Origin of the sequence: Aquamicrobium sp. LC103, from assembly GCF_001014615.2 — a bacterium.
Taxonomy (GTDB): domain Bacteria; phylum Pseudomonadota; class Alphaproteobacteria; order Rhizobiales; family Rhizobiaceae; genus LBCQ02.
In genome coordinates this window covers 344,833-390,627 of record NZ_LBCQ02000005.1, presented here as the reverse complement: position 1 = coordinate 390,627, position 45,795 = coordinate 344,833, and the positions used below count along the sequence as shown (strand labels likewise).

Annotated in this window: 67 protein-coding genes, 1 tRNA gene and 1 pseudogene (1 of these 69 only partly in view); 13 read left to right on the top strand and 56 right to left on the bottom strand. The window is 61.1% G+C overall.

The features are described 5' to 3' along the window. Window positions 1-405: lysozyme (locus XW59_RS12585; RefSeq protein ID WP_206077705.1), on the bottom strand; the 405-nt coding region annotated here is incomplete at its 3' end. 138 nt (window positions 406-543) lie between these two features. On the opposite strand from XW59_RS12585, the gene XW59_RS12580 reads away from it, so the two are divergent. Together XW59_RS12580 and XW59_RS12575 are read left to right on the top strand one after the other, a co-directional pair. Continuing rightward, window positions 544-1,821, top strand: coding sequence for a polysaccharide pyruvyl transferase family protein (locus tag XW59_RS12580; RefSeq protein WP_136068125.1), 1,278 nt, complete (start codon window positions 544-546; stop codon window positions 1,819-1,821). 340 nt (window positions 1,822-2,161) lie between these two features. After that, window positions 2,162-2,380 carry a hypothetical protein gene (locus XW59_RS12575; protein WP_047144320.1) on the top strand — a complete coding sequence of 73 codons (219 nt, stop codon included), beginning with the start codon at window positions 2,162-2,164 and terminating at the stop codon, window positions 2,378-2,380. A 253-nt stretch (window positions 2,381-2,633) separates the two neighbouring features. Here XW59_RS12575 and XW59_RS12570 read toward each other — a convergent pair whose 3' ends face one another. The 14 genes and pseudogenes from XW59_RS12570 to XW59_RS12500 all read right to left on the bottom strand — a co-directional run bounded on the left by XW59_RS12570 (window position 2,634) and on the right by XW59_RS12500 (window position 11,485). Next, a complete protein-coding gene (locus tag XW59_RS12570; protein WP_047144992.1) occupies window positions 2,634-2,966 on the bottom strand; it encodes a hypothetical protein in 333 nt (110 codons plus the stop codon). Between the two features lie 136 nt (window positions 2,967-3,102). Beyond that, window positions 3,103-3,393, bottom strand: a pseudogene (locus tag XW59_RS12565) (hypothetical protein); the annotation flags it as partial. Next, entirely contained in the window at window positions 3,393-4,439 is a 1,047-nt protein-coding gene (locus XW59_RS12560; protein ID WP_052958088.1) for a pyocin knob domain-containing protein, read from the bottom strand. The pseudogene XW59_RS12565 and the gene XW59_RS12560, both read right to left, overlap by 1 nt. Beyond that, window positions 4,423-4,623, bottom strand: a complete 201-nt coding sequence (locus tag XW59_RS12555) for a hypothetical protein (RefSeq protein ID WP_047144993.1) — start codon at window positions 4,621-4,623, stop codon at window positions 4,423-4,425. The genes XW59_RS12560 and XW59_RS12555 overlap by 17 nt, the downstream gene beginning before the upstream one ends. Window positions 4,624-4,633: 10 nt before the next feature. Further along, a complete protein-coding gene (locus XW59_RS12550) occupies window positions 4,634-4,951 on the bottom strand; it encodes a hypothetical protein (RefSeq protein WP_047144994.1) in 318 nt (105 codons plus the stop codon). A 19-nt stretch (window positions 4,952-4,970) separates the two neighbouring features. Then, the gene (locus XW59_RS12545) at window positions 4,971-5,636 is read right to left on the bottom strand and encodes a hypothetical protein (protein WP_047144995.1); all 666 of its coding nucleotides are present in this window, start codon (window positions 5,634-5,636) and stop codon (window positions 4,971-4,973) included. Then, window positions 5,633-5,986, bottom strand: a complete 354-nt coding sequence (locus tag XW59_RS12540) for a hypothetical protein (RefSeq protein ID WP_137327018.1) — start codon at window positions 5,984-5,986, stop codon at window positions 5,633-5,635. The genes XW59_RS12545 and XW59_RS12540 overlap by 4 nt, the downstream gene beginning before the upstream one ends. Before the next feature lie 19 nt (window positions 5,987-6,005). Continuing rightward, window positions 6,006-6,380, bottom strand: a complete 375-nt coding sequence (locus XW59_RS12535) for a hypothetical protein (RefSeq protein ID WP_047144997.1) — start codon at window positions 6,378-6,380, stop codon at window positions 6,006-6,008. Next, window positions 6,373-6,786: a hypothetical protein gene (locus XW59_RS12530; RefSeq protein WP_047144998.1), complete on the bottom strand. Its 414-nt coding sequence runs from the start codon at window positions 6,784-6,786 to the stop codon at window positions 6,373-6,375. Before XW59_RS12530 ends, XW59_RS12535 begins: the two co-directional genes overlap by 8 nt. Then, window positions 6,786-9,437 carry a phage tail protein gene (locus tag XW59_RS12525; RefSeq protein ID WP_170990142.1) on the bottom strand — a complete coding sequence of 884 codons (2,652 nt, stop codon included), beginning with the start codon at window positions 9,435-9,437 and terminating at the stop codon, window positions 6,786-6,788. The genes XW59_RS12530 and XW59_RS12525 overlap by 1 nt, the downstream gene beginning before the upstream one ends. Window positions 9,438-9,455: 18 nt before the next feature. Beyond that, window positions 9,456-9,887 (bottom strand): GNAT family N-acetyltransferase, encoded by a 432-nt coding sequence (locus tag XW59_RS12515; RefSeq protein WP_047145000.1) that lies wholly within the window; start codon window positions 9,885-9,887, stop codon window positions 9,456-9,458. Then, a complete protein-coding gene (locus XW59_RS12510; protein ID WP_047145001.1) occupies window positions 9,884-10,570 on the bottom strand; it encodes a hypothetical protein in 687 nt (228 codons plus the stop codon). The genes XW59_RS12515 and XW59_RS12510 overlap by 4 nt, the downstream gene beginning before the upstream one ends. Continuing rightward, a complete protein-coding gene (locus XW59_RS12505; protein ID WP_047145002.1) occupies window positions 10,570-10,830 on the bottom strand; it encodes a hypothetical protein in 261 nt (86 codons plus the stop codon). The genes XW59_RS12510 and XW59_RS12505 overlap by 1 nt, the downstream gene beginning before the upstream one ends. A gap of 25 nt (window positions 10,831-10,855) precedes the next feature. After that, window positions 10,856-11,485, bottom strand: a complete 630-nt coding sequence (locus tag XW59_RS12500; protein WP_047145003.1) for a hypothetical protein — start codon at window positions 11,483-11,485, stop codon at window positions 10,856-10,858. Between the two features lie 90 nt (window positions 11,486-11,575). On the opposite strand from XW59_RS12500, the gene XW59_RS12495 reads away from it, so the two are divergent. Next, window positions 11,576-12,274: a L,D-transpeptidase gene (locus tag XW59_RS12495; protein ID WP_047145004.1), complete on the top strand. Its 699-nt coding sequence runs from the start codon at window positions 11,576-11,578 to the stop codon at window positions 12,272-12,274. A 12-nt stretch (window positions 12,275-12,286) separates the two neighbouring features. On the opposite strand, the gene XW59_RS12490 is transcribed toward XW59_RS12495, so the two are convergent. Next, window positions 12,287-14,971 (bottom strand): tape measure protein, encoded by a 2,685-nt coding sequence (locus tag XW59_RS12490; protein WP_047145005.1) that lies wholly within the window; start codon window positions 14,969-14,971, stop codon window positions 12,287-12,289. 42 nt (window positions 14,972-15,013) lie between these two features. Between XW59_RS12490 and XW59_RS12485 the strand changes: the two genes are divergently transcribed. Then, window positions 15,014-15,280, top strand: coding sequence for a hypothetical protein (locus tag XW59_RS12485; protein ID WP_136068136.1), 267 nt, complete (start codon window positions 15,014-15,016; stop codon window positions 15,278-15,280). On the opposite strand, the gene XW59_RS29345 is transcribed toward XW59_RS12485, so the two are convergent. Genes XW59_RS29345 through XW59_RS12420 form a run of 14 tightly spaced genes read right to left on the bottom strand, consistent with a single transcriptional unit; the run spans window position 15,267 to window position 24,010 of the window. Continuing rightward, window positions 15,267-15,425: a hypothetical protein gene (locus XW59_RS29345; RefSeq protein ID WP_170990141.1), complete on the bottom strand. Its 159-nt coding sequence runs from the start codon at window positions 15,423-15,425 to the stop codon at window positions 15,267-15,269. The genes XW59_RS12485 and XW59_RS29345 overlap by 14 nt on opposite strands. Window positions 15,426-15,433: 8 nt before the next feature. Continuing rightward, the gene (locus XW59_RS12480; protein ID WP_047145006.1) at window positions 15,434-15,946 is read right to left on the bottom strand and encodes a gene transfer agent family protein; all 513 of its coding nucleotides are present in this window, start codon (window positions 15,944-15,946) and stop codon (window positions 15,434-15,436) included. Further along, window positions 15,943-16,377, bottom strand: coding sequence for a phage tail tube protein (locus tag XW59_RS12475; protein ID WP_047145007.1), 435 nt, complete (start codon window positions 16,375-16,377; stop codon window positions 15,943-15,945). The genes XW59_RS12480 and XW59_RS12475 overlap by 4 nt, the downstream gene beginning before the upstream one ends. Before the next feature lie 58 nt (window positions 16,378-16,435). Beyond that, the gene (locus XW59_RS12470; RefSeq protein ID WP_047145008.1) at window positions 16,436-16,855 is read right to left on the bottom strand and encodes a DUF3168 domain-containing protein; all 420 of its coding nucleotides are present in this window, start codon (window positions 16,853-16,855) and stop codon (window positions 16,436-16,438) included. Continuing rightward, window positions 16,852-17,271 (bottom strand): HK97-gp10 family putative phage morphogenesis protein, encoded by a 420-nt coding sequence (locus tag XW59_RS12465; protein ID WP_047145009.1) that lies wholly within the window; start codon window positions 17,269-17,271, stop codon window positions 16,852-16,854. Before XW59_RS12465 ends, XW59_RS12470 begins: the two co-directional genes overlap by 4 nt. Continuing rightward, the gene (locus tag XW59_RS12460; RefSeq protein ID WP_082137519.1) at window positions 17,268-17,606 is read right to left on the bottom strand and encodes a head-tail adaptor protein; all 339 of its coding nucleotides are present in this window, start codon (window positions 17,604-17,606) and stop codon (window positions 17,268-17,270) included. Before XW59_RS12460 ends, XW59_RS12465 begins: the two co-directional genes overlap by 4 nt. Beyond that, entirely contained in the window at window positions 17,590-17,796 is a 207-nt protein-coding gene (locus tag XW59_RS12455) for a hypothetical protein (protein ID WP_047145011.1), read from the bottom strand. Before XW59_RS12455 ends, XW59_RS12460 begins: the two co-directional genes overlap by 17 nt. Continuing rightward, window positions 17,796-18,401, bottom strand: coding sequence for a head-tail connector protein (locus XW59_RS12450; RefSeq protein ID WP_047145012.1), 606 nt, complete (start codon window positions 18,399-18,401; stop codon window positions 17,796-17,798). Before XW59_RS12450 ends, XW59_RS12455 begins: the two co-directional genes overlap by 1 nt. A 4-nt stretch (window positions 18,402-18,405) precedes the next feature. Further along, a complete protein-coding gene (locus XW59_RS12445; RefSeq protein ID WP_047145013.1) occupies window positions 18,406-18,603 on the bottom strand; it encodes a hypothetical protein in 198 nt (65 codons plus the stop codon). A 59-nt stretch (window positions 18,604-18,662) separates the two neighbouring features. Next, the gene (locus XW59_RS12440) at window positions 18,663-19,934 is read right to left on the bottom strand and encodes a phage major capsid protein (RefSeq protein ID WP_047145014.1); all 1,272 of its coding nucleotides are present in this window, start codon (window positions 19,932-19,934) and stop codon (window positions 18,663-18,665) included. A 45-nt stretch (window positions 19,935-19,979) separates the two neighbouring features. Continuing rightward, a complete protein-coding gene (locus XW59_RS12435; protein WP_047145279.1) occupies window positions 19,980-20,570 on the bottom strand; it encodes an HK97 family phage prohead protease in 591 nt (196 codons plus the stop codon). Then, complete coding sequence (locus XW59_RS12430; RefSeq protein ID WP_047145015.1) at window positions 20,560-21,864, bottom strand: phage portal protein; 1,305 nt, start codon at window positions 21,862-21,864, stop codon at window positions 20,560-20,562. The genes XW59_RS12435 and XW59_RS12430 overlap by 11 nt, the downstream gene beginning before the upstream one ends. Then, on the bottom strand, window positions 21,864-23,585 hold the full coding sequence (locus XW59_RS12425) for a terminase large subunit (RefSeq protein ID WP_047145016.1): 1,722 nt from the start codon (window positions 23,583-23,585) through the stop codon (window positions 21,864-21,866). The genes XW59_RS12430 and XW59_RS12425 overlap by 1 nt, the downstream gene beginning before the upstream one ends. After that, complete coding sequence (locus XW59_RS12420) at window positions 23,582-24,010, bottom strand: hypothetical protein (RefSeq protein WP_052958090.1); 429 nt, start codon at window positions 24,008-24,010, stop codon at window positions 23,582-23,584. Before XW59_RS12420 ends, XW59_RS12425 begins: the two co-directional genes overlap by 4 nt. Window positions 24,011-24,166: 156 nt before the next feature. Here XW59_RS12420 and XW59_RS12415 point away from each other — a divergent pair, with 156 nt between their 5' ends. Next, a complete protein-coding gene (locus XW59_RS12415) occupies window positions 24,167-24,685 on the top strand; it encodes a hypothetical protein (RefSeq protein WP_047145017.1) in 519 nt (172 codons plus the stop codon). A gap of 16 nt (window positions 24,686-24,701) precedes the next feature. On the opposite strand, the gene XW59_RS12410 is transcribed toward XW59_RS12415, so the two are convergent. Together XW59_RS12410 and XW59_RS12405 are read right to left on the bottom strand one after the other, a co-directional pair. Continuing rightward, complete coding sequence (locus tag XW59_RS12410) at window positions 24,702-25,079, bottom strand: hypothetical protein (protein ID WP_047145018.1); 378 nt, start codon at window positions 25,077-25,079, stop codon at window positions 24,702-24,704. Then, window positions 25,076-25,969, bottom strand: coding sequence for a hypothetical protein (locus tag XW59_RS12405; protein ID WP_047145019.1), 894 nt, complete (start codon window positions 25,967-25,969; stop codon window positions 25,076-25,078). The genes XW59_RS12410 and XW59_RS12405 overlap by 4 nt, the downstream gene beginning before the upstream one ends. 180 nt (window positions 25,970-26,149) lie before the next feature. Here XW59_RS12405 and XW59_RS12400 point away from each other — a divergent pair, with 180 nt between their 5' ends. Further along, the gene (locus XW59_RS12400; RefSeq protein ID WP_047145281.1) at window positions 26,150-26,755 is read left to right on the top strand and encodes a hypothetical protein; all 606 of its coding nucleotides are present in this window, start codon (window positions 26,150-26,152) and stop codon (window positions 26,753-26,755) included. Window positions 26,756-26,799: 44 nt separating this feature from the next. Here XW59_RS12400 and XW59_RS12395 read toward each other — a convergent pair whose 3' ends face one another. Next, on the bottom strand, window positions 26,800-27,009 hold the full coding sequence (locus XW59_RS12395; RefSeq protein WP_047145020.1) for a hypothetical protein: 210 nt from the start codon (window positions 27,007-27,009) through the stop codon (window positions 26,800-26,802). Window positions 27,010-27,114: 105 nt separating this feature from the next. On the opposite strand from XW59_RS12395, the gene XW59_RS12390 reads away from it, so the two are divergent. Both XW59_RS12390 and XW59_RS12385 read left to right on the top strand, forming a co-directional pair. Then, entirely contained in the window at window positions 27,115-27,360 is a 246-nt protein-coding gene (locus XW59_RS12390; RefSeq protein WP_047145021.1) for a BrnT family toxin, read from the top strand. Beyond that, window positions 27,360-27,704, top strand: a complete 345-nt coding sequence (locus XW59_RS12385) for a BrnA antitoxin family protein (protein ID WP_047145022.1) — start codon at window positions 27,360-27,362, stop codon at window positions 27,702-27,704. The genes XW59_RS12390 and XW59_RS12385 overlap by 1 nt, the downstream gene beginning before the upstream one ends. Before the next feature lie 15 nt (window positions 27,705-27,719). On the opposite strand, the gene XW59_RS12380 is transcribed toward XW59_RS12385, so the two are convergent. The 12 genes from XW59_RS12380 to XW59_RS12335 are packed head-to-tail and all read right to left on the bottom strand — an operon-like array spanning window position 27,720 to window position 31,478. Continuing rightward, on the bottom strand, window positions 27,720-28,400 hold the full coding sequence (locus XW59_RS12380) for a hypothetical protein (protein WP_047145023.1): 681 nt from the start codon (window positions 28,398-28,400) through the stop codon (window positions 27,720-27,722). Beyond that, window positions 28,397-28,819: a hypothetical protein gene (locus XW59_RS12375; RefSeq protein ID WP_047145024.1), complete on the bottom strand. Its 423-nt coding sequence runs from the start codon at window positions 28,817-28,819 to the stop codon at window positions 28,397-28,399. The genes XW59_RS12380 and XW59_RS12375 overlap by 4 nt, the downstream gene beginning before the upstream one ends. Before the next feature lie 17 nt (window positions 28,820-28,836). After that, window positions 28,837-29,028 (bottom strand): hypothetical protein, encoded by a 192-nt coding sequence (locus tag XW59_RS12370; protein ID WP_047145025.1) that lies wholly within the window; start codon window positions 29,026-29,028, stop codon window positions 28,837-28,839. Beyond that, window positions 29,025-29,189: a hypothetical protein gene (locus tag XW59_RS29340; RefSeq protein ID WP_170990140.1), complete on the bottom strand. Its 165-nt coding sequence runs from the start codon at window positions 29,187-29,189 to the stop codon at window positions 29,025-29,027. Before XW59_RS29340 ends, XW59_RS12370 begins: the two co-directional genes overlap by 4 nt. Beyond that, window positions 29,186-29,365 (bottom strand): hypothetical protein, encoded by a 180-nt coding sequence (locus XW59_RS12365; RefSeq protein ID WP_136068138.1) that lies wholly within the window; start codon window positions 29,363-29,365, stop codon window positions 29,186-29,188. Before XW59_RS12365 ends, XW59_RS29340 begins: the two co-directional genes overlap by 4 nt. After that, complete coding sequence (locus XW59_RS12360; protein ID WP_047145026.1) at window positions 29,362-29,658, bottom strand: DUF6074 family protein; 297 nt, start codon at window positions 29,656-29,658, stop codon at window positions 29,362-29,364. The genes XW59_RS12365 and XW59_RS12360 overlap by 4 nt, the downstream gene beginning before the upstream one ends. After that, the gene (locus XW59_RS12355; RefSeq protein ID WP_052958092.1) at window positions 29,648-30,166 is read right to left on the bottom strand and encodes a hypothetical protein; all 519 of its coding nucleotides are present in this window, start codon (window positions 30,164-30,166) and stop codon (window positions 29,648-29,650) included. The genes XW59_RS12360 and XW59_RS12355 overlap by 11 nt, the downstream gene beginning before the upstream one ends. Window positions 30,167-30,204: 38 nt before the next feature. Further along, the gene (locus XW59_RS29335) at window positions 30,205-30,363 is read right to left on the bottom strand and encodes a hypothetical protein (RefSeq protein WP_170990139.1); all 159 of its coding nucleotides are present in this window, start codon (window positions 30,361-30,363) and stop codon (window positions 30,205-30,207) included. Window positions 30,364-30,404: 41 nt separating this feature from the next. Next, window positions 30,405-30,605 carry a hypothetical protein gene (locus tag XW59_RS12350; protein WP_047145028.1) on the bottom strand — a complete coding sequence of 67 codons (201 nt, stop codon included), beginning with the start codon at window positions 30,603-30,605 and terminating at the stop codon, window positions 30,405-30,407. Continuing rightward, complete coding sequence (locus XW59_RS12345) at window positions 30,602-30,892, bottom strand: hypothetical protein (protein ID WP_047145029.1); 291 nt, start codon at window positions 30,890-30,892, stop codon at window positions 30,602-30,604. The genes XW59_RS12350 and XW59_RS12345 overlap by 4 nt, the downstream gene beginning before the upstream one ends. Then, complete coding sequence (locus tag XW59_RS12340; RefSeq protein ID WP_047145030.1) at window positions 30,889-31,272, bottom strand: hypothetical protein; 384 nt, start codon at window positions 31,270-31,272, stop codon at window positions 30,889-30,891. The genes XW59_RS12345 and XW59_RS12340 overlap by 4 nt, the downstream gene beginning before the upstream one ends. Continuing rightward, the gene (locus tag XW59_RS12335; protein WP_052958093.1) at window positions 31,272-31,478 is read right to left on the bottom strand and encodes a DNA-binding protein; all 207 of its coding nucleotides are present in this window, start codon (window positions 31,476-31,478) and stop codon (window positions 31,272-31,274) included. The genes XW59_RS12340 and XW59_RS12335 overlap by 1 nt, the downstream gene beginning before the upstream one ends. A 113-nt stretch (window positions 31,479-31,591) precedes the next feature. On the opposite strand from XW59_RS12335, the gene XW59_RS12330 reads away from it, so the two are divergent. The 5 genes from XW59_RS12330 (at window position 31,592) to XW59_RS12310 (ending at window position 34,563) form a co-directional block, all read left to right on the top strand. Beyond that, window positions 31,592-32,356, top strand: a complete 765-nt coding sequence (locus XW59_RS12330) for a hypothetical protein (protein WP_047145031.1) — start codon at window positions 31,592-31,594, stop codon at window positions 32,354-32,356. Then, complete coding sequence (locus XW59_RS12325) at window positions 32,353-33,519, top strand: tyrosine-type recombinase/integrase (RefSeq protein ID WP_047145032.1); 1,167 nt, start codon at window positions 32,353-32,355, stop codon at window positions 33,517-33,519. Before XW59_RS12330 ends, XW59_RS12325 begins: the two co-directional genes overlap by 4 nt. A 68-nt stretch (window positions 33,520-33,587) precedes the next feature. Beyond that, window positions 33,588-33,683 (top strand) — tRNA-Sec (locus tag XW59_RS12320). A gap of 111 nt (window positions 33,684-33,794) precedes the next feature. Next, window positions 33,795-34,187, top strand: a complete 393-nt coding sequence (locus XW59_RS12315) for a hypothetical protein (RefSeq protein WP_047145033.1) — start codon at window positions 33,795-33,797, stop codon at window positions 34,185-34,187. Then, the gene (locus XW59_RS12310) at window positions 34,174-34,563 is read left to right on the top strand and encodes a hypothetical protein (protein ID WP_047145034.1); all 390 of its coding nucleotides are present in this window, start codon (window positions 34,174-34,176) and stop codon (window positions 34,561-34,563) included. Before XW59_RS12315 ends, XW59_RS12310 begins: the two co-directional genes overlap by 14 nt. Before the next feature lie 58 nt (window positions 34,564-34,621). Here XW59_RS12310 and XW59_RS12305 read toward each other — a convergent pair whose 3' ends face one another. The 11 genes from XW59_RS12305 to XW59_RS12255 all read right to left on the bottom strand — a co-directional run. Continuing rightward, the gene (locus XW59_RS12305; protein WP_047145035.1) at window positions 34,622-35,059 is read right to left on the bottom strand and encodes a helix-turn-helix domain-containing protein; all 438 of its coding nucleotides are present in this window, start codon (window positions 35,057-35,059) and stop codon (window positions 34,622-34,624) included. Between the two features lie 79 nt (window positions 35,060-35,138). After that, window positions 35,139-37,610 (bottom strand): heavy metal translocating P-type ATPase, encoded by a 2,472-nt coding sequence (locus XW59_RS12300; RefSeq protein ID WP_348639311.1) that lies wholly within the window; start codon window positions 37,608-37,610, stop codon window positions 35,139-35,141. Between the two features lie 218 nt (window positions 37,611-37,828). Next, complete coding sequence (locus XW59_RS12295; RefSeq protein WP_047145037.1) at window positions 37,829-38,608, bottom strand: helix-turn-helix domain-containing protein; 780 nt, start codon at window positions 38,606-38,608, stop codon at window positions 37,829-37,831. A gap of 58 nt (window positions 38,609-38,666) precedes the next feature. Next, a complete protein-coding gene (locus XW59_RS12290; RefSeq protein ID WP_047145038.1) occupies window positions 38,667-39,371 on the bottom strand; it encodes an ATP-binding cassette domain-containing protein in 705 nt (234 codons plus the stop codon). Continuing rightward, the gene (locus XW59_RS12285) at window positions 39,364-40,131 is read right to left on the bottom strand and encodes an ABC transporter ATP-binding protein (protein WP_047145039.1); all 768 of its coding nucleotides are present in this window, start codon (window positions 40,129-40,131) and stop codon (window positions 39,364-39,366) included. Before XW59_RS12285 ends, XW59_RS12290 begins: the two co-directional genes overlap by 8 nt. Then, window positions 40,128-41,099: a branched-chain amino acid ABC transporter permease gene (locus tag XW59_RS12280; protein ID WP_047145040.1), complete on the bottom strand. Its 972-nt coding sequence runs from the start codon at window positions 41,097-41,099 to the stop codon at window positions 40,128-40,130. The genes XW59_RS12285 and XW59_RS12280 overlap by 4 nt, the downstream gene beginning before the upstream one ends. After that, the gene (locus XW59_RS12275; protein ID WP_047145041.1) at window positions 41,096-41,971 is read right to left on the bottom strand and encodes a branched-chain amino acid ABC transporter permease; all 876 of its coding nucleotides are present in this window, start codon (window positions 41,969-41,971) and stop codon (window positions 41,096-41,098) included. The genes XW59_RS12280 and XW59_RS12275 overlap by 4 nt, the downstream gene beginning before the upstream one ends. Further along, window positions 41,968-43,569 (bottom strand): AMP-binding protein, encoded by a 1,602-nt coding sequence (locus XW59_RS12270; RefSeq protein ID WP_052958094.1) that lies wholly within the window; start codon window positions 43,567-43,569, stop codon window positions 41,968-41,970. Before XW59_RS12270 ends, XW59_RS12275 begins: the two co-directional genes overlap by 4 nt. Window positions 43,570-43,631: 62 nt before the next feature. After that, on the bottom strand, window positions 43,632-44,879 hold the full coding sequence (locus XW59_RS12265) for an ABC transporter substrate-binding protein (RefSeq protein ID WP_047145042.1): 1,248 nt from the start codon (window positions 44,877-44,879) through the stop codon (window positions 43,632-43,634). A 45-nt stretch (window positions 44,880-44,924) separates the two neighbouring features. After that, on the bottom strand, window positions 44,925-45,716 hold the full coding sequence (locus tag XW59_RS12260) for an enoyl-CoA hydratase/isomerase family protein (protein ID WP_047145285.1): 792 nt from the start codon (window positions 45,714-45,716) through the stop codon (window positions 44,925-44,927). Next, a protein-coding gene (locus XW59_RS12255; RefSeq protein WP_047145043.1) for an acyl-CoA dehydrogenase family protein crosses the window boundary here: on the bottom strand, window positions 45,713-45,795 show its final stretch. It continues 835 nt past the right edge of the window; the window shows 83 of its 918 coding nt (coding positions 836-918); its start codon lies off the right edge, out of view; it ends in the stop codon at window positions 45,713-45,715. Before XW59_RS12255 ends, XW59_RS12260 begins: the two co-directional genes overlap by 4 nt.

The following is a 45,795-nucleotide window of genomic DNA, read 5'->3' as shown; positions in this document are numbered from 1 at the left end:
CTTGCCCTCGAAGAACAGATCCCGCTCCTTCTCGCGGCGCCCGATGATCGATGCTGGCTTGCGCCAGTCCATGAATGCCTTGCGGGCGCCAGTGATATCGCCGGCCTTGAACTTCTTCACCCACGAGGCTCGCGCGATTGCGCCGGTGTTCCAATGGAACGACAGTGCCGCGGCAAACTGCGCTTTGGTGAGTGGAATGCCAGCGAATGCCTTTCGAACGGCATCGGCGTAGTTATCGAGCGCCCACACGTAGACGCGAAGGCAGTGCTCGAGCGACTGCGGCTTGCCGATATAACGCTCAACCATGTGGCCGGTCGCCGACGTCAGACCGACGCTCCAGGTCCAAACGCCTACGCTGTCCTTGTAGGCCTGGCGCACGACCGCCTCATGCGATGCGATCTCCATGGCGATGTCGTAGTCTACGCGCATGCGAAGTCCTTTCCCGCCGACGAGCGGCGTGACTGAAATGTTAATCAGTTAGAGAATTCCCATCAGTATCCCGACGAATGTCTGAGATCATGGGCGGGTTGTTAGAGAGTACTGTTGAGTGCGAGCTTCCGTTCGGTGTCCGCAACCAACCGTTGCTTTTTTCTCTCGCCGGAACTAGATCGGTTAAGACTCGGGCGGCATATTGGGGCGGAAATGTATTACCTGTTGGGCGGGAGCGGGGTCCCGAACTATGGCGATGAGCTGATCGCCAAGTATTGGTTGACGTATCTCGCTGAGAAAAATCCTACCGAACGCATTGTCTTGGAGTGCACCGATCCGTCGATCTCGGCGTTGCGGCTGCACCCATACAATTGGCGGGCATCTCACGTCACTATCGTCAAATCGCTAACGCGATCCCTGCCGAACGATGACTTTTGGGGAAATCTCGAACGCGGATACAAGTTCTTCTACCGCAACACGCTGGCCAAGCACCCTCGCCTTACGGGCGTCGAGAAATATTTTCAGGACGCACATACCTTTCACATGATCGGCGGCGGCTACATCAGTGAGAAGTGGCCGAGAACCTCATTTCTTCTCGGCTTCGCCGCTGCGCTCAATAAGACCTTTGGAACCCGCATCATTGCTACCGGGGTCGGGTTGATGCCGATGAGCCCGCCGCCGACGGAGCATAAACGCACGTTTCGGAAGGTTATTGAGAGCTTCGACTTCATCGAATCTCGTGACGGGCATGGACCGCAGTTCATCGCTGAACATAGCGGCATCGGCAAGGTTGCTTACCATGGCCTCGACGATACCTTTATGCGATCCGAACCCACCCCAAGCCATGGCGGTCGGACGCTTCATATCTCGACTTATCTTCAAAATGATCGTCTGGCTGCTTTGGTGCGGCGCGTCAAACGGCATGACAGTGAGATCAAGCGGCAATTTGACCGGATTCTGTTTTGGAACTGTGCGCCAGATCGCGATCAGCTTGCCCAGGAAGCCTTCAAAGAAGCATTTCCAAATATGGAGGTCGCAGACGTCTGGTCGCTAGTCGACCGTCTTCCGGTCAAAGCCGGCGACACGATCATCTCATCCCGTTTCCACCCTCACCTTCTCGCGGCCAGAGCCGGAGCAAACGGCTACTATTTGGAACATGGCGAGTACTACCAGATTAAGCATGGCTCCGTCGTCGAACTTGGCTCACCGCTTAGGCCGATCGTCGAACTTGAAGAAGTAGGTTTCACGCCAGTAGACGCCCCTGCTCCGATCGTCTCGCAGGACGCTGAACGCGTTAAAAAGAAACTGGAGGTTGCGCGCTTAATATACGAAGGGAGGCGGCCTTCTCGATCAATGTGGCGTACAAGAATCGCAAGCCTTCTCTCTATCTAAGCGACCCGTTGCTTGGTCCTGCGCAATCGGCGATGGTCCACGTCAACATCGCCTAATCGGGCCACGCCATCAGCGCCAGTGAAGCGCCGCGCCCAGGCTTTCGTCGACCAGGTGCTCTGCGCCTTCTGCACCTCGACCAACGTCATGCTGGTCAGGGGCTTTGCGAGCGCCGCTTGCCAAAGATCACTTCATAGGCCGCACGGCGGTGCCTTGCTCGTCTCGGTGCGATAGATGAAGTCGTGGTGGGGTCCAGGGGGTAGCGCTACTACCAAATGGGAGGTGCCACCCCGTGATTGGCTAGCTAAGGTCAGTCGCCTCAACACGGGCTTGAGGGTAAACCATGCGCATCTACGTGGAGCCGGCGAAAAGGCCGGGCCGGAAGAAGCTCATCAGCAAACAATCGCTAAACGCGGGGGACATCGAACGAGACGGCGATTGCCTCGTCCTCACCTTCGAGGCTGATGGCATCTATGACGCCTCCCGCTACCGATACACAATTGAGCTTTGTCCGGAGTGTGTCGCCGCGCTTAAGGATGCGCTGGAGCGACCAATTGGGTAACTAGAGCAGACGCAGTCGATGGCTTTTTAATAGGTGCAGCCACCATGGATACCCTCTCTCCGCATGGATGGTTACATATCTTATCGGGATCAACTGGCCGGCTCCAAAGCCGGCCGTTTTTCTTTTACAGGAACCAAATCGGCAACCAGCCGTTGAAGTGGTAGATGCACCCATCCCCTCCATCCCCGGGAGCATCTGTATTGTCCCTGTTACAGACCGGCCACCGCGCCGGTCTTTTTTTGAGGTGGTTTGGCTAGTCCGGCCACATCATCGGATCCAGTTCGCCAATGAAGCCCTCGACCGTCGGCTGCTCGCGCTCGCCGGCAAGCACCTTGTCGAGCTCGGCATAGGCATAGACCCAGACCGCATCGCGCCAAGCAACGAACGCCTGCGCTTCGGCTGCCCATGTCGCATTGGTGCTGGCGACATAAGAGGCAAGAGAGTTTCCGCTGTCGTAGCGCTGAGACTGCGCGGTCGCATCGACGTGGGCCTGGACGGCCATGCGGAAACGCTCAATCAGCGCGGTCTGTGCCTGTGCGGCCTTCTGTTCGGTTGTGATGATCGTCGCTGGATCAGGCTTCCACATCGCCGGGCTCCTCGGGTTTTGGAGGTGAAGGAATGAAGGTCGTGGCCTCAACTGTCGGCGGCCTGCGCCAGCGATAGGTGGTGACGGTTACTCGGGTGCCTCCGGTGACCGGCTCTCTACTGGTTTCTTGGTATGTGTCCCAGGGAAGATCGAGTTCACCGTCAGCCGGCGAGACGATTGATTCAGGGAACGATTGCCACGGCTCAGGATTCGGACCATGCGGCAGGATAAGCGTCAGCCGCAGTTCGCCGCTGACGCGGTCGACTGGACCGACGATCCATTCACTCGGCACTTCGCCGGCTGGAATGGTCGCGCCATCCGGCAGATCGGAGAAATCGAATGGCTCGCCGTTGATCGTCAGCATGTCACCGGCTTTGGTCACCGTGAGTGCATCGTTGCGACGCTGAGGAGAGAGTGTGATTTTCATCAGTACCACCTGCCGATTGCGCTATACGATTGTACATATCCAACGGTCACGCTGTTTGCGGTGGTTGCGGTCACGAGCCCGCAGCTAGTTGTGTTTACCTGTCGAGAGAACGCGAAGGGCGTACTGTAATCAGGTGCGTTGCGAAATACTAACTGTGTCACTGCCGGCGCAACTGAAAATCCAACGGGGAAGGTGACCGCCTGCCAATTGCTGTAATAAAGGTTGGCCGATAGCTGTGTGTGCCCCTCAGGTATCGCAGTGCGGACGACATTCCAGCAAATCTGCGTTCCATCAGCAAAGCGAACATACTCTCCATTCGCATTCGATCCGCGCTCAGGTGGATCATCGCGCACCCACGCGGTCCAAGTTCCGGAGTTCATCGCGCGGGACCATGAAAATGCGCCCATAGCGTATGCGAACTGCCGCCGCGCTGTGGCCGAATAGACCAATGTGAAGACTACAACGACGCCCGAATGGGGATTCCCGGTTGTGCCACCGGGTGCACGCGCCCAGCCGCTCGTTGCTATATCGTTCAAGTTGGACACAAGCGGGCAAATCTCGCTAATGCGACCAGGCAATGAACCATCGGGAATAGTGCCCAGCGTGCCGTAGGCCGCGGCTCCATTCGCATCGTCCAGCAGCGTTCGCATGAACGGCGTCAGCGCGGTCGTATCCATCGTGCCAGCGCCGGTGAAAAACGGCAGACGATTTGCTGCGCCGGTGAGACCGGCGAGAGCCTGGAGGTTTCCCGAGCCACCGAGAAGGTCGATGAGAAGACGCGCCTGCGCCGAGGCACGAGAACCCTCGTTCAGGTACATGAGGTAGTAGGACGCGTTGCTAAGCGCGCCGCCGCGCCACGGCTGCGCGAGCAGCAGGCTCGTATTGCTCTGGACCGAGAGCACGATACCGAGAAAACCGTTGGCGAAGAGCTGGTCGCCTTCCTGGAAACCGGCGGTGAGCCACGCTGTACCTGTGCCGGTGACGGTCGTTCCGTTGGCCGCGATCGAGATCGTGCCGGCGGTGTAGTAGCTAAGCGGTGCCGACATTGCCCACCTCCTTCGCCGGAAGAACGACGGTCTTCTTTTCCGCCTTCTTCGGCTTCAATTCCTCGAGTTCCTTGGATGCGACGTCCAGTTGCTGTGCTAGGACGAGGTTACGCTGGCGCAGGAATTCGAATTGCACTTGGAGTTCCCGGTAGGCGACTACCGGGTCGATCTTCATCTCTGACATGATGGTCTCGCTAGATGAGCGCCGTGGCGGCTTCGATATCGGCGGGGTTGGTGGCGGCGCGTACCGCCGCCTTGGCGGAAAGACGGCGCGTCTCGATCGCTACGGAGGCCGCGCGCCACTTGTCGGAGGCGGCGATCACTGCCCTCGCCTGTTCTTCGATCGAGATTCCGTTCATTTCGGCTTCAGCGGCAATGTGAGGCGCATCGGTGCCCCCCGACATTACCGCCTCTGCCTCGCGGCGCTTCTGCTCGTAGACGAGCGCCTGGCCGGGCGTCACGGTGACATAGGCGGCGCGCAGATTCTCGGCATGGCGATCAATCTCTGCCAATGCCGCCGCGCGTAGCGGCTCAAGGTTCTTCGAGAGGTTGAGGCGCACGGGCGATCACCTTCGTCTCGGCCGGCATGAACGGCCATTGATCAAAGCGGATGACGTATTCGGCCGGCATGTCCGAGGAAATTGCCAGCGATCCGCCGGTGATTTCCATCTCCTCGCCATCGACGAGCGCTTGGCATGGATCGGGCAGGCCCTCGATGACGTGCTCGTCGGCACCATCCGCGACGATCTCCACCGTTTCCGGCACCCTCAATGTCGGGCGGGCGGTCACCGCGCCGTCGAGCACATAGTCCCGCAGCAAATCGACCTTTGCGAAGTCGAAGCCGTTGGAGATCATCACCGGCACCATGACCGGGCGAACGGCCGGGAGCATGATCGGCTCCCCGTCCTCGCCAAGCCGAGGCTCGCCGGTCACCTCGTCGATGTCAGGCGCGAAGATCTGCTCGCCCGTTTCGGGGTCGATCGCCGGTTCGAACATCACCTCGCCGGTTTCCGGGTCAACGGCCTGCTCGAACAGCGGCTCGCCCGTCGCATGGTCGATGTCCTGCTCAAGAGGCCACGGCGTCGGCGCAACCTCGAAGCAGGGACGGTTCGCGAGATAGAATTCGCGCACCTCCTCGGCGACCGGGTCATTGATGACGTGCAGAATGCGCCCGTCGGCGTCGTGCTCAACGATCATGTGCTGAAGTCCCAGACGATGTAGCGGAAGGTGATGTTGGACGTGCGGTGGATGAAGCGAATTCGGTCGGGGTAGACGAACGCTTGGGCGTAGAAGTACTCCGTCGTCCCGCAAAGGAGCCAACCATCTCGGTTGAAATGGTCTCCAAACGAAGGGGTCCAGAAAACCAGCGGAATGCCGGTGAAGGTCTTCCCATAATAGACATCGGAAGGCCCGGCGGAACCACGATGCACCGAGCCGCCCATTAGCTTCGGAAGCTGCGAAGCAATCGAGATGAACTGCAGGTTGAGATTGCTTGCGTTCAGCACGTTGAAGCCGGGCTTCGAAACCTTCAGGCCGTTCACGTCCAAAAGAACACGGTTTGCCATGTCAGGTCAGCGCCAATGTGGTGATGGCGTAGCCAATCTGCCATCCGGCGGGCCACCCAGAATCTGTTGTGATCCTTACCGAAGTGAGAGACGGATGCGTGATCCAGAACCTGATATATGGCTCGGTAGTGTCGGTCAGCCACCGCTCATCCGTCGGAAACACCATGGTATATGGCTTGTAGCCAAGGCTCGGATGCGACACGAGATTGCCGCCGCTTGCGAGGCCAAGAATTCCCCTCTGCAGAACCTGAAAGGGCGGCTCATCGGTCGAGAGGAGCATGCTGCCGATCGCTGCGGTCAAGGCGTTGAACCCCGGCTTTGAGATGTATAGCCCGGTCGTGGCGCCACGGCTGCCGAGCACGACGCGGTTAGCCATGGAAGTTCCTCAGCACATAGTAATGGACGATCTGGTTGTATTGCGCGACGTCAAAGCCGATGCGGAAGCTGGTGATCGGACCTGCTCCGTTCGTGGCCCCGTTGATCCGGACATGAGTGCCGACGTTTTCGTAGACATTATATGTCCCGCCGCCATCGTCGGTTACCGCATATAGGATCACTGGCGGGAGCGCGAAGGTCGTTCCGAAAGGGATATCAATGTTCCATGGCGGGGGATTTACCGGCGAAACCGCGCCCTGCATGAAGATATTCGACGACTCCACCCAGCGGCTGTCGAAAACCAGGCTTTCGTTCGGGAGACCGGTGCTCAGAACGTTGAACCCCGGCCGGGAGACCCGAAGGACATAGGTGCCGTCGAAGGCACCGAGAATGACGCGATTTGCCATCAAGTACCGTCGATGATCAGAATGCGGTCATTGTTAAGCTGGACCTGCAGATTGTTGGAGGCGCCTCGGATCAGACCGGCCGTGACGGTGCCGATGTTCGCGACGTTCATGCGAACCGCGGTTCCGTCGATGACGAACGGGTTGTTCAGATTGCCGCCCGCCACGACGATGAACTGATCCGCCTCGAACACGGCCCGGCTCAGGCTGCCATTGGTGTCGAGGTAGAAAGCCGCCGACGACCAGGTGCTTCCCGAGCCAGTCTTGACCTGCACGCCGTAGCGCGACCAACCACCGCCGGGAGACGAGCCCGCCTCGCCTCGAATGGTCACACTCGACGCGATGCCGTTCACCTCTGTGGTGAGCTGCGACAGCGACTGAGAGACGGCCTCGATTTCTCCGTCGAGCCCATTCACCTCCACCCGCAGGATATCGACCGCACCGGCTACAGCCGGAAGGCCGGTTACCGGGTCGAAGACCTCGGCATCCAATTGCTCGACGCGCTGCGACAGGGCGAAGTTCTGCGCCGCGACGACATTGACATCGAGCTTCCATTCCGCCCGAGCATTGTTGAAAGTCGCGGTAAGCTGCTTCCTGATCTCTCCGAACTGGTATTCGTTGCCCCAGCCTTGGTCGGTCACCCACTGGTTGAGATTCTGGACTTGCCTGATCAGTTCGCGGACGCTGCCGCCCATGAAATCCTGATACTTGGCGAGGTCTTGCTCCAACTGATCAAACCCGACCAGACCCTGATAGGGATCGAAGTCCAGATTCGGCGCAAGCTTCACGTCGTCCGTGGTGACTGGTATCCAGCCGCTCCACGCCATCGGCCGGGCCGAACGCGGAATGAACCGCGCCCGCACCTCATAGGTGGTGACCTGCACCAGTGAGAACGGCGCGAGGATGACTTGACCGGCGGTGGGTTCATCGGTGCGGTCGCGATATTCGACGACCTGAGTAGACTGACGCCTGATCTCGAACTCGACGCCGATGATATCGACGTCTTCCTCAGCGTCCCACGGCCAAGTGAGCAGTATCGCCGGGCGGCGCGGAATGCCGTTGTCGTCATAGACGATATGCGGAAAGGCACCGAAGCCGGTCAGCACCTGCGGCGGCGGCCGCATCGGGCCGGTCGGGCCGAATGTCGGCGGCGTGTAATCGGTCGCCGGGTTCCAGTCGTAGTCGCTCGGATCGATCTCGGTGATGTCGACCATCACGTCGAGATTGGCCTTGTCGGTCACGCCGTCAACGCGGAACAGCTTGGTCACGTAACCGTTGCGCGGCGACGTCCAGTCGATCACGTCACCGGGCTCGAGCTGCCAGGCGGAAGGCGGCAATACCAGCGTGTGGCGCCGCGCGCGCCGCGCCTCCAGCAGGGCTGACTTCATCAGTCGCTGCACCTGCTGCGACCGATAGACCATGTCCATCTTGACGTCGGCCATCAGCCGGCGATTGCCGTCTTCAGCCTCATAGTCAGGACGATAGAGCGACGGCGCGGCCTTGACGTTCCATGCTTCTGCCGGCTCGACATAGGTCGCGCTGATGCCGTTGATCGTATCGGCGAGCCCGAAGAACGGCGAGAACGACTGCTCTTCGGTCGAGATGATGTCGCCGTCAGAGAACGAGAAGACCGAGGCACCCGGCTCGCCAACGTGGAGCTTGTAGAGGCCGCCGATCTCGGCAAGCCGGCCCTGGCAGCCAGTCAGCAAGGCCTCTGTCGCCGTGCCAAGCTCCGTCGAGACCAGCAGCTCGCCGCCGGTCATGTACTGCGGTCCTTGTCCCGGCCCGTCGACGACAAGGCGGCACTTGTTGATTTGTGCGATCCACTCGGTGGCCGGAAGACGCGCCGCCGATGTGCTTTGCAGGCCGTAGAGCCATGTGCCGCTGTAGGAGAAGCCGCGCAGCAGATTGTAGATCTGGACCGCTGGCAGGTCGTCACCGTCGCCGCCCCACGTTGCCGGGTCGTTCCAGCGCTGGGTGCCGGTGCCACCGACCGTGGTGTCACGCGACGGGTCGTAGAGTCGCGCGCCCTGTACCGTGAACTTGAACTGCGGAAGGCTCGTGAAGAGCTCGTCATTCACCTGCGAGGTGACGACCGCATAGGCGACGCCGCGTCCAACGCGCGTGCTCTGGTACGGCCTGGCGCTATTCGAGACCTCATTGACGAGGAAGCTATCGGCGGTGGTCTGGGTGCCATCGTAGAACCGCACCCACATATGATTGCGGTTCGAGCCAATGCGATATTCGTTGACCGGGAAGCCTTGCGAATACGACGTGTTGCTCGTGTCGATCGTGACCGGCTCACCGTTCACCCACATCTGGACGAGGCCGGTGACCGGTACGTCCGAGAGCGCGACGACCTGCGTATAGTAGGCGTTCGGGGTCTTGCCGGCCTTGCCCCACGTGGTGTGGTAGACGAGCGACCCGGCCGTCGTCGTGCGGCCGAGCAGGATCGAGCGGGAAACGTCCCCGGCCGCCTCGATGCGACCACGGATGGAAAAGGCCTCGCGCTGCGGCTGGCCGGCAAGCGCCTGTGCGGCAAGGTTCAGGCCGATGCCGACGGCGGCATTCAGCGCGAACGCGCTCACCGACGTGAAGATCGACGTCGATATGCCAAGCAGGCCAGCTATGCCGGCCGACGTGAAAAGAGCCATCGATTAACCTGAGATCGCCTAGAGCGGCTTGATGAAATGCGTTTCGGCCGCGACATAGCCGCGGCGCTGGTAGAGCGTGGCCGGCAGCGGATCGGAGCCGAGACCGACCATGTTGATGAAGGCGCAGCCGCGCTCATGCGCCCATGCCTCATAGGGCGCCAGCATCTTGCCGGCCCAGCGCCCGCGATGCGCTGGATCGATCCACCACATGGTTTCCGTCGCCACCTTCACCGGGCCAAACGAATGCGGCGCTGCCTGTGCTGCAAGCACACCTCGAGCACCGCCGAGGTCGAGCACGAGGCAAAGCCTGTCGTCATCCTCCAGGCACGCCTTGAAGATCGCTTCCGCAAAGGCCGGATAGAAGCGGAACGGCATCCCCGAGGCGGCATGGAAATCTCGTGCCATGCGGAGGACCGGCAGCTTATCGGCCGACGTCGCCGGCCTGATCATTTGCGCGGCGTCCCTTGCAGAACGACTTGTGTCGACTGCTGGCTCTTAGCGGCGCCTTCGACCTTGATGCTCTTGGTGCCCCAAGGCATTTCCCAATCGCCGACGACAGACACGTCCTGAAAGAAGTTGTCGGTCGCCAAGCGCTTCCTCTGGCTGTCGTCGCTGCGGGTGTCTGCATTCGCCCGCGTCATCTCCTGTGTATGCGAGGTGCAGGTGAGCGTGATCGAGCCGGCCTCGTTCTCGGCCGGCGTCCTGATCTCGACCTCATCGACGAACCCGTCGAAGCGGCAAGGCGCCGGTGCCACGAGCTGGCGGGAACTGACGCTGAAAAGCCCGCGGTAGATTTCCACCTTGGCCTGTTTCAGATCATAGCCCCGAACGATGTTCTCGACGGCCGGGTCGATCTGCGACATCTCCACCGTGACGGTGCGCACGGTGACATTGTTGACCGCCACGATGTCGCTGACGCTGATCAGGCTGCCCGAGCCCTCGAAATTGCGCAGCGTCGGGACGCCGGTCTCGGGCAGGAGCACCTGCGCCGACACGTCGCCGACATCAGACCAGAAGCCGTAGGGAAACGGATTGCCGGTGCTTCGGTCGCGCGCCACGATCCAGAGGAAGTCGCGTGCGACGAGCCGCCGCCCCGCGAGAGCGGCGGCGTTCTGGGGAGAGAGATAGCGCATCAGATGGAGGCAGGAACTTCGAATTGGTCGGCTTCAAACACGATGCGGGAGGTGCCATCGGGTTTCGTTTCCAGCCGCATGCCGCCAGGGCTGCGAGTAAGACTGGCCGTGACCGAGCCGATGTTGGCGCGATGTGAAGCGATGACTTTCGGCAAATCGAAATCGACATTGCCTATGACCGGAGCGGCCTCCGCCGCCTTCGCAACGATGCCCGCCGCCGGCGCAAGGCCGAGCATCGCGAGGAATGTCCTGCGCTTCATGATGTTCTCCTGGTGATTGGTTGCTCTACCGGCTTTCGATTGCCTGAAAGGAGATGACGCCCCGTCCGGTGGCCGCGTCCGCCGTGGTGGTGATGCTGCCCGGCACGGCCGTCATCAGGCAGTACGGCTTGACCAGCGAGACCGGCTGTCCGACGGCCGCCAGAGGCCACAGGTGCGGCCGCACCTCGAATTGCGTGGCAACGCCGCTGGCATTGGCAACGCGCGCCTCTACGACGCGGTGAAGGTCGGCGGTGCCGATGCGGAGATAGTCGCCGACCGAAAGCCTGTATCCCGCCGAAAGGCCAGATATGCCGATGGCCTTGCGGTTCGCGTTGATCGTGTCGACCTGGGCGCCAGCGACGGTCCCCATGCCGATGCCGCGCGGATAGGCGATCGGGTAGCAGCGCGACTTCGGCCACGCTCTGAACTCCTGCAACCCATCCTCAAGCGTAGAGAGGCGGGCGCGCCAACCATCCAGCTCGTTCGGCGCCATGCTTCTCGACTGAAACGTAGTGCGCCACAGCGGCGAGCCGAGGTCTTTGACCAGCGTTCGGCCGTTCGCCTGCCGACTTTGCTCCTGCCTGTGGAGGGGATCGAACTCAGTCGACCAACCGGAAAACAGGTCCAGAAAGTCGAGGGGATAGGTGATTGCCATTAGCAAACTGCTCTCGATCTAACGTCCGACATCTTATGTTTTGTTAATCATGTTCAGCTATTTGCGTTCACTGAACGGGGGCATGCTTAGATGTCGAAAATTCTGAACCGCCGCGGTGTTTTGCTTGGACTTGCAGGGCTTCCACTGGCGGCCGGCTGCAGCCAGGTGATGAACCTCGGCGATACTCTCAATTTGGACTACACGACCACTGGAGCTATTCGCCCGTCGATCAGCGTTGATCCGAACATCACCGACCCGGAAAAGATGTATGCGGCAATCTCCGAAGGTCCATACTCACTGCCGGCCGTGCCTTATCAAAAGGTCCCTGCGAAATACCGGCGCCAGATCGTGCCTGACAGAACGGGTGAAGCTCCCGGCACGATAGTCGTCGATACTAAGGAACACCTGCTTTACCTGACCCAACCTGGCGGCGATGCCATTCGCTACGGTGTCGGCATTGGCAAGGCAGGTTTTGAATGGTCAGGTCGAGCAGGCATCCAATACAAAAAGAAATGGCCGGTCTGGACCCCGCCAGCCGAGATGATTGCTCGCCGACCGGAACTGGTGAAGTACACCAACGGACAAGAAGGCGGTCCGACTAATCCATTAGGCGCTCGCGCGCTCTACATCTTCAAGGACGGTCAGGACACGCTTTATCGCGTCCATGGTTCTCCAGAATGGTGGTCGATAGGGCAGTCGATGTCATCGGGTTGCGTGCGCCTGATCAACCAGGACATTATTGATCTTTACGAGCGTGTGCCGGCTGGCGCACCAATCGTTGTAATCTGACAGCCGGCTCGTCTAAAGCACCCTCTGCTTCTTCGCGCCTCGCACAGTCTTGACGACACGCGCCTCGAAATCCGCCCGGTCCTGCGCCAGCACCTGTTCGAGCCGCGCCACCGCCTCGACAGAGGCGCCGCGGGCGTCAATGACGGGTGCGTAGGTGAAGGACGAGGAGCCGGCAGCGGAACCGCCGCCAACCTTCGGCATCTTCGGCACTCTCGGCACGATTGTCCCGTTCTGGCTGGGCACAAACAGCTCCGGCCTGCGTTCACCAACGATATACGGCTGCCCCGCCCGTACGGGCCCGCCAGAAGCACGGCCAGGGATAAGAGAGCCGAGGAACCCGAGGAAGTTGAACCCGCCGCCACCGCGGCTCGGCATGTCGAAGAGACTATCAAAGGCCATGTCCAGGAGCTTGTTTCCCACCTTCGTCAGGGCATCAGAGAAGATATCGGCCGCCTTCTTGCCTTCAAGGAAACCATCGACAATGCCGCGCGTCAGGTCCTTCTGGAAATCCTGCATTTCCTCTGCCTTGCGACGGATTTCGTCCTGAGTACGGGCAAGCTTTCGTCCAGCGACGTCGGCGTCCACATAACCGGAAATAAGTTTGCGGATGGCTTCCGCCAGTTCGAGTGCAGCAGGCGACATCTCCGTAAGGTCACCATAGAGCATCTGTTGAACGTCATGAAATTCAGATGCTCCGGCGACACCAGCTTTCTTCGCTGCAGTCAGGATATCCTGCGCCATAGCGGCTTCGGTCTGGGCACGTCCGTAATCGTCGACCAAAGGGTTAACGCCAGCGAGCGCCGCGTTCTCCGCTACCAGCGCGACTGTTTGCTCACGGATCCGTTCTGTGAGGCGCTGGTACTCGTCGGCGCGTTCCTTCGTGGGCTTCTTACCCTCGGCCGATCGCGCCGCGTTGCCGGCGATATTCGCCTCGGCGATGCGCTTTATCTGGTCTTCGGTGAGCTTGACGCTGTCCTGCTCGGCCTGCTTTCGGACGCGGGCGATCTCGTTTTCAAGATCGAGCTGCGCCTTGCCGAGTTGAGCGCGGCGCAAGGCATCTTGTTCATATGCTCGACCTTCTTCTCGCCTCTCCAACAACGCTCGGCGGGCACGAACTCGGCCCCCTCGGTTGAAGGTTGCGGGACTGTCTGACGCGCCGAGCTCGGCCTTAAGAATCCTTGAGGCTTCGACTGCCTCGTATAGGGCGTTCAGAATAGGTGCTAGGCCGCTCGCAACCCGCGAGAAATCTGGATTCGCGTTTGCCAGTGCGAATAGCTCTTGCTTCACTTCATCCGCAGCGTCGGCGTTCTCTGCAAGGCGTTTCCGCATGCCGTCGAACTGTGCAAGCTGTGCATCGGTGATGATGTTCCTATCAAAGCGATCATAGATGGAATCGATCGCCGCTATTGCGTCACGGCGATACCGCTGGATTTCTGCCTCGGCTAAGCCCAGTGCACCGATCAGTTTGTTGGCTGCCTCAGCGCTAACTCCTTCAGATGCCTCGGAAACAGCGTCAGCAGCTTCGGTAGCCGCCTCTCTGACGCGCTCAAGAGCCTTGGCATATGTGTCAGCCGCATCGGAAGCCTGGGCGGAAACATTGCTGAACGCGATCAACGACGACACTACGGCGCCGCCGATCAGCAGACCCACCGGCCCGGCCGCGGCGCCAAGCCCTGAGAACGCCATCGACAGGCCCGTCATTGTGCGGGCTGCGGCGAGTGCACGCGTGAAATTCGTTAGCGCGGTTCCGGCTAGCCCCAGCGTTGTGATCATGCGAAGCAGCGAACGACCGATGAGTGCACCGGCTATCACCGCCGCCAGTTGCAGCGCGACATCCGCCGTCGTGTCGAAATTATCGGCCATGATGACCAGGGCTTCGCTGATCTTGACGGAGACGCCGACCGCCTGGTCGCCCTTACCCACATATTCGAGCAGCGCGTTGCGAAGGAGCTGGATGCCGTCTGATATGGTTGCGGGCATCTGCTCGGCTTCCTGCCGCAGTGTCTGCATCTGGGACGTCAACGCGCGAAACACGTCGCGCCCGGTTATCTTCCCAGCGGTCCCAAGTGCCCGAAGTTGATTGACCCCGACGCCGAGGCCGGCGGCCAAAGCCTCAGCAACCCGGCCCCCTTGCTCGATAACTGTGTTCAGGTTGTCGCCCTGAAGTCTGCCGGCCGCCATGGCTTTTGCGAGGGCGTTTTGCACCGCTTCGGCGCGCTGCCCACGTGCCGCGCTGATGACCAGCGCGTTGTTCAATGACTCGGTGTAGTCGAGTTGCTGATCGGTGCTGTAGCCGAGTTCACGCAAGGCGGTGGCGTTCGCGAGATAGCTTTCTGCCGTCAGTTCAAGCGCGGAGTAGGTTCGGCGAGCAGTGTCGCTCAACCGATCCATGACCTCCTCGCCCTTGTCCAGTGACCCAGCCGCGAGATTGACCCTGGATGTGAGGTCGGTCCACGTATCGGTTAAAGCGGCAAGCTCCCGCGCGCCTAGAACCGTTGCTATTCCGGTCATCGGCGCGACCAGGCTACGCGCCATATTCTTGCCGATGCCGTCGAGCTGGCGGTTGGCCGCGCGCCACGTCTGTTCGACTTGCCGCGCCGTCTTTGCATTCACACCGTTCACCTGCTGCAGATCGCGCATGAAAGGCTTCATCTCCATGCGCATGACTGCGCGGAGTTCATCAACGGTGACGGCCATAAGATTTCCTGCTATCTGCGAAAGTCGGACGGAGGGCTTTTCATGAAGATTTCGCGCTACAGGTTGACACCTTTGGGCTGGCTCGGTGCCGCACTTTTCGTGCTGCCTACACCCCTATCGGTCTGGGGATACAACTCAGCCCTGACAGAATCCGCAGCGCAATCTGAATACAACCGCGCACTAGGAGCAGTCCGCGGAGTCCCGGTGCTGCCTGAAATGCCGGTGACCTATCTTACAGCACTGGCGACCGCTTCCCTTATCGGCCTGGTGCTGCTGCTGATCGGACGTGAAATCGTCACGACGGACTAGCCAGCCGCCTCACCATTTCGAGGTGTTCTTCATAGGTCGGCGCTTCGGCTTCCTGCTCGACGCCATTTGCCTTGGCGTAACCAGCGGCGCAGGCAGACAGCTCCCACAGCGTCATCAGGTCCACGTCACGCGGCGTGAACCCCATGGAAGCGCCTACGCCGTAGAACTCCGAGAAGACGAGGAGGCCGCTCCCCTGGTCTTGGTCTTCCCGGTCTTCGGTTTTCCCACCGGGTCTTCCTTCGGCCCGGTGAGGGCGTGGATCAGAATACCGGCGGCGAGGCCCACATAGTCGACAGGTGGATACTTGTCGGTCTGATCGACATAGCGCGACACCGCAACGAAGGCGTCGGTCGGCGTCATGCCTGCGCCGATCAAGCCAAGCCGGATCGTCTCGCGAATATCGTCGATGCGCCAGTCGCCACCGATGCCGCGCAGCATCGCGTAGGTGTTGAAGTCGGCGATGAAGTCCGGATCCTCGTGGCCGTGCGGATAGTCGTCTGGTTGCGGCCGACGAAGGCCTTGCGCCTGCGGCTGAAACGACATGAGACGAGCGAGGATCGTGCTCGGGCCGGCGCCGACGAGTTCCTGCAACTCCCGCAGCTCGCCGATGCCCAGGCGGAAAGCCTGTTGCTTCCCGCCAAATGGATAGGTCGCGAACCTGCTCACGTGGCGGCAACCCAGGTGATTTCGCCGTCAGACGACATGGCGACGGTGCAGGACACATAGCCCTTGCCTTCCTTGGCGAGACCAAGGGAGGTCATGACATAACGGCCGGCGAAGTGTCCGCCACCCTGGCCGCTCGGGAGATCGAGGAGCACGCGGACATTGAACGGCTGGCCCGACAGCATGTGGTCGCGCAGAACGCCGAAGGACACAGGGTCCATCGTACCAGCCCCATTGATGCCAGCCGACAACGTGTCGACGGCGCGGAGCACCCAGCCCGGCGCGTCGGGATTTTCGCAGTTCGGCTCGGTGGCGTCCGTCGTGGTCGCCTCGATGGTGAAATCCTGCGAGGTGTTGATCGTGCAGGCGTGAGTGAACTCCTCCGGGCTTTCGGCATCGCCGAACTGGATGAGCAGCTTCTTCGTCGTCGCCATTTCTGGTCTCCGTCATATGGCCGTCCCGCGGCCGAGGGTTGATTGTCAGGAATGCGTGTCAGGCTGGCTGTGTCTCGACCAGCAGGACAAGGCGCGCGCGGCGTGTGAGGCCGTTCGGGTCACGCGAATAGTCGATGCTTTCGACGCGCATGCGGTCGAGCACGTGGCCTTCAATTGTCAGGCCCCGCTCATGCAGAGCGATGCGGATCGCGCCCGCAATCTGCTTTGCCTCGGGAAAGCCGACGGTCTGCGTCCACACATCGATCTGGAAGTAGGTCGAGGAGCGGTCGAAGCACTCTTCGTCGATCGGTACGAGCTGGCCGGCGCCGACGGTCACGTAGGGATAAGCCGCGCCGGTGTCCACGATGCGATCAGCCTCCGGCGGCACATCGTCATAGATGCGTTCGCCCGCCTCCGTGGCGAGCGCGGTCAGTCGGGCGACAAGCGCCACCTGGATCGCATAGCTGGGATCGCTCATTGGCCTTTGACCGCATTTCGAAGCGCCTTGCGCACACCACGGCGGACGCTGCGCTGCACCTGCTTTTTCTTCAAGCGGTATGCAGGATAGAAGAACGGGTTCGCCTGCATGTTCTCGGTGCCATGCTCTTGCGCAAGGGCATAGTCGTACTCCGGCGCATTGCCCTTTTCGGAATTGCGCACGGGCTTCGTTGTCTCTGGCCCGCCGGCCTTGATCTCCACGCCGATTTCCGGGTCGGGAAGCTGCTCAGTCCTGATCGTGCCGACGAGCACGCCGTCATCTTTCGGAGCTAGCGACCGCTGAAGCATGTTGATTTCGCGCCCACCTAGCATGAGGTCGGCCTTCGCACGTTTGCGTATGGCATCGGGAATACGCTCCAGGCGGCGGCGCAGGCGGTCGAGATTCTTGATCTTCATGCCGGAGCGCCCCGTTCAACGACGAGATAGACCCATTGCCGGTCGGTCTCGGCATCGACCTCCTTTATGGAGTACGCCGTGCCGGTACGGGCATCGCGCATCCGCCAATCCTGTTTAATCGTGCGGGTCAATGAGCAGGAGCGTACCCGAACCTTCAGCACGCCACGGCCTTCGAGGCGCGCGGCCATGACCGATTCGCCGCCGCCGGCATAGATGAACGCCGCGCGACGTGTGAACTGCCCGACGAAACCTGATTGCCAGTTGCCTGCACCGTCGTTGACACGCCCCCGCTTGTCGAACGCGACACGATGACGAAGGTCACCCGCGCCCGGCATCGGCGTCCTCCTCGGCCTCATCTACCTTCGCGGCCTTGCGCGGCGGGTCGATCTCGACTGCCTTGCCTTTAGCGACTGCCTCGTCAGCGCATTCGCGGCGCACGGTCAATTCCATGCCTTCCTTGTAGGCGATGGTCGACATCGGCGTAGGCCGATAATCGAAATCGGCGGTAAAGCGGAGACGGGCCATCAGGCTATCCTCCCAACCCGGAACTGATTGATGATGTGACCAAAGCTGAATTCCAGTTCGGTCGTGATGTTGCCAACATTGACCGTCTCCCGGTTTTCGTTCCAATGCGCGATGAGCATCAGCATCGCCACGCGAAGGCTTTCCGGTATCATGGAGCGGTCGACGTCCTCTTCCTCGGTACCCGCATAACCGCCTACAAAGCGGACCTTGACCGCGCCAATCTGTGCGCGTGTACCGGGCCAGGACGTGCCGAAGGCCGGCGAGATGCGGGCTTCCATGAAGCCGCGCCGCCATTGATATGCGGACGGCGGAAGCGTCTGCTCGTTGCCTGCACCGTCCACGTAGGTGATGCTATCGATCGAAAGCACCGGCCCCATGGGGATCCGGATTTCGGCCGGAAAGCTGTCGAGGGACATCGACCATGGCGCTGCCATGATCGCGAGGCCGTAGCCCTCAGGTCCCTCGATCATCTCACGAGCTGCCTTGATGCAGCGTTTCAGGAAGGCGTCATCGTCACCGCTGTCGATGCGACATTGCTCCTTCACCTCTTCAAGTGTCAGAGCCTCCGCCTTCGGCTGCTCAAGTCGCTCGATCCGGTCCCACATGGGCTCAGGCCTTCGGCTTGTCGGAATCCGGGTTCTTCGCCGCGGTCTCGGGTGCCGGCCCTTTCACGGCTTTTTCGGCGCCTTCCGAGCGATATGGCGATGCCTTCTTCGCCTTGAACAGCGTCTCGGCTTCCTTCACTGCAACGGAACGCACGTCGCCCGTCAGGTGCATTTTCACTTTGATCGTCTTGGGTATGCTCATTTCCGGTCTCCTTTGGTTCATGAAGCGGGCGGCCAACCGCCCGCCGTGATGAGCCAAACTTAGGCCAGGGCGAGGTGCTTGACGGCGCGGCCGTCCAGAAGCTCGCCATCGAGGCGCATGAAGGCGATGAAGCCTACCTGGAGGTTGTCCATGTAGCGCTCGCGCAGCGCGACCATCTGCATCTGGCCGACGCGGCGAACCACATACTTGCTGTGGTCGCCGAAGATCACCGCACGGTTGCCGGTGGCGATCGAGGCCATGGCCTGGTTGATCTTGTACGGCTTGCCGAGGAGCGTGGCCGGTGCACCGGTCTTCACGTCGCCCATCTGCCAGAGGTAGTTGTTCTGGCCATCCTTGAGCTTGCGGATCGCAGCCAAGGTCAGGTCGTTGAACTGCCAGTAGCAGCGCGGCGATTCACGATAGGCGGGATCGACGGAGTGCTGCAGGTCTATCAGTTCATCCGCAGCGATGGCATCCACCGCAGCGGCGGTCAGGCCGAGCGAGGAGGCCGTGACCACGCCATGCGGCTTGTTGGTGCCGTCGCCGACGGTCAGCACTTCGTTTCCGGTCCGACCGAGGCGTTCGCCGAAGAGTTCGCTCAGCAGGCCTTCCATGGAGAAGTAGCTATCCTGCAGAAGCTCCAGCGACACCTTCACCACCTTGGAGTCGTAGACGTAGGCGTTGAGCGTCTTCTGCCCGAGCACCACGTCGCCACTGCCGTCGTCGGTCACGGCGCCGTTCTCGGTGTGCTGCTCACCGCGCTCGGCGGTGTCGTCGCTCGTCGGCCAGGGGATCGGGTTGCCGGTCGCGGTCGGATATTGCCGAGCGACGTTCTCGTCGAGCATCGGACCCCACGCGGCAAGCGCTTTGTCGATCTCGCCCGAGAAGCCTTCGGGGATGAGGTAACCACCAGCGGCGCCGGGTGCCGTCGCCTGAGCGCGAACATCGACGTCCTTGTCGCGATTGCGACCGTGCATGAGGACGCCGCGTTCCTCGACCGACAGGTCGGCGACACCGAAGCGCATGGCCTTGGTGAAGACGTCCTTGTATTCGACCGTCTCTTCCTCGGCATCGCTGCGGGCCTCGCCATTGTCGCCTTTCGGCCGGCGAGGATCGCCAGCATTGGCACGCTTCTCGGCCTCCTCGAGTTTCTGCAGGCGCTCCATGCGCACGCCGATCTTGTCGTGGTCGGCCATCATGGCATCGAACTCACGCTCGATCTCGGCGGCGCGTTCGGCCGGCGTGTCGTCCTTGATTTCATCGAACTTGGCGCGGGCATTGGTGGCAATACGAGCCTGCTGCTCGCGCAGCTCTTTAAGCTGTACAGTCATGGTATTCCTCGTGTGTTTGGGAAGGGGGATAGGCAGCAGCAGGCGCTACTTGCCGTTCTCTCGCTCCTTCAGGGCGAGGTTCATCTTCATGCGCAGCCTGGCGGACGCGGCATGAAAGTTGTGGGCCTTGCGCTGCTGTTCGCGATGCTTCTCTAGCGAGCGCAGGCCGATCTCGGTTCCATCGTAGGCGGGATCGGTGACGATCGAGACGTCGAACAGGTCGAGCTCATAGACATGGCGGATCGGAATCTCGCTGGTCTCGTCCCACTCCTGACGTGTGGCGCGGAACGCGAATGACATCTTGTCGAGATCGCCGCGCTTCATCTTCGGCACGATGCGAGCGACGTCCGGATCGCTGTTGTCGAGCGCGCTTTCGATCCTGAGGCCATGGTCATCTTCGGCCAGAATGAGAGTGCCCGAGCGCGTGCGCGCCAACGGCAGGCCCGCATGGTTGATTAGGAAGGAGACGTCGTCCCGACCAATCGCGGCCCGGAAGGCGCCGGGATGGATGATCTCACGGAAGTAACCGCCGATATCGGCTTCCTGATTGAAGACGGCAGCGTAGCCGGTCACCTTGACCGAGCTGTCGTCGGCACGAATTTCAGCAGGCAGGCCGCCGCGGATTTCACGCTGCATCTTTCTCGTCTCCGTTATCGTCGAGAGCGGGGCCGCCATTGTGGCCGAGCCCATGCTGACCGAGTTTGTCGATCTGCTGCATAGCGCCCTGCATGTGAAGCTGGCTCGCCGCGCCGCCCATCCTCTGCCGGTTCTCCATCTCGCGAGCTTCGTCGGGTGTCATCTGGCCAGTGGTGATGGCGCGGCCATAGCCTTCCATCCTCGTCTTGAAGTCACCGCGCAGAAGGCCGTCGACGTTGGCTTCGGCGTATTGCTTGCCGTTCCCACGCCCAAAAAGCTTCAGGTTCAGCTCCTGCTCGAACTGTTCGATCCACCGCGTCAGCGTGTGCTTGGTCAGCATCAGGTCCTGCTGCTCAGTGTTAGAAAAAGTGCCGTGCGTCAGATCCTGAAGGAAGACGGGAGGCAGCGAGTAGATGCGCGCCACCTGCTCGATGATGAAGCGCTGGAGCTCAACGAGCTGCGATTTTTCCAGATCGGTACCGAGAGACTTTATGTCGTGGCCGTCCGGAAGGGCGAGCGCTAGGCGGCTCTCCTTCGCCGCTGTCTTCACTGCCGCCGACATGTCATCACTGGATCGCTGGAGAGCACCGGGCGAGTGCATCGGCCCCGTGATGGCGAAGGGTGGGACGCCGCCATTCTGGAAGAACTTGGAGCCGTACTTCGTAGCTGCTTGCGCGAGGCCGACCACGTCCTTGTTCGTCATGATCGGCGAACGGTGATTGAGGCCGTCCGCCTTCAGCATGAACGGTATGTCGATCACCTCCGCTGCCTCATATCGGAGAAGGCGACGACCATCGCGATGCTCGTAGAACCGCCGCCCATCCTGACGCTTGACCGTCGTCTTGCCGGGATCGAGCGGCCACAGATTGATCGGCTTCCTCGCCGCGGTGCGCTCGACGAAGGTGTAGGAGCGCCCACCGGTGAAGACCTGGTCGAAGCAGTACTTGCGCCAATCGAACGATGAGACCTCATCATTCACCGCATCATGGAGGATGGCGGCGAGCCCGCCTTTAACTCGTTCACGCCCCTCGTTGGTCCTCCGGTATAGATGGAGCGGCAGGGCGGCGAGCGTGCCGGAGAGGAAGTTCACGGCGGCCCAGATCGCCGGCACGCCCAAGGCGCTCTCGATGCTGACGCGCTCACCTGAAGCTGCCTTGCCCCAATCCCAGCCCAACAGTTCGACCACATTGGCGGCGGAAATCGGAACTTTCGGGTCCTCGATCGACGCCCGCTTGTCGAGGGCTGCGCCTACAGCGGCTTCAAGCCGCCGCTGGCTCGGTCCGAAGATGCCCATCATACCACCTGATATTTGAAGTTAGGATCGTCCCAAGGGGACGTGGGTTTGACATAGGCCGCCGGATTGCGGCTCATGAGCTTCGCCGCGTTGAGCATTGCAATGAACGGGTCGATCTTCGCCGAGCCCGACACCTGCTTGGTGATCGCACGAGCCGAGCCTTTCAGGATTTCCTTGGCATTACCAACCGCCCAGGCCATCACCGACTGACCGGCGTGCTTCAGGGAGCCGTCAGCAAGCTTGCGCGCCACGCCAACGATTACATCATTCAGGAAACCACCCTGGCCGATACCGGTGATCGTCCCGCCATTGGCGTCTGTATCGAACCTAGCCTCGATGAGCGCATCCACCAGGGCGGGTAGACCGAGCTTGTCGACACCGATGCCTTCCTTCTCGGGGAGGAGACCCGCATCGCGCACCTGGCAGCAGATCGCGACAACCTCCTCAAGGTCCTGCGTCGGCTTCTCGCAGAACACCAGCTCCGGTGGCTCTGCCTTAGCGAAGTCGCGAAGCTGCTCGGCGATTTCCTTTCGGCGTTTAAGAACGATCGGGTGAGCCCAGACCTTCGACCAGACAAGCCAGTGACGCGTTTCCTTCTCACGGCCGATCACCGACAGGCCGAGCAGATCGTCAAGCCCGCCACCGTCGATGCCGATCGTCGCGACCTCGCAGCGTTCCAACAGGCTTTCGAGAGTCAGCCCAGGCTCTGTGGCATCCAGCCAGTAGTCCGTTCCCGACCAGCGGTCACGTCGGTTGCGCAGGCCAATCTCTACATTCAGGTGCTTGGCGAGGAAGGTCTGAAGGTCCTCGCCTTCCTCACCGTCGCCTCGCTGCAACTGTTGCAGCTTGTTCTCCAGCCACGATTGCCGCACCGACCGCCCGAGGTTCGGATTGGTCATGTAAAAGGTCTTCGGGTCCAGATGCTTCTCAGCCTCGATCATCTCGGGCGGGTGCTCGTAGATCACCGGCAAGAATCGCGGATCATCGATCACTCCGTCGCGGACGTCGCGCGCATAGGCCAGCTTTTCCTTGAATACGCCCGCCGGCTGCTCGTCGCTCTGCGTCGACAGGTAGATGACAAATCCCTCGGGCCTCGACACCAACCCGCCAGTTGCCTCCTGCAGCATCGCGCCGGCGCCATCACGCTTGCCGAACATCCACACCTCGTCGACGAGGATGAACGCCGCCTTCTTGCCGCCGACCGTCTCCGAATCCGCCGCAACGATCTTCAGCACCGCATTTGTGCGGCGGTGCCTGATCGTTCTCACATTCTCCTGCACGTGTAGCAGATCGACCAGCTCCGGGTCGGCGTAGACCATGTCGCGGGCCGGTTCGAAGGAGTTCTTTGCGACCTCGATTGTCGGCGCCAGGATGTTCAGTTCTGCCGACAGACGCCAGTTGATGATCAACGCGGTGAGCATGATTCCGGCCGCGATCGTCGACTTGGTATTCTTCTTGCTGATCAGCAGGAAGAACTCCTCGATCAGCCTCTCACCAGTTTCATGGTCATAGGCACCGAAGATCGCGCGAACGAAGTCGAACACCCATTCGTCGCTGCACTCGCCAAAGGTCGGGCTGCCGGCGATGTCGACGACGCGCAACGACTTGAAGACAGCCAGCGCATCTTCCGCTTCATTGGGAAACAGCGGATCGGGGATAAGAGATCTCCGTTCGACGATGCGCTCCCGCCAGTCCAGGCAGGCCGTGCTCCACTCCTTCATTTGCCGTTGTTGACGATCAGCTTGGGCGGCTGTCGGGTCGCGAACTTACCCCCCACGTTCTCGGCCGCGATCCTGCGCTCTTCCTTCTTCCCGAGCTTGGGTTCCTTCTTGCCACGGCTGTTAACCGCCTCGGATGCCGCAGCGACCCTGCCCATTTCCTCGAGCTTCTTGATGGCCGCGACATTGCCGCCACGTGCTGCGTCGAACATCAGGCCGATAACCTCCTTCCGCCGCTGGGCATGACCATCGGCGAGTTCGTCAGCGAAATGCTTGCGCAAGGTGTCCGGATCGATGTTCAGCGCCCGGGCGATCGTGTTGTCGCTCTCGCCGCAGAATTTCATCTGCTCGACCGTCTTCCGATCCTCGATCGAAGGACGATAAACAGGACGTCCCCGCGTTCGCGTGGTCTTCGATTTTTCGGTCATTCAGGAATTCCGGCTGAAATTTCGATCCGGCGGAAAAAATTATGCGAATGTGGGGGGCGCGGGTCTAGGCGGCGAGGGCTTCCGAACCTTCACCTACCCCCCTTGCGGGACAAGGCATCACAATCCACGATTGGGCCAGGTGAAGGAGTTGCTGATATGAGATTGCCATATGTCGATCAGTACAGAGCGCCATTCGTTGAGCCGATTGGCCATCTGGCAATGCAGGCGGCATATGCCGACAATAACCTTTTCGCCTTGATCGCAGAATGCTCAAAGGCAGATCTCGCGTTTACTGTGACAATCGATACTGCGGCGCACGAGCTTAGAGTATGGAACGAGGATGCTAAGTCTTTTGCATCTCAGCGCATTGCTCTGATTGTCGACCCCGGGTTGCGGAATGAAGCGCTGGACGCGCTATCCCGATACGGCTCCCTAAAGACAAAGCGTCATCGGGCCATACACGACGCGGTGGACGTGGCGATTTTCGGAAACGATGAGGTGGGCTACGCCCCAAAACCCATCCAGATCGAGTATCGAAAGGTCAGCAAGACGACAACGGAATCATGGGAGAACAAAATTACCCCGGAGATGATCGCATCACTGGCATGCGAGATGCACGAATTGCAGAAGGATATTGACCACATCACTTACGTACTCGGTCGCGTGGAAGAGTAAGTTCGCCACCAAGCTCTTAGTACCACACGCCCTTGATCTCGCCTTGCTCCTCCGCCTGCTTCACACTGTCGTGGTAGGCCTTGCTCACCGCCATCAAGTTCGCCTCATCCCAGAACAATTCGGGGTCGCCGCGGTGCGGCTTCACGTGGTCGACCACCGGACTGTTCGGCGCCGGGTGCTTCCCAGTGAGTAGCACGCCGGTCTTCTGGCAGGTGTAGAGGTCGCGCTGCAGGATGCGACGACGGAGCCTCTGCCATTCTGCCGTCTTGTACCAGGCGCGCCATGGGCTGCTGTTGATGCGCTGCCTGTCACGTTCAAGCTCGTTCTTAGGGCTGGCGCCAATGCGGTGAGTTAGGCTGCCAAGGCGAGGCTCCACCGTAGCGAGCCGTCTCATGGCCGGACTGCATCCCATAAGCGGCGCCATGATCCCTTGGGCTTGGAGCGGATCATAACATGCGCGTCGCGCCATCGCTTGTGATGGTCATGATCTGGAATCAAGTATTCGTAGCCAGGCTGTATTTTCCCAGGCTCATTCAACAGGGGCAGCGACCTTCGCTCTCGTCGGGACGCGTGCTCTCTGATGCTCTCGCCATATTCGAGGAGATCGCGACCGAGTATGCCAGCGAAAAATAGCAGATCATCGATGATGTCGACAAAGCCGTGGCATAAGTCACGAAATCTCGTGTCCTGACCCGTAGGAGTCTCGATCGCTAGATATTTCAATACGGCTTGCTCGAGCGGCTGCTGTTCAAGGTCTCGTCGCACGGCTCTGAAATCTGCCGTTAGGGCTGTCATTGCCTGCTCGGCTTGTACTAATTCCGCCAGCGCACCAAGAGGACGTCCATTGAGTGCCAACTTTCCATAGATCAGGTCGGCTAAGGCATTGATTGGAAAGAAGACCGTTGGGGGTGTCTGAAAATGGAGGGCGACCTCAACGACTTCCGTCCGCTCTCCAGCGTCGACTACTCGTTGACGTTGCTCATCCCATCGTTCTTTTGCCGGAAGATGATACTGCTTCTTCACGGCTGCGGCCTGATTGATGACGACGGTAGTTAAACTATGGGCCGCATTGACTGCCATGAGCGCCTCGCGCCGGCGCCGATGCTTGTTTTCACGGCTGACGATACGCTGCGCGCCGACAGATCCAAAGTATGCGCCGAGCGCGCCAACTATGGCGGTCGAGCTCAGCAGAGCCCATGCGGCTTGCTGAGACTGAATCAGCCGACCAAAAGACGACCAGGCGTCAATCGCCGAGGTTAAAAGAGCTTCTAAGCCTTCCATCATCTGCTTGCCTCCGCCTCTGGAGAGGGAAGTATAGGCGCTGGCTAATTTCTGTGGAGTGCTAGGCTGCACTTTGAACAGGATTGATCGTCAGCTTCATGGCCCGTGCCAATCAGGGGGTGACCGTTGGCTTCTTGCCCTTTGCAGACGCATGGGCGAAGCTCTCGTTTTGGGAGGATGGGCATGGGCACCAAGGAATTTGCAGGCCAGATGAAGGCCGAGATCGAGAGCCTAAAATCGCAGGGAGTGGCGGCAGTCCTTGTCGAAAACCTAATCAACTACCTATCTTTGGTCGAGCAATCGCCTGAGCCAAACCCCTCTCCCGCAGAACTCGAACGCTATAAAGCTGAGCTAGCTCAACATGCTGAGAATGTGAAGCTTATTCACGCTTCGCAGATGGAGATGTTCAGGTCCGTTATCATGTTGGGCCAGAACGCCATCCGCAGCATGACTATGATCAACGGTGGCGCCTCTGTCGCACTACTGGCATTCTTAGGACACTTGGCCAGTATTCGCTCCGAAGCTATCCCGACCTATGCCAACTGCCTGGCACCCTTTGTTGTTGGGACCTTGCTTGCCGGCCTGGTTTCAGGTGGGACCTACCTTTCACAATGGCTCTATGCCGGTGAATCTAAGTGTAAAGAGACGGCAGGATTTATCGCCAATCTAGTTGTCATCCTTCTGGGCATCGCGTCATTTGCTGCTTTCGGTGTGGGGGCGTTGTGGACATACGACGCGTTTGTCTCGACACCACCGTTCGCAGGTACAGCGGTCGTTCTGCCGAATTAGATCAGATCGGCAGATGATTTGGCCTCGTTCGTCCGCCGTCCTGATCACTTAATCCGCTCGTGCCGTTCCCTGCACTCATGCAGGCGGATGACGCCGATGAAGCATTTATGGCCGAAGCTGATGCCGTACAGGGCGGCGATCCTATGCTCCTTCCACGTGCGGAACAGCATCCGCTCGTAGCCAGCCCCGCGGCTGAATGAACCTACCGCGAAGCGCATCTGGCCGTTGTTAATTGTGCCCAAGTGAAAATTCATACCGCCGTCCTGATTGGGGGGGCCGGAACGCCCGGGAACATCCCCCCTGATTTTCCGTGTACGAAAAACATTGACCACTTTTGATTTTCCGTGTACGAAAAATACATGAACATCATTTGGGACGAACCGAAGCGCCAGACCAACCTTGCCAAGCATGGCATGGACTTCGCCGCTTTGACCGTCGAGTTTTTTGAAGCTTCCACCGTCTACCCGGCTAAGGAAGGCCGGTTTCTCGCGATTGGCGAACTCAATGGACAGATCGTCGTCGCAGTCGTGTTTAAGCCCCTCGGATCGGAAGCGATCTCTGTCGTCTCGATGCGCCCCGCGAGCAAGAAGGAAAGGAACCTGTGATGACCATCAAGTTTTCTTCCAAGCGCCCTCTGACCGATAAGGAAGAGGCTGAAATTCAGAAGATGATCGTCAGTGATCCGGACAACCCGGAAATCACCGACGAGCAGGCCAAGCAGGGCAAACCATTCAAGGAAGCCCTTCCTGAGTTGTTCGAGAGCATCCAACGGTCGCGCGGTCGTCCACGCGTCGATAACCCAAAGGAGGCCGTGACCTTGCGGCTCGACCCGGAAACCCTGGCCGCGTTCAAGGCGACCGGAAAGGACTGGCGGGCGAAGATGGTTCAGGCTCTCGATGAAGCGGCCCACAACGATAATTGGCTCAACACCGACCACAAGAAGGCATAGAAGCCGGGATTGCGATTAAGCCGCCTCTCGCCGCTCCCCATGTCGTGATTTTTGCGTGGAGCCGGGTTGATCATCGTCGCCACCAAAGCGGCTCGGCATAGCGTCCGGTGCCATCCACGCGCGCTTCGCCAGATTAGCGAATTCGCACGGGTGTTCTGCCTCGATCTGTATCATCTGTAAATCCAGCGGAAGGCGCAACAAAACGCTCTCCTTGGCGAGATGATCGCTAATCCGTTGACATGACTTCTCATTCCAGCGGTAGGTTTTTAGTCTCAACCAGCGCTTTTCTTTCGGCACTCGGGCATTTCTCGCCTTCAAGACCTTCGTCCAGACCCGGTTTCTGGCCCGACACGTGGCATAGGTGATGAGGCAGGCGCGGTGATCCTCGTCCTGAATAAAGTCGATCGGCCAGCGCAGCGCCTCAAGCGCCATGGATATGGTCTCGGCGGGTACAGCGCGGCCGGCTGCCCGCAGAATGTCCTGCCTGCGAGTTTCCTTGATGACAGCCATCGACTCGCCGTTGTTGAACGTGAGGTCGACGCGCTCGAACTCGAACGCCTCTTGCGAACTTTCAAACGTGATCGCGGCCGGCATGCCGCTTCCGGTTCCTGGAGGACCATCCTTGCGCGTGATCCGCTCGATCACTGCATAGGCCTCGATCAACCTCACCATCACGATGTCAGGCGTCCAGTTCATGCGGCTTCTTCTCCTAGGATGGTGTGAGCGATCATCACGGCCAACGCGGCACTGGTTTTCGTCATGGCTGCGCTATCGGCGCGGGCGAGCCGCTGAGCGCGATTGCGGAGCTGCCCAAGGTCGAGACGGGCGAACGCCTGAACCACGACTTGCCGGCCGCCGAGGGCAGTTCCGTGGACCTTAATGAACTGACTGACGGCAATAATTGCATCGCCATAGAAGCAGGCTGGATCAGATGCCTTGATGCACATGAGAACGAGGCCGGTGTGATCCGGCCCCGCTCTGCGCAACATCCGCGCGATGATCCTGCCGCCGTAGATGACATTCGGCGGTCTCGGCTCTCTCGCGTGCCGTGTGCGCATTACCCTGATACCGATTCCCTCGCAGAAACGGTGTGTGTTGATGCCGCGATTGATCAATGCTGCTCCTCGGTATCTCAGTTGTCGTCCGGAACGTTCAACGCTGCTTCACGCTTCTTCCGCTCGATGAACTGGCGCCGTGTTTCCCCTGGGCGCTGATCCGCCGATCGGCGCCGCGTGATGGCGACAACGGGGAAGCGTGCCGCCACACTTCCGAATAGCTTTGCCGACATCCGGCGTTCCAACTCTTCATCGCTGATTTCTGTCATGCTGCCCTCGCTCGGATCAGATTGGCCTCACGGATTGCCTCGACCGCCTGACTCGGGGACAACCCGAACTCCCTGCGGAGATACGGCATCAGCGGATGCGGCTTCCGATCATCAGGGGTGGTGGCGAGCCAGCGGGCGGCCTTCTGGATGGCATCGGTCATGGCATCGCCTCCCGCGCTTTCTGAAGTGCTGAGATCAGGGCATCGAGGTTGGCCTTGCCGAAGATGGCAATCCGCTGCTCCTGGCAGTCCCATGACTGAGACTGAGATAGCGCAACGCTGTCCTCGTCCGCTTCGACCGTGACAGCATCCTGTTGCAAGACTGCTTCGATCTTCACGCTGCGCCTCCGGTTCCTTGTCCACAGTAAGTGAGCCGCCGCAGTTCACCCTGCACGGCGTCAAAAAACTCGCGGAGCTGATCGTCAATTTCGTCGTCGGAAAGTCCTATCCGCTCCAGATGCTTCCGGTTCGCGGACATAACCTGCTTCCAGTAGAGGTCGGCATCATCGCCCTGCTTGCCGAGAAGCTTCTGAGCAGTATGGCGCACCTTCCCTATGCGTTTCGTGAGGGGGAACAGGATCACTTTGACGGGAGGCTGCCATCGGAAGAGAGGCATGTCGTCACGCTGCATCGGTCCTACCCCCTATGGTATATCTATATGTGTCGCATGGGTGCGCCTGTGGATTGCATGAATCGGGCTTCACAGGCGCATGGGTGCGACTGTGAAGGGGGTTCTCGGGCACTTTCGAAGGTTTCGTGTCGCATGGGTGCGCCTGTGTGTCGCGTGGATGCGCCTGTGTTTTGTTTTTCGATTCCCATCGCATGAAGTCTTTGGTGGGCAACTCACCGGTCACGTCGCATGGGTATTCCGTGAGCCGCCATTCGGTGACGGCCCGGTTTTTTACGTTGAAGGCGCTTGGCTTCGTCTTCGTGATGAAGCCTATTTCTGTCAGCCGAATCAAAGCACGCTTGGCCGTGTCCTTCCCCATGCCGATCTCGTCTGCCAATTCGCGGCAGCCGAGGCCGATACGGCCATTGTTGAGGCCGTCATAGCGCCACTTCACCTCGATGTAGGAACATCGCTCGATCGGCGTCAGCGCCTTCCATGCGGCGCTGCGCTTCACATAGGCCTCGATCATTATGAACTTGGATTTGCCTTTCCTTCTCTGCTTTGAGCTCACTGCATCGCCCTCCACGTAATGGCGACCCACAACGCGCAGATCGCCAGGCCGACGATGGAGCCCAGCAGGATCTGCTCGGCGGGGTGCATCGGCGCCCGAGACGCGCCCGCTGGCTGCTTGAGCCAGAGGGCAACACGGTAGAGCGCGTTGGACACTCGGAGGATCTGGACTGCCGTCCAAAGGCGAAGGAGGCGCATCAGGCGTCTCCCGGCCAGATGGCTGCGTGGGCGTCCTTGCGCACCTTGTCGGCACGCTCCCGGGCGATCCACAGGAGGGCATCGCAACGCTCACGATCCACCGCGCCGAACGCATGATCGCAGATAGTGTCCAGCAGGTGGTAAAGGTGCCGGATATCACTCTCGAGTTCGGCGAGAAGCTTTTCGTCGGGAGCGCTCATGACCGCGCCTCCCCGAACATGCCGTCCTCATCACTGAGGTCGCCATTCCGTCCGATCATCAGCATTTTGGTCCGCTTGCTAGGGCTAGGGTACAAGAACCCAACCACCATCACGCAGGCTTCGCTAGCGCCGTCCTCAAGGGCAAGGCGCTCAAGCTCACGCATGTGCCAGATGGCCTTCTCGTAAGGCGTGAGTTCAGGTTCGGCGACGGCTGGAGTGGTGACCGCAGCACCGACTGCGCCGGCAGCGGCCGTGTTGCGAAGGAACAGGCGGCGGGTGATGCTCATGCCGAGACCTCCCCGTTGATCGCGTCAACGAACTTCTTGCGGAAGGCATTGGCTCGGACTACGCAGTCGTTAACCGCAAAGTTGACCATATCCCAATGCTGGGGGCCGATCTTGATAGTGACGCAACTGTCGTCGGGGCCGCAGGGGCGGAGTTCGCTGCTCACAAGATCGGCGGCGATCCGGACCATGTTCACGAGGTCATAAACGTCGCCCTCGATGTCGTACATGCCCGAAACGATGTTCTCGTGCCTCGCTTGCCGATGGGCGGCGTCGGTGCTATTTGTAGCCACGTTCACGAATTCCTTCGCTAGGATGTTTGAACCACGGTCCGGGGAAGTTGCAGCTTCCGCCGGGCCTTTCTTTTGCAGGACTGCCGCCATTACGCGGCCCGCCCGATGTTCGCACGCAGGCCGAGCTTTTCAGCCAACGGCACGACCGGGACCATGATCTTGCCTCCAATCTTGATGGTTGGAATGTCGCCACGCTTGGCGGCATCGTAGGCTGCATTTCGAGCAAGGCCGAAAAAGAGCTTGCCAGCTTCAGGGACCGAGATCGTCGGCCGGGATAGTGCTTCGTCAACTGTCACCGCTTTAAGCCTTCCTTCACGTTTCGTGCGTAATGTGCACACCATACATGAGAGCATCTTGCGCGCAAGCGTTTTGTGTGCACCTTTCCCATATTGTTTATGAGGGTGTAGAAATGGCTCGTCCCAAGCTCGGCGACAGTGAAACCGAGCGACTTCATATGAAGATTACGAAAGCTGAACTCCAGGCGATCGAGGACTGGCAGTTCGCGCATCGGATCTCATCCAAATCCGAGGCCATCCGTCGGCTGTGCAAGATCGCGTTGTTCTTGGAGGCCGAATTCGAACAGATCATTGAGGTGACCACGGATGGTGTCACGATCACTGCTGACCTCTTCAGGCAGGGGGTGGATGACAAGCGCTTGTATAGCCAACCCGAACTCGATGACGCTCTGTTCACCCGGGACGAAGTGCTTGACATCATTGATGAAGCTTCGGACCGAGCTTATGACGCATTTGCAGGTGTGCAGGGTCTTCACGAACTCGTAACGGCAATTTACGAAGCCGTCAGACCGTACACTGAGGCTCAGACCATCTCGAAGGGTGACGAGCAGGCGCAACGCCGAATTGAACAGGCGAATGAAGCGGTTGAGGCTGCTGATCGTCGACGCGCGCAGTCGGACGAAAATCGGTACCTCGGGATCTGGGTTACAAGCCTGTCCGACGAAGAAGAAGCCGCGTACGAATCCCTGTCGGAGGAAGAGCAGGACGCCTATGTCGCGAAGAGGGTAGAGGAACTCAAGGCTGAAGAGGCCGCCAATCCTGAGATCTTCGCCGAAAAATACGGCGTTCGAAGGCGGTTTTGGGAAATTCCTGGTTGGGAACAACGCGTAAAGCAGCGCACAAAAGCCAACGTGGGCCGCACAGGAGAGCAAAAATGAAAGGCCACATCCGCGAGCGCAGCCCCGGCAGGTGGGCAATAGTCCTAGACCTGAGAGACCCTGAGACTGGCAAGCGCCGTAGGAAGTGGCACAGCTTCGCTGGTACTAAGCGACAGGCGCAAGTCGAGTGTGCGCGGCTCATTGCGGAGTTGAAGGGCGGCGTCTACATCGAGCCCGATCGCACGACGGTTACCGCGTTCCTCGATCGCTGGCTAGAGCACGTGAAGGCAAGCGTCTCGCGGAAGACGCACGAGCGCTACTCCGAACTCTGCAAGAAGGGGCTCGCACCGCTCCTAGGTGACGTGACGCTCTCCAAGCTGAAAACGGAGCGGATCGACGCCGCACTGTCCAAGGCGCTGCTGACGGGTCGCCACGACGGCAAGGGAGGACTGTCGGCGACAACCGTCCGCCACATGCGCCGAGTGTTGGTGATGGCGCTCAATCAGGCCCTGACGTGGGATCTGCTGGCAAAGAACCCGGCGTTGGCATCGAAGGCACCGAAGGTCGAGCGCAAACCTATGTTGGCCTATGATGCGGCACAGACGGCAACGCTGTTACGGGCTGTCGAAGAAACTCGGCTTCACGTTCCGGTTCTGTTGGCGGTCATGTGCGGCCTGAGACGCGGAGAAATTGCAGCCCTGCGCTGGAAGCATGCCGAGTTGGGCGACAACATGCGCTGTCTCCACATTGCACAAAGCGCGGAACAAACGGCCGAGGGCGTGCACTACAAGACCCCGAAGTCGGGAAAAGGACGTGTGGTCGATCTCCCACCGTCTGTCGTCTCAGCGCTTAAGGTTCACCGGGCAAAGCAGGCTGAGCAGTTGCTTGCCCTGGGGATCAGGCTGGATGATGAGACGTTCCTCGTAGCTGATGAGGCGGGCGCACCGCTCAAGCCTCGCATGCTCACAGACGGGTGGCTGCGGCTGCTGGAGAAGATCGATCTGCCAAGGATCAGGTTTCACGACCTGCGCCACACACACGCAACCCAGCTTCTGGCGGCCGGCGTGCATCCGAAAATCGCGAGCGAGCGCTTGGGCCACTCGACCATCGGGATTACCCTCGATCTCTACTCTCACGTCATGCCCGGAATGCAGGCTGATGCCGCGGCGCAAATTGACGCGATGATCGCGGGCGCAGTAGCAAAGGGCGAAAGAAAAGGGTAGCAGAATGGTAGCAATTGCTCCGATCTGCGACTGATTGGATGGCAAAAAAGCCAACGAAATCAACTCTTGGAGGAGAGGCAGCTCTGGTGAGTTGTCCGGACTTCAAATCCGGGTGGGGCCGTGAGACGGTCCCAGGTGGGTTCGACTCCCACTCTCCTCCGCCATTTCCACGGAACCGCCCATGACCGAGGACCATCCATTCATCGCTGGGCTCGCCGACGATGCGAAACAGCGCGAGCAGGAGGAAGCCGAGTTCCGCCGCACCATGAACGCGCGTGGCCGCACTCGCCGAGGCGCGCGCCTTCGCCAATCGAAGGATGAACCTCATGCGCTCGCTCTTTGCCGTCGTGAGCCAGGCAGAGCAGGAGGAGATTGCGGTCGCGGCAGCCATCGCCGGGCTCAGGAACCGGCTCGGCTGGCGCGAGGACAGTCCGGCCCGCGACGAGGTCCTCGCCGAATACGCCAAGCTCGCTGCGGCCGCCTTCGCGGCGACACGCGTTTGCCAAGGCGACGAGGCTGCGGCGCCGGACAACCGGGGCGATGAAGTTCAACGCGACATGGCCGAAGCGCTCTCGGTTTTCGAAACCTGGTACCAGACCGCGCGCGGCAAGCCGTTCTGGATACTGTTCGAGCACTACATGCCGGAGACGCAGCTTGTCGATTTCTGAAGACCGCCCGAGCCGCTTCGACGTCTGGCTGCCGGTTGAATATCGGCGACGCGGCGACTTCACCGTGCTCGTCGTGCTGGTCTCGATCGGCGGAACGTCGATCGAGCTCCTGCGCTCGACATTCATGAACGTCATCGGCGACGAGACACGCTGGAGCGAGCTGCGCGAGCTCTTCTCCGGTTCCGGCGCTGAATGGAACGGCGCGGCGTTCTTTCCCGTCAGCAGCTATTTCGACGGGCCGGTCTCCAACGATATCGCGCGCGCCGAGTTGCGCGACCTGGAGGGGCGGCTGCGCGAGGACCGCCGCGTCCTCAACGAAGGCCATTTCTTCGACCCCGAAGGAAGGCGCCTTAAGGTCGAGGAGATCATCCACTAGCGCCGATCGACACTCATGATCTGGGCCTGGTGCGGAGCAGCATAACCCTTACGAGAGACTAGCCGATATTCCTCCCGCCGGCGTGGTCCGCATGGCATTGGGAATGGTCGGACAGAACGGAGATAATTCGGCAATCGACGAGCCGACCGTGGCGACATTCGCTGATCATACGGTTCAACTCGTTTGCAAGAATCTCCAGCTGTCTGATGCGTCTTTGCACATCGGCCAGATGCGCTCGCGCAATGCTGTCGGCTTCGTGACAGGATTGCTGAGGCGTCTCCGTCATATGCAAGAGATCCCGGATCGCCTCAATCTCGAAACCCATGTCCCGCGCGTGACGGACAAAATTGAGCCGATCCACGGCCGCCTGTTCGTAGCGGCGACGATTGCCCTGATCCCGCCTGCCCTCGGACAACAAACCAATCTGCTCATAGTAGCGGATGGTCGGGATTTTGACCCCGGTCCGTTTCGAAAGCTCGCCAATGCTCAGATTCACTGCGGATCTCCATCACTTCGCCCAATCGATCGATCTGCGATGCAGCGGACCGATTGCGCCGCCGATACCGTTGAACAATTCACGTCATGCCGGTCGGGTTCACATTCCCGCCCCTGCCATGGAAGAACGCAAGCAGGCGCATGGCGTTGAGCGTCACCAGAACGGTTGCGCCCGTATCGGCAAATATCGCCAGCCACAACCCGGTGTAGCCCGTCACCGTCGTGACTAGGAACACGGCTTTCAAACCGAGCGCAATGACGACATTCTGACGGATGTTGCTCATGGTCGAGCGCGCCAGGCCAAGCATGCGCGGAACATCATCGATCCTGTCGCGCATGAGAGCGGCGTCGGCCGCTTCCATGGCCACGTCGGTCCCCGAACCGATGGCTATTCCCACATTGGCCGTGGCGAGAGCGGGAGCATCGTTGACACCATCGCCCACCATGACGACGTTCTCGCCGACCGCGATTTCGGCGAGGCGGCGCGACTTGTCTTCTGGAAGCATGCCCGCCTCGACATCGATCCCGAGCTGTCGACCGATTGCCGCGCCGGTTCGAGGATTGTCACCGGTCATCATCAGCGCACCGACCGATTGCCGCCTCAGTGTCTCGATGGCTGAGCGGGCTTCGGCACGCGGTTCGTCGCGCATCGCTATGAGGCTCAGGGCTCGTCCCTCGACGACGACCACGATCACAGTCTTTCCCTGCTCTTCCAGAGCGTCGATTTGCGCCTGCGCCGATGCGCCAAACTGCGCGCGGTCGGCGGCATGGCGTGGAGCGCCGATGAAAACGGCGCGACCGTCCACCGACCCTTCCATGCCCTTGCCCGGCACTACCTTCACCTTCCGGGCCGAGAGCGTCGGCTTGCCGACACCCGTTTCCATTGCATGGGCAACGATTGCCGCCGCCAGGGGATGCGAGCTTTCACGCTCGACCGCCGCGGCGATGGCCAGCGTGGAGGCGCCGCTGCCTTCAAGGGTGATCATATCGGTCACGCGAGGTTTGCCCACGGTCAGCGTGCCGGTCTTGTCGAACACGACGCGCTTGGCACCGGCCAGCGTTTCGAGCACAACTCCGCCCTTGATCAGCATGCCCGCACGGGCACCGGCCGCAAGGCTCGCCGCAACCGCGGCGGGAACGGAGATGACGAGCGCGCATGGGCAGCCGATCAGCAGCAAGGCGAGTGCCCGATAGATCCACGTTTCCCAATCACCCAGGCCCATCATCGGAGGGACGATGGCGACCAAAGCCGCGATCACGACCACTATCGGCATGTAGACTCGTGAAAATCGGTCGATGAATCGTTCGGTGGGCGCCTTGGAATCCTGTGCTTCCTCGACCAGGGCAATAATGCGTGAGATCGTGTTGTCTTCCGGAGAACGATCCACGCGGACGCGCAACGTCGCCTCATGGTTCACCGTCCCCGCCCGGACACGCTCACCCGGTTCCTTGGTGACCGGAACACTTTCGCCCGTGATTGGCGACTCGTCGACCGAGGAGATGCCGGTCAGAATCTCTCCGTCCGCGGCAATTCGATCGCCGGGCCTGCACACCACCACCTGGCCGACGCGCAACGCGTCGGCCGCGACCCTGGTGGTCCGCCCGTTCGGCTCTTCCACGAGGGCGTCGCGCGGCAGCAATTCGCCCAGGGCGCGGATGCCGGATCGGGCGTGATCGGCGGCCAATCCCTCGAGCATCTCACCCAGGATAAAGAGCAATACGACTATTGCCGCTTCGGCCGTTTCTCCGATGATGATCGCCCCAATGACGGCGATCGTCATCAGCATCTGGATGGTGAAAGGCGCCCCGAGGCGCGCGGCGGCAAGCGCCCGGCGAACGATCGGCAAGGCCGCCAGTACAGTCGCGACACCGAGAGTCCATTGTCGTAGCTCGGGCAGGAAATAGGACGTTGCGAAGGCCCCGGCGACAAATGCCCCGCCGTAAAACAGATGTCGCGCCTTGGGCGCCTGCCACCACGGCGACTTTTCCGGTTTCCTCGACTGCCCTGTCGCGCCCGTCGCGCCGGGCGCATTGCCTGCCTCGCCAGCGGTGAAACCGAGCCGGCGAACGGTCGTCAGAACATCCTCCAGCGTCGCGCCACCGGGAGTTAGCGTCAGGCTGAGCCGCTCGCGCGCAACCGATACGTGAATATCGGAAACGCCAGGCATCTTTTCGAGGGCGGCCGTGATGGTGCCGGCGCAACTGGCGCAATCCATCCCGCCGACGGATACCGTTGTCTGTCCCGCCTTTGGCACGTGGTCGGAAATTTCGCCATGGCGCTGTCCGTGCCCCTCTTCATGGTCATGACCGCAATCAGCATGAACGTGTCGATCGCCGTCGCCATGCCCATCCGGATGATTTTGATCGAAGCTTTGGAGATCGGCCGTGAAGCCGAGGCTTTCGATCGCCTTGACGATTTTACCCCTATCCGTGCGATTTTCATCGAGCACAAGCTTCAATCGTTCGCGCGGAACCGAGACGTGGAGATCCGACACGCCGGGCATTCTTTCCAACGCCGCGCGGACGATCCCGGCGCAACTGGCGCAATCCATGCCGCCGATCTTGTACTCTAGATTCCGGGCCGCCACCGAGTGAACATTCATGAATGATCTCCGAATTATCAGCTTTCGGAGTCACGCTACCTGCTCTAGCGACTAGAGGAGCAAGCACTTTTTCGGGACGAGATTTGGTTCGCCGCAGGCTGCCGTCGTCGATGAGCGTTCGACCACGGTGAACCCAGGACCAGAGCGCGACACGCTCTTTCACTCCATCAGGACAGGGCTTCCTGGATCTCCTGCATGATGATGTGCTTCCAGCCATCGATCAGACGATCGTTCGTCTGGGAATTGAGGGCGGCGATGCTGAGCGCGAGCGATGGCGTTCCACCGGGCTCGGGGATCGCCATACCGATCCCGATCACATCCTGGACGACATTGCTCCTGCTCACGACGAAGCCGGTACGGCGCGCGTCGTCTACGAGTTCACGCATGACCTCTTCGTTGAGCCCGGGATAATCGCGCAGGAGCGGCGCGACGGTTTCCATGATTCGGGAAGAGGTCTCCGGATCGAGCGCGGCAAGCAGCGCCGTGGAGCCCGCGCCCACACCGAGGAAACGACGCTGCCCCACATCGACCGGGATGACGCGGATAACGGAGTTGCCTTCCGTCTTGAGGACGCACGTCGCCTCGATTCCGTTTCGACTCATCAGATACGAGGTAACTCCCGTACGCCGCGCCACGCGGTCCACAACCGGACGCCAGCGCGCGATCTCCAGGGCATCCGGCGTCACCGCCAGCCCCAGCTCGTAGGTGAGCCGCCCAACCACATAGCGCCGCCGATCCGTTTCGTGCCGGACCAGTCCCTCGTCGACAAGGCATTTCAGGATGCGGTGCGTCGTCGAGCGGGACAGTTGCAGGGCATCGCAAAGCGTCGAAAGCCCCACACCCTGCGAATTGCTCTGCCCGATCCGGCGCAGCATGGCGGCTGCACGACGGATGGTCTGCGTGCCATCGACATTTCCCTCGGCCGGGACGGGATCGGATGATGCCATTTCTCTCATTCGCTTCTCCGGGCGCAAGCCGGGCGGTTCAAGACCGGATGAAACTGGTCTAGACCGCGAGATATCGGTCTACAAGGTCGGTGGATTTCCCGAACTCCGTCCAGTCGCCGGAAAAGACGGTCGTTCCCGAATCCAGAAGCAGCATGCGTGAGGTGCATCGGCGGGCGAAGCGGAGATTCTGCTCCGCAAGAACGAGTGCGATGCCATAGGTGTCGCAGGCTTCGATGATCTTCTCCGCCAGATCCTCCACGATTACCGGCGCAAGTCCTTCGGTCGGCTCGTCGAGCAGCATCAGGCGTGGTCCCGCGGCGATGGAGCGTGCTATTGCCAGCACCTGCTGCTGGCCTCCGGAGAGTTGTCCTCCAAGCCGGCCGAGCAAATCCTTGAGCATGGGAAATCTCTCGACGACCTCCTCCATGGTCGGCAGCCCGTGCTTGCGCTCGGTCCCGTATTGGGCAAGGAGGATGTTCTCGGCCACGGTGATGTGGGTAAAGATGCGCCGATCCTCCGGTACCAGCGAGACGCCCAGCCTCACGCGGTCGCTGGCGCTCATGTTGCCGAGAGGCCTGCCGTCGAGCGACACGGCGCCGCGCACGATGGGTCCGGCATTCACGATGCTCTTTAGAAGCGTGCTCTTGCCGGCACCGTTGCGGCCGACCACCGCGATGCGCTCGCCGGCGGCGACCTTGAGCGGAATATCGTGCAGGATATGCGCCTGGCCGTAAAACGCGTCGATGCGGTGGAGCTCAAGCATGCTGGTGGTCCTGACCGAGATAGACCTTGCGGACGGTCGGGTTGTCGCGAACCGCTCCCGGCGCACCCATGGCGATGACCTCGCCGAAATTCAGCACCATGAGGCGGTCGGCAAGCTCGAAGATGATATCCATGTCGTGCTCGGTCATCAGTATGGTTATGCCCGTCTCCGCCTTCAACCGCGCCAGGAGATGTGTCATTTCCTTTCGGTCGGAAGGCGACATTCCGGCTGTCGGCTCATCCAGCATCAGCACTTCCGGCTTCGTCGCAAGCGCGACGCAGAATTCCAGCCGCTTGCGATCGCCATGGGAGAGATAGCCGGCTTCATCGTTCCAGCGGCGGCGCGGAAAGCCGAAGCGGTCGAGGATTTCATCGGCTTCCGCCTGCACATCGCGTGACGGCTTCCAACGCCACCATGGACCGGGATTGCCGCCCGAATAGCGGAGCCGCGATTCGATCGAAATCACGACATTGGTGCGCAGATCCAATTCGTTGAAGACGCGGGCGACCTGAAAGGTTCGCCCGAAACCCCTGCGCGCGCGCTGATGGGCCGGCAGCTTGGTGATGTCCTGGCCGTTGTGACGAATGGTTCCCGCGGTCGGCATCGCCTCCCCCGTCAGGACCTTGAAGAGGGTCGTCTTTCCGGCTCCATTGGGGCCGATGATCGCGAAGGTTTCCGATTTCTCCACGACAAGGTCGATGCCGTGCAGGACCTTCAACGCGCCATAGCTCATCTCGATGCCTTGAACGTCGAGGATCATGCGTGCCCTCCCGGGGTCCGTCCGCCACGCCGCCGCGCCAATTGCTTGAGCGCGCCGAGAATTCCCTGGGGAGCGACGAGCACGACGAGAATCAGGCTGGCCCCCACCAGGACTTCCGACAGCCCGGCGAAGGTGCGCGTCAGATAGTTGATGCCGCTGAGGCCGATCACGCCGACCACGGGGCCCCAAAAAAAGCCGGCACCGCCCAAAAGGGCAGCGAACAGCGGTTGCGCCGACTGCAGCCAGTTGACGTAGTCCGGAGTGATGATCTGGCTCCACGGAGCAAGCATGGCTCCCGCCACCGCGGCGAACGCGCCGGAAATGGTGAAGGCGATGACACGCACGCGCCAGACGTCGATGCCGACAAAGGCAGCCCGCTCCGCATCGATGCGCACGGCGCGCATGGCCCTGCCTACATGCCCTTTCGCCAGCAGCCACATGAGCCCGACAGCCAGCAGGCAGACCGCGAGCACGAAGTAATAGCTCGTCAGCGGCTGGTTCATGTCCACGGTGAACAGGCCAAAATCGATCGCCGGCCGTGGAATGGCGGCGATACCCTCGTCGTGGCCGAGCAGCGAGGAGTATCCGATCAGCACCACGATGAGCTGGGAAAGCGCAAGCGTCAGCACGGCGAACTGGACGCCGCTTGCGCGCCTCAGCACCACGAGCGCGACCAGAAGCGCTGCCAGCGCACCGAAAGCGGCGCAAACCAATATCAGGAGCACGAAGTGGATTTCATATCCGTCGCGCAGCGCAACCGCGGAAATATACGCGCCGATGCCGAAGAAGGCGGCATGGCCGAAGGAGATCAGGCCTGCGTAGGAGAACAGCAGGTTCCACGACAGCGCAAAGACGATCTGGATCATCGCGAAGCCCGCGAGGAAGACGAGCCCCGGATTGACCAGGAAAGGCGCAAAGAGGAACAGCAGCAGAAAGAGAAGCAACGCGGCCTGGGCAGCCCGGTTCATTGGGACAACTCCGGATAGATGCCCTGCGGGCGGATCAGGACGAGAATGATGAGCAAGGCATATGAGCCGATGCCCGGCATGGTCGGCAGCATGACCGAGTTGAGGCTTTCCGCGAGGCCGAAGATCACCGACGCAATGAAAGCGCCGCGGATGGAACCGAGCCCCCCGACGATGACGGCACAGAACGCCAGCAGCAAATAGGAATGGCCGAGATCGAGCGAGAGGGACTGATTGGCGACGAGAATGCCTCCGGCAAGTCCGGCAAGCGCGAAGCTGATCGCCACGGAGGCAAGCTTGAGGCGCTGCACGCGCAGGCCCACCACGTCGGCCATCCATGGATCCCGGGCGACGGCGAAGATCAGCTTGCCGAACCAGATGCGGTTCAGGCCGATCTCCAGCGCGAGGAAGGTTACGATGCCAGCGGCAATGATGAAGAGACCGTAGTGCGAAACCGGCAGTCCGATCTCGGAGAAACCGCCGATCGCCTGCGGCGGATATATGGCATGGACGGACTGGCCAAAGGCGATGCGCGCCGCGCCGGTGCAGAACAGCATGATGCCGAAGGCGGCCATGAGCGTGTATTCGTGCGGCACATTGCCGAGCCGCCTGAAGATCGCGAGGTCGGTGACGACGCCGATGGCACCTACCACCAGCGCGGCTATGAATGCTGCAGCGAGGAAAAGCGGCAGCGACGAAGCTTCCTGTCCGGCGACCGCATAGGCGACATAGGCGCCGATCATGAAGAACGCACCATGCGCGAAGTTGAATATCTTCATGATGCCGAAGGCGAGGGTCAGGCCCGCCGCGACCAGGAAGATCGCCGCGCCGAGCACCAGGCCATTGAATATTGCGTAGAGATAAAGCGTCGTCACGCCGCGGCCCCCTCCATATCGATCGCCAGCGACTTCAGTTGTTTCTTGTCGACCTTCCCGACCGCCGTCGTCGGCATGGCAGGAACGACATGAAGCCGCTCCGGAAACTTCTGTCGCGCCAGACCCAGCCGCTCCAGATGCGCGGTCATGTCCGAAAAGCCGAAATGCCCGCCGTCGGTGGGCAGGACGAAGGCGACCACGATCTCGCCGCGATCCACGTCGGGCATGCCGATCACGGCCGATTGCCGCACGCCGGGATGCCGCGCCAACGCGTTCTCGATCTCGAGCGGACTGATGTTCTCACCCTTGCGAATGATGATGTCCTTCTTTCGCCCGGTGATCTGGAGAAATCTCGCGTCGATCAGCCGGCCGAGATCGCCCATCCGAAAGAAGCCGTCCTCGGTGAAGCCATCCTCGTCGTCTGCCGGGTCGAGATAGCCGAGGAGCATCTGCGGCGCGCGCACCACGATCTCGCCGGATGCGCCGCCGGCTACCGGGCGGTCGTCGTCCGACAGGATCTTCAGCTCGGCCGTGCATTCGCCATCGGTGTCCGCCCTTTCTTCGGCCTCCCCGCGATCGCGCACGCCCGGGCAGACCAGGGGCACCTCCGTCGATCCATAGGCCCGCGATACGGTTGTGAATGGGAACCGTGCCAGCGCTCGATGCACGAGTTCGGGCGGCACGCTCGCGCCGCCGCAGATGAAACGGCGCAAGCTCGGCAGTCGGGAATCCGCGCGTTCCGCCGCGGCGACGAGGCCGGCCAGAAACGGCGTCGCCCCGGCCATGAAGGTCGCGCCATGCCTGTCGATCAGTTCCACCGCCTCGTCGGGATCCCAGCCATCGACGAGATGCGCCACGCAGCCGGTGATCCATGGGAACTCGAAAGCGTAGATCGAGCCGCCGATGTGGCCGATCGGAGAGGGAATGAATAATCGGTCCCGCTCGCCGATACGCCAGAATTCTCCCGTCCTGCGGATCAGCGCATCGATCGTGGCGTGGCTGTGCATGACCCCTTTGGGGCGACCGGTGCTGCCCGAGGTGAAGAGGATCATCTTGACGTCGTCGGATGCTGAAAGGCGCGCCTCTGCAGGCTCGTGCAGAAGCAGATCTTCGAACGTGTCACCGGCACTCGCGGACCCGCGCACCGTGAAGACATGCGGCGGCCTTTCCGGCAACGAGGCGACGAGAGGGGGAAAGTCGAAACCGCGATGGCTTTCGGGGATGAAGAGCGCGTCCACGCCGCAGGCCCGAAAGATCGTTCCCAGTTCGGCTGCGCGATAGATGGTCAGAAGCGGCACGAGACGGAAGCCGAACAGCGCGGCGGCCAGGTTGATGACGCAAGCCTCCCACCAGTTCGGCAGTTGGAACGCGACGACGGAACCCGGCGCAACGCCCCGCGACAGCAACGCGCCGCCGAGCCGGCGCGCTGTGTCCACCATTTCGGCACGCGTCAGCACGCGCTCCACATCCGCGACGACTATGCGGTCGGGATCTTCCAAGACGCGCTCGAGCGCGACCGCTCCCAGGCTCGAGCCTTCGACCTCGATGTGCCGCCGCGCGCTTTTCAGCGCTACGAGTCTTTCGTCCAGAACCGACATATCCACTTCCAACAACATCTGAATATCTGCCGGCCCGGACAGCCGGCAGGAATCGGAGAGCCCTAGTTGAAAGCCAGGGCCGTGCCCGGTGTCGGAGCACCGGCGAAGGGTGTGCCGTCGATCCGCGCGAAATCCACCGCTTCCCAGCCGTCGGCATTGCTTGCGCCCGCCAGAAGCGCGTAGTTCACGTCGCAGATGGCCTGATGATCCTCCGCGCGCAGGGTGATCGGCCCCTTCACGGAATCGAACGTCAAGCCTTCGAGCGCAGGCACCAGCTCGGCCGCCGTCTCGCCAGCGCCGGTGCGCAGCGCTGCCGCAACGGCGAAGACGGCGCTGTGCGCCATCCCAACGAAGCCGTCCGGGTGGTCGCCGTAGCCCTTGTCCCGGAAAATCTTGATGAGTTCCTGCGCGAGCGGATTGTCCTTGTAGGCTCCGTAGTACCAGTGGAAACCGGACCAGTAGTTCTCCGGCGTGCGGGCCTTCAAGGCGGCGGCGGACTGAAACTCGCTGCCCGAGGTGTAGATCGCCTTAACCTGGCGGGTGAGCCCGAACTGTCCCGCTTGCTGAAGGAAGGTGACTTCGTCGGTGCCCCCGAGACCCACGATCAACCCGTCGATGCCCTGGCTGACCAGGCGGGCTATCTCGTTGCGGTAGTTGGTCGCGCCGAACTTAACCCAGCTGGTTTCGAGAAGCTCGACCTGCGCGCCGTGCGTGGACTGGTACGCCTTCGGGAGCCAATGCCCCGCCGTCTCGATGACGGACCGGCCGACCTCATTGTCGGGCGAGATCGAGCCCCAGCGAAGCGCATCGGGATAACGGTCGGCCATGAGCTGGGAGCCTGCGCCGATGCGCATGGCCGAATAGTCGGTGACGCGGAAGTAGTTCTTGCGGAAATCCTGGTGCGTCAGATTGTTGCCGTGGGAGGCCGCATTGATGAAGACCGAACCCAGTTCTTCCATGACGCCGCCCAGCGCAAGCGCCACCCCGCTCGAAAGCACTCCGGCGAAGATATGCACGCCGTCGGCTGCAAGCTCGCGCGCCGTCGCGACGCCGATTTCGGGTTTGAGACCGTCGTCACGGACGATGATCTCGATCTGGCGGCCATTGATACCGCCCTGAGCATTGACCATGTCGGCGGCAATCTGCATTCCGCGCGCATGAGCCTCGCCGAACTGGCTGTAGCCGCCTACCAGGCTCGTGATGCAGCCGATGCGGATTGGCCCGCCCTGTGCAATGGCCGGCATAGGCAGGCCGGTAAGCGCGGCCGCGCTCAACGCGCCGCCGACGAACTGACGTCTGTTGGTTCTCATGTTTTCCTCCCGTTTTGCGATCAGGTGCGTCCGCACCCCGACCAGTCACTCGTTCCGCTTTTTCAGTCTCTCCTTCATCGCCTGCACCGCCTGGCGGTGCTCGGCTGTGCGAACCGATACGGATTCGTAGGCGATGCCCGGATCCATCAATGCGTGAGCGATACGCTTGAGCTCGAGGTTGACCGTCGCCTTCGTCCAGCGGATCGCGCGCGTGGCTCCGCCGATGAGCTGGTCGCAGAAGGCACTCACCCGCGCGTCAAGTTCGGCATCGGGCACGGCATGATTGATGAGGCCGATCTCGGCAGCCCGGGCGGCCGGCAGCAGCTCGCCCGTCATCAGATATTCCTTGGCGCGGGCAAATCCCACGAGCTGCGGCCAGATGATGGCGCCGCCGTCGCCCGCCACCAGCCCGACCTTGACGTGCGGGTCGCCGATGCGTGCGCTCTCGCCGGCAAAGATCACGTCGCAGAAGAGCGCGATGGTTGCGCCAAGGCCCACCGCCGCGCCATTCACCTTCGCCACCACCGGCTTGTCGATGTCCAGCAACGTGAAGACGATACGCTTGGCGTCGGCCGCCTCGCGATCGAATTTTTCCGGGTCGGCGATGGACGCTTCCATATGCTCCAGATCGCCCCCAGCCGAGAAGGCGCGCCCGGCGCCCGTCAGCACGATCACGTCGGAATCCGGATCGCTGTCGGCGAACCGCAACGCCTCGACGATCTCGACATGCATGGCACCGTCGAAGGCATTGAGCGCAGCCGGTCGGTTCAGGACGATGGTGAGGAGACGGCCGCGCCGTTCCATCAGAAGGGTGTCGAAAATCGGCGGCTTCGTCATGCGGCTCTCCATCGGCTTGCGGAGACAGCCCTGAAATTCGTCCCCGCCCCACCTAGCGCGGAACGCAAGAGGCGCGCCC

Excerpts from the sequence above, each read along its gene's own strand:
- XW59_RS12415 (WP_047145017.1), top strand. The coding sequence starts at position 24,167 with ATGAGATTGCCATATGTCGATCAGTACAGAGCGCCATTCGTTGAGCCG.
- XW59_RS12485 (WP_136068136.1), top strand. The coding sequence starts at position 15,014 with ATGAAGATTTCGCGCTACAGGTTGACACCTTTGGGCTGGCTCGGTGCC.
- XW59_RS12470 (WP_047145008.1), bottom strand. The coding sequence starts at position 16,855 with ATGAGCGATCCCAGCTATGCGATCCAGGTGGCGCTTGTCGCCCGACTG.
- XW59_RS12355 (WP_052958092.1), bottom strand. The coding sequence starts at position 30,166 with ATGATCGAGGCCTATGTGAAGCGCAGCGCCGCATGGAAGGCGCTGACG.
- XW59_RS12325 (WP_047145032.1), top strand. The coding sequence starts at position 32,353 with ATGAAAGGCCACATCCGCGAGCGCAGCCCCGGCAGGTGGGCAATAGTC.
- XW59_RS12440 (WP_047145014.1), bottom strand. The coding sequence starts at position 19,934 with ATGACTGTACAGCTTAAAGAGCTGCGCGAGCAGCAGGCTCGTATTGCC.
- XW59_RS12300 (WP_348639311.1), bottom strand. The coding sequence starts at position 37,610 with ATGGATTGCGCCAGTTGCGCCGGGATCGTCCGCGCGGCGTTGGAAAGA.
- XW59_RS12340 (WP_047145030.1), bottom strand. The coding sequence starts at position 31,272 with ATGGCGGCAGTCCTGCAAAAGAAAGGCCCGGCGGAAGCTGCAACTTCC.
- XW59_RS12290 (WP_047145038.1), bottom strand. The coding sequence starts at position 39,371 with ATGCTTGAGCTCCACCGCATCGACGCGTTTTACGGCCAGGCGCATATC.
- XW59_RS12435 (WP_047145279.1), bottom strand. The coding sequence starts at position 20,570 with ATGCAGCGTGAAATCCGCGGCGGCCTGCCTGCTGAAATTCGTGCCGAC.
- XW59_RS12445 (WP_047145013.1), bottom strand. The coding sequence starts at position 18,603 with ATGAGCATACCCAAGACGATCAAAGTGAAAATGCACCTGACGGGCGAC.
- XW59_RS12380 (WP_047145023.1), bottom strand. The coding sequence starts at position 28,400 with ATGAACTGGACGCCTGACATCGTGATGGTGAGGTTGATCGAGGCCTAT.
- XW59_RS12280 (WP_047145040.1), bottom strand. The coding sequence starts at position 41,099 with ATGAACCGGGCTGCCCAGGCCGCGTTGCTTCTCTTTCTGCTGCTGTTC.
- XW59_RS12500 (WP_047145003.1), bottom strand. The coding sequence starts at position 11,485 with ATGGCAATCACCTATCCCCTCGACTTTCTGGACCTGTTTTCCGGTTGG.
- XW59_RS12535 (WP_047144997.1), bottom strand. The coding sequence starts at position 6,380 with ATGGCTAACCGCGTCGTGCTCGGCAGCCGTGGCGCCACGACCGGGCTA.
- XW59_RS29345 (WP_170990141.1), bottom strand. The coding sequence starts at position 15,425 with ATGGGGTTCACGCCGCGTGACGTGGACCTGATGACGCTGTGGGAGCTG.
- XW59_RS12270 (WP_052958094.1), bottom strand. The coding sequence starts at position 43,569 with ATGTCGGTTCTGGACGAAAGACTCGTAGCGCTGAAAAGCGCGCGGCGG.
- XW59_RS12530 (WP_047144998.1), bottom strand. The coding sequence starts at position 6,786 with ATGGCAAATCGCGTCATTCTCGGTGCCTTCGACGGCACCTATGTCCTT.
- XW59_RS29340 (WP_170990140.1), bottom strand. The coding sequence starts at position 29,189 with ATGACCGATGCCATCCAGAAGGCCGCCCGCTGGCTCGCCACCACCCCT.
- XW59_RS12560 (WP_052958088.1), bottom strand. The coding sequence starts at position 4,439 with ATGTCGGCACCGCTTAGCTACTACACCGCCGGCACGATCTCGATCGCG.
- XW59_RS12425 (WP_047145016.1), bottom strand. The coding sequence starts at position 23,585 with ATGAAGGAGTGGAGCACGGCCTGCCTGGACTGGCGGGAGCGCATCGTC.
- XW59_RS12475 (WP_047145007.1), bottom strand. The coding sequence starts at position 16,377 with ATGGCGACGACGAAGAAGCTGCTCATCCAGTTCGGCGATGCCGAAAGC.
- XW59_RS12545 (WP_047144995.1), bottom strand. The coding sequence starts at position 5,636 with ATGATCGTTGAGCACGACGCCGACGGGCGCATTCTGCACGTCATCAAT.
- XW59_RS12510 (WP_047145001.1), bottom strand. The coding sequence starts at position 10,570 with ATGCGCTATCTCTCTCCCCAGAACGCCGCCGCTCTCGCGGGGCGGCGG.
- XW59_RS12265 (WP_047145042.1), bottom strand. The coding sequence starts at position 44,879 with ATGAGAACCAACAGACGTCAGTTCGTCGGCGGCGCGTTGAGCGCGGCC.
- XW59_RS12295 (WP_047145037.1), bottom strand. The coding sequence starts at position 38,608 with ATGGCATCATCCGATCCCGTCCCGGCCGAGGGAAATGTCGATGGCACG.
- XW59_RS12360 (WP_047145026.1), bottom strand. The coding sequence starts at position 29,658 with ATGCAGCGTGACGACATGCCTCTCTTCCGATGGCAGCCTCCCGTCAAA.
- XW59_RS12450 (WP_047145012.1), bottom strand. The coding sequence starts at position 18,401 with ATGTGGGACCGGATCGAGCGACTTGAGCAGCCGAAGGCGGAGGCTCTG.
- XW59_RS12570 (WP_047144992.1), bottom strand. The coding sequence starts at position 2,966 with ATGTGGAAGCCTGATCCAGCGACGATCATCACAACCGAACAGAAGGCC.
- XW59_RS12515 (WP_047145000.1), bottom strand. The coding sequence starts at position 9,887 with ATGATCAGGCCGGCGACGTCGGCCGATAAGCTGCCGGTCCTCCGCATG.
- XW59_RS12285 (WP_047145039.1), bottom strand. The coding sequence starts at position 40,131 with ATGATCCTCGACGTTCAAGGCATCGAGATGAGCTATGGCGCGTTGAAG.
- XW59_RS12370 (WP_047145025.1), bottom strand. The coding sequence starts at position 29,028 with ATGACAGAAATCAGCGATGAAGAGTTGGAACGCCGGATGTCGGCAAAG.
- XW59_RS12420 (WP_052958090.1), bottom strand. The coding sequence starts at position 24,010 with ATGACCGAAAAATCGAAGACCACGCGAACGCGGGGACGTCCTGTTTAT.
- XW59_RS12505 (WP_047145002.1), bottom strand. The coding sequence starts at position 10,830 with ATGAAGCGCAGGACATTCCTCGCGATGCTCGGCCTTGCGCCGGCGGCG.
- XW59_RS12555 (WP_047144993.1), bottom strand. The coding sequence starts at position 4,623 with ATGTCAGAGATGAAGATCGACCCGGTAGTCGCCTACCGGGAACTCCAA.
- XW59_RS12260 (WP_047145285.1), bottom strand. The coding sequence starts at position 45,716 with ATGACGAAGCCGCCGATTTTCGACACCCTTCTGATGGAACGGCGCGGC.
- XW59_RS12575 (WP_047144320.1), top strand. The coding sequence starts at position 2,162 with ATGCGCATCTACGTGGAGCCGGCGAAAAGGCCGGGCCGGAAGAAGCTC.
- XW59_RS12350 (WP_047145028.1), bottom strand. The coding sequence starts at position 30,605 with ATGAGCGCTCCCGACGAAAAGCTTCTCGCCGAACTCGAGAGTGATATC.
- XW59_RS12400 (WP_047145281.1), top strand. The coding sequence starts at position 26,150 with ATGGGCACCAAGGAATTTGCAGGCCAGATGAAGGCCGAGATCGAGAGC.
- XW59_RS12455 (WP_047145011.1), bottom strand. The coding sequence starts at position 17,796 with ATGGCCCGTCTCCGCTTTACCGCCGATTTCGATTATCGGCCTACGCCG.
- XW59_RS12405 (WP_047145019.1), bottom strand. The coding sequence starts at position 25,969 with ATGATGGAAGGCTTAGAAGCTCTTTTAACCTCGGCGATTGACGCCTGG.
- XW59_RS12460 (WP_082137519.1), bottom strand. The coding sequence starts at position 17,606 with ATGCCGGGCGCGGGTGACCTTCGTCATCGTGTCGCGTTCGACAAGCGG.
- XW59_RS12345 (WP_047145029.1), bottom strand. The coding sequence starts at position 30,892 with ATGAGCATCACCCGCCGCCTGTTCCTTCGCAACACGGCCGCTGCCGGC.
- XW59_RS12495 (WP_047145004.1), top strand. The coding sequence starts at position 11,576 with ATGTCGAAAATTCTGAACCGCCGCGGTGTTTTGCTTGGACTTGCAGGG.
- XW59_RS12410 (WP_047145018.1), bottom strand. The coding sequence starts at position 25,079 with ATGAGACGGCTCGCTACGGTGGAGCCTCGCCTTGGCAGCCTAACTCAC.
- XW59_RS12385 (WP_047145022.1), top strand. The coding sequence starts at position 27,360 with ATGACCATCAAGTTTTCTTCCAAGCGCCCTCTGACCGATAAGGAAGAG.
- XW59_RS12390 (WP_047145021.1), top strand. The coding sequence starts at position 27,115 with ATGAACATCATTTGGGACGAACCGAAGCGCCAGACCAACCTTGCCAAG.
- XW59_RS12330 (WP_047145031.1), top strand. The coding sequence starts at position 31,592 with ATGGCTCGTCCCAAGCTCGGCGACAGTGAAACCGAGCGACTTCATATG.
- XW59_RS12490 (WP_047145005.1), bottom strand. The coding sequence starts at position 14,971 with ATGGCCGTCACCGTTGATGAACTCCGCGCAGTCATGCGCATGGAGATG.
- XW59_RS12395 (WP_047145020.1), bottom strand. The coding sequence starts at position 27,009 with ATGAATTTTCACTTGGGCACAATTAACAACGGCCAGATGCGCTTCGCG.
- XW59_RS12465 (WP_047145009.1), bottom strand. The coding sequence starts at position 17,271 with ATGAAGATCAAGAATCTCGACCGCCTGCGCCGCCGCCTGGAGCGTATT.
- XW59_RS12525 (WP_170990142.1), bottom strand. The coding sequence starts at position 9,437 with ATGGCTCTTTTCACGTCGGCCGGCATAGCTGGCCTGCTTGGCATATCG.
- XW59_RS12430 (WP_047145015.1), bottom strand. The coding sequence starts at position 21,864 with ATGGGCATCTTCGGACCGAGCCAGCGGCGGCTTGAAGCCGCTGTAGGC.